This window comes from Paenibacillus sp. FSL L8-0435 (genome assembly GCF_037965655.1).
In the GTDB taxonomy this organism is placed as follows: Bacteria; Bacillota; Bacilli; order Paenibacillales; family Paenibacillaceae; genus Paenibacillus.
Map to the genome: position 1 here is coordinate 1384116 of NZ_CP150185.1, position 57671 is coordinate 1441786.

Below are 57671 nucleotides of genomic sequence, written 5' to 3' on the forward strand. Positions count from 1 at the left end.
CGCATGTTATTTGATAACAAAAAGCTGATTGACATGATCTGTGAGGCGTTGGACCGAACGTTGATCTATGGCGGAAAAAACTACATCTTCTACGATGATTTCGGCAAGCTTGTGCTTCGGGATGTGGAAGAGATGCCATACGGCTTTGTCATTGGGGATAACAGTCTACTCACGGATTACAGCTATACTAGGTCAATTGACGACCAGACATATAACAAGATCAAGCTGTACCGGGATAACAAGGATACGGGAAAAAGAGAAACGTTTGTTCATCAGGACTCAGGCAGCATCCGTCAATGGGGGCTGCTTTTTTTGTACCAAAAAGCGGATGATGGCCTGAACGAAGGTCAGATTGATGCCATGCTGAAGACCCTGATGACCCTACGTAATCGTGAGACGCAGACATTGAAGGTGGATGCGCTTGGTGATTTCAAGGTAAGGGCAGGTAGTTTTGTGAACATCCAGATCGATGAACTGAAGATTAATCAATATTTTCTGGTAGACGAATGTACGCATAAGGTACAGGGGGGCGTGCATACGATGTCACTGGATTTGAAGGTGGTGTAACGATAAATGATGCTGGACGTGATTAAAAAGGCGGCGGTGGCCGCTGTAGATGCCAAGTCTCCCGTTCAGGTAATGTACGGAAGCGTGACAAACACCCAGCCGCTGGAGATCACCGTTGAACAACGGCTGGCATTGGCTGAACCTTTTCTGGTACTGCCGGAATCCGTAGTGAACAAAGCTTGGACCGTGGGTGACCATGTCTTGTTGTTACGTGTTCAAGGTGGAGACAGCTTTGTCGTGCTGGATCGGCTGGTGAATCCATGATTCCACAGGGTGCGCAGATTAGCGCAGAAGATCAGGAAGAATCTGCTGTGCTTCCAAGTCTTACGTATGTATTTCAAGCTTCGGGACAACGAATTGGAAGGTTGCAATTGGATGGAAAAGATGCGGTAAAACAGGCGGTGTATAAAGTGTTGTCTACACGCCGCTACGAGCATCTAATTTATTCTTCGGATTACGGCATGGAATGGTCCTGGGAAGGAATGGCCGGGAGATCCATGGTTGAATCTGAACTGGAACGCTGGATTCGTGAAGCGTTGCTTCCGGATGATCGTATTTCGGATGTAACCGAGTTCGATTTTGTCCACGAGTCGGATGGAGTGCGGGTGTCTTTTACCGTGGAAACGGATTTTGGCAGCTCCAGGGAAGAGACGGAGGTGAACATGAATGTATGAAGAGCAGACGTTTGAAGTTATTTTAAACCGAATGCTGGATAGGGTACCAGATGGTGTGGATAAACGTGAAGGCAGCATTATCTATGATGCGCTTGCGCCAGCGGCTGTGGAAATGGCTCAGATGTATATCGAGTTGGATGTGAACGCCAATCTGAAGTTTGCAGATACAGCCTCTGGAGAGTACTTGGATCGCGCGGTGGCTTGGTCTGGCATTAGTCGGAAAACGGCCACGAAGGCACGTTGGGTTGGGAGTTTTTGGGATAACGAAGGTAAGCCTGTTGAAGTTCCTTTGGAAAGTCGTTTCTCCACGGGGGATCGGGTGTACGTTATTGTGGAGCGCATCGCGGCAGGACAATATGTGTTGGAGTGTGAAGTCGCGGGAGCGGAAGGTAATGAATATACGGGGGCACTGCTGCCCATCGATTATATTGCTGGCTTGACGACAGCTGAATTGACACGGTTGCTGGTTCCTGGCGAAGACGAGGAAACGGATCAGGCCTTATATGATCGCTATCAGGACAAAGTTTCCCGTCCGGTCACGAGTGCCAACAAATATCAGTATGAGCTATGGGCACGGGAAAACTCCGGGGTTGGCAAAGCAAAGGCTTTTCCACTGTGGAATGGTTCAGGTACAGTCAAAGTGGCATTGCTGAATAATGAAATGCAAACACCTGCTGATGCGGTCATTGAGGCGGTTCAGGAATATATCGATCCAACCCAGGATGGAATGGGCGAAGGTGCTGCTCCAATTGGACCCGTGGTCACAGTAGTGGGAGCGCAAGAGATACCTATTGATGTGGAGGTACAGGTCATGCTTGCTTCTGGTTCAACGTACGAGGGCGTGAAGACACTAATTGAAACGGGAGTTATGGCGTATCTGAAAGAACTGGCTTTTGCCGATCCGTTAGTTCGTTGGACACGTATTGCCAATGTCATTCTGGATATTCCACCCGTGATCGATTATAGCGATCTGCTGGTGAATGGTGGTATGTCTAATCTGGAGATCGCACCCGGCGAAGTAGCCGTTCTTGGGACGGTGAAGGTGACATGAGTAAAGCAGAGGTATTAATGACTCTTTTGCCCCCATTGTATGAAAATGTGCTTGAGATGCAGCTTCTCACGGAGACAGAAGGTGTAGAGCTGGACCAGCTTACGGTGAGTTTGGAAAGTGTGCTGGATCAATTCTACCCGGAGTCTGCGACCTGGGCATTGGAACGTTATGAGCGGGATTTGCAGATTCCGACGAATCAAGCCAAGCCGGATGATCAGCGGAGATCCGTAATCATTTCCAAAATGCGCGGAAGTGGTAAAGTTTCCGGTTCGATGCTGAAAAATGTGGCACAGGCGTATGAGAGTGGTGGGATCGAAGTTTCGGTTGATTCAGGCGAATATAGGATCATTATCCGTTTTACAGATACCTTGGGATTGCCACCCAATCTGGACGATCTGAAGGCAGCGATTGAGGATATCATACCGGCACATATGATCGTGGAGTACCGTCTGCGGTATTTGACGATTGCGGAAGTGGAAAGCATGACGCTGGCTGAGATCGAACAGACCCGTCAGGATGAATTTTTAGGAGGTGGAGCTTAAATGAATGGACCAAAAACACCGAATCTTGGGTTGAATAAAATTGACCGTTCCTCGCCATCGACGACCTATTTTGATCTGGATAAATATTTGGATCAGAACTGGGAGAAGGTTGATGAGGGTGTAGCGACTAAGCAAGATTTAGAGGAACTTCGTGAAGCGATAGAGGAGATAGATGTTCCTGATTCGTCTTTGACGCAGAAAGGGAAGGTTCAGTTGTCTAGTAAGACGGATGGCACGTCCGAGACGGTGGCGGCAACGGAGAAGGCGGTTAGGGATGCGAGGATTGCTACAAATTATGCAATTGATGTTCATGCCGACTCAATAGTTAATAGTTCGGAAACGCATGGCTTACGAATCAAAGCTGGAAAGATGGAATATTATAATGGAATCATATGGACTCCAGTGGCTGCAGGTCCAACGACATCTACTGAAAACTTGACATATTATGTTAATGCTAGTACAGGATATGATGGTAATACAGGCTTATCTCCTGCCCAGGCTTTCAAAACTATAGCTAAGGCTATTTCAATCCTACCTGAAGTTATAAACCACAGAGTTTATGTAAGAGTGAATAAAGGAAACTATCCGGAGCAGATTATAATATCTGGAAAGTCAGGTATAGGTAGAATTTATTTGAACGCTTCCAACGAAGTGACAATAGGCAGCTGCTATTTAAATAATTGCTCAGTCGAAGTCGAGATATACGGATTTGATGTAATCAACACTCGAGGCACTTCTTTTCAAATTGAACTATGTAAATATGTACGGTTGAGCAATTGTAAATTTGAACAGGCAACTAGTGATACTGGTATTGGTGTTTTCATACGCAGTGCTTCTAATGTAGCCCTTATTGAAAATAAAATTAGCAACAAATATTATGCGCTATATGTGGATTTAATTAGCCATGTGTATGCTGAGAAAAACACAGGTAGTAATAACTATCTAGCTTTGTATGTCGTTGGTGGATCCGTAGTATCAAAATCAGATTCACAGCTACAAGGTTCGGAACTTACTTTTGGTGGTGGGGTAATTCGATGAAGTTTTTAAGTAGTTCAATTTCAGTTTCAATATTGGTTTCGAATTGTGACAGAGAGGAAAAACATAATTATGTATTAGGAAGTAGAAACCTTTTTTAGGGATTATTTATAAGTTAATTTTTGTATTGTAAAGTTGATAGATTATATTATACTTAACTTTTATTTTGAACAGGGAAGTACTGTTTGGGTTGATTAATTGGAAACTTTGCTTGTTACGTTTGAGAGAAGAAGAATACTAAAGAAACTTAAAGATTAATTGAGGTGAAACCATGGAACGATGGGATACCCTATGGAAATGGGGAATTGCACTCATGAGCAGCTCGGTAACCTACTTCTTCGGAGGCTGGTCAGGCGTGCTCGGTGTATTACTCGTATTCGTCATCCTCGACTACCTAACTGGTATCGCGGCGGCGGGTATGAGTGGGAAATTAGAAAGTAACGTAGGCATGTTCGGCATCGCCCGAAAGGTATTTATATTTGCAATGGTATCGGTGGCTCATCTGGTGGACGGTGTTCTGGGAGACGGACATTTGTTCAGGGATGCGGTCGCCTTTTTTTATATCGCAAATGAGTTGTTGTCCATTATCGAAAACGGGGGCAAGTTGGGCGCACCTATTCCGCCGGTGATTCGGCAAGCCATTGAAGTGCTCAAGGGCAAAGGGGGAACCGGGGAACTCCCCGGTAACTTCTCCCCAAGTGCCAAAGATTCTTTTTCACAGGCTGATCCGGACGACATCGATTCACAGGCTGGAGATAGTAAGAAGTAATGCGACTATAGTAAGCCAGCACGTGAAACTACACATAACTCAACACATCAGGGACACGCACACAAGCAACCCCTGATCCAATCGCATTAACTATAGGAGCATTTTGCATCAATCCAGAGAGTGACATCCAATCAGCAATGTATAGATCAGAATGCTCTAATCTGTCTATACTTGTACCTGGGAACGCTTGAATCGAATGATGTAAAATGCTGATACAAACGGCAATTTGCCGCATAAAGGGTGTGAGAAACATGCAAACGAGAAGTTCGGGCAACACACAGGGCATTGACGTCTCTCGTTACCAGGGCAATATTGACTGGGCGAAGGTGAAGGCAAGTGGCATGACATTTGTATTCATCAAGGCGACTGAGGGACAGACGTATACCGATCCGAATTACCAGAAAAATGTAACCGGTGCACTGGCGGTGGGCATGCTTGTCGGAACGTACCATTTCTTCCGCGCGACATCTACCGATGGTGCCAAGGCCGAAGCGGCACATTATGCCAATACACTTAACAAAGTTGGAGGGGCCAAAGCTTTACAACTTCCACCCGTCATGGATTACGAGAACAACCCTGGCAACCTGAGCAAAGCGCAGATGAATACAGTTGCCAAAGCTTTTTTGACCGAATTACAACGTCTGACAGGTGTAAAACCGATCATATACACGGGCAATTCATTTGCCGGGAATTTTGACACATCACTCAGCTCATACGATCTGTGGATCGCGCGTTACAGCAACACTCGTGTACCGGACGACCAGCCGGCATGGAAGCGTTGGACGTTCTGGCAGTATACGGATTCAGGCAAGGTGAATGGAATTAGTGGCAACGTGGATATGAATGAATTCGAGGGAACAGCGGCACAGCTCAGAGCAAGATACGCAGCAGCCACTCCGAAACCACCGGAGCCATCCAATCCAACGAATCCAAGTCATCCGAATCCACCAACCGTACCACCGAAAGGGGGCGAACCGATGACAGCCGAAGAGAAAGCAGCGTTTGATGCGCTCAAATCGCAGGTCGACAAACTGCAGGCGCGTCAGCAAATGGAAGTTCCAGTATGGGCGAAAACAGCTGTGGATGCAGCACTGGCATATGACACCAAAAATCCATTGTTCAGCATCGATAATGGAGCGAGTTATGATTTTTACCGTTTTATTACCGTGATGCATCGCAGAGGTTTATTTAAAAAGTGAGCTGATTCTTAGCAAATTAAAATGTTGATTTTATCTGAATGTGGATTGAACGGAGAAGGGACACGAGACGCTTTTTGTCGAACTGTGTTCCTTTTTTGTGTTTTGTGTAAGTTATATTAACGCATATAATAAAGTTGAAGACTTATGTCTGTAAATCTCTTGTCTAATTGATTAATGTGATGTAAAGTAAGTTACACGAAATTGTTTTTCACCACAGTTTATTTACACAATCCTCCTCATCATGACAAAGCCATAACATATAAAGTTATTGTAATGTCTCCCTATTGTAAATCCAACATCTCAAGATGACTCGTTCATACATTTTACACATCCAATCTGCAAGAGAAAATCACTCTAATAAACAACTTACACAGCTAACAACCTAGCCTTTGTTGAGTTTCTTTCATCCGTATTGCAAACGAACGCTACCTAATCCGGTTTCCACACTCCATGCTCAAGACGACATGCTCAAGGAACAGACTTTATCATGTAGCCAGCAGCGTAGTATCCACATGCCCATCTGTATTTTCGATCTACCAACTTAAACTTGCTCTTACCAGTCCATACCCACTCGCTGTTGCTTATTGACCTTAGTTCAAATAAAACGCAACAATCCTATCAATTTCATAGATTCATCTCACAAGATACGTTGTTGAACCTTTTTCTTTTTCTATAAAAGTAATCAATCCATGTCCTCGCTCAATGTGCACGATCTGAAATTTACCTGTATTCCATACGTGTCCCATACTATTTTTACATTTCATATACATGCCGTACTTTTCTCAGAACTTTAATTCAGGTATCGCAGGCATCTAAAGCCTTTTATATGATACATAGCACCAAACCGATTGCCAACATTGGAGATCTTTCATGCCAGCATCACACACATTATGAGACAGGGAAGGGTGTTGTACGTATGCGAATGAGAAAAAAATGGATGTCCGGTGTTCTAACGATGGCCTTGAGTACCGTATTGGTGTTGTCCGGTTGTTCCAGTAACGAGAGTGGAGAGTCTACGCCTGCTCCGGCAGAAGGAAACGACCCTCCAACCGAAACGGTAGCCCAGGATACGATGATTATGGGGCGTGGTGGGGATTCCGTAGCACTCGACCCGGCGATTGTGACCGATGGGGAGTCGCTGAAGATTGGGCATCAGGTGTTTGATTCGTTGCTGGACTACAAGGAAGGCGGAACAGAGGTCATTCCTGGATTAGCAGAGAGCTGGGAGATTTCGGCGGATGGACTCAAGTATGTGTTTAAGCTGAAGTCCGGTGTGAAATTCCATGATGGAACTGACTTCAACGCAGAGGCTGTTGTGTTCAACTTCAACCGCTGGGGTGATCCGGCGAGTGAATATAAATTCGAGGGAGATTCCTTCGATTATTACGATTCCATGTTTGGTCCAGAGGACGGGCGTGTGATCAAGGAAGTGAAGGCGACGGACGAGACTACGGTGGAGTTCACATTGAACCAGCCACAAGCGCCTTTCCTGCAAAATATTGCGATGACGCCATTTGGCATTGCCAGCCCAACCGCGATTCAGGAGAAAAAAGAGAACTTTAAGAGCGAGCCTGTGGGCACCGGCCCATTTGTATTCAAAGAATGGAAGCGTAACGACTCCATCACCCTGGAGAAAAACGCGGATTACTGGAAAGAAGGACTGCCGAAGCTGAACAAAGTGATCGTGCGTTCCATTCCGGATAATACCGCTCGCTTCAATGCCCTGCAAAACGGTGAGATTGATGTTATGGAAGACCTGAACCCGGACGATCTGTCCATTCTTGAAGGCAACAGCGAGTTACAGAAGATCGAGCGTCCACCGTTCAACGTGGCGTATATCGGCTTTAACTTTAAGAAGAAACCATTTGATAATGTCAAAGTCAGACAAGCCCTCAATCATGCGGTGAACAAGCAGGCCCTTATTGATGCATTCTTTGCTGGACAAGCTGAGCCTGCCGTGAACCCGATGCCTCCAACGCTGTGGGGATACAACGATACCATTGAGGATTACCCATATGATTTGGAAAAAGCAAAAGCTCTACTCGCCGAAGCTGGCTTTCCTGACGGATTGCCTGATCCGGTAACCTTCTATGCGATGCCGGTATCCCGTCCGTATATGCCTGATGGCAAGAAGGTAGCGGAAGCGATCCAAGCTGATTTTGAGAAAATTGGTGTTACCACAAACATTGAATCCCCAGAATGGGCGACCTATCTGGATGATGCGAAAGCCGGGGAGAAAGACGATATCTACATGCTCGGCTGGACAGGTGATAACGGGGACCCGGATAACTTCCTGTACACGTTGCTCGACAAAGACGCCATTCCGGGCAACAACCGCAGCTTCTATGTTAACGAAGAGTTGCACGTACTACTGACGGATGCGCAGAAAGAAACAGATCAGGAGAAACGTGCGGAGCTTTACAAACAAGCGCAGGCAATTATCAAGGAAGACGCACCGTGGATTCCACTCGTGCACACCACGCCAATTCTGGCGGGTAAATCGAACCTGAAAGGTTTCGTACCATCTCCGCTGGGCAGTGAATCCTATGCCGGTGCTTATTTTGAGTAAGCTGTAAGCTGAACTTATCCATTTCAGATAACTGCGATCTGAAGATGGCACTGCAGTTCGGAGTGAGTACGTTTAATTCTTTCTTACAAAGCGCTGGTGAGACGCAATGCTTGGCAGAACCCACATCCGGACGTAACTATCCAAAGCATGCGTTTCTGCCGGCGCTTTTTATTTTGCACGATATGTCGAAGGCAGGTGAACAGGATTGAACAGCTATATTGTCAAACGTGTGCTTGTGTTGCTGCCCGTACTGCTGGGCATGACCCTGATTGTCTTTTCCATCATCCACGCCATTCCGGGTGACCCGGCCGAGACCATACTTGGGCAAAAGGCAACCGAACAATCCAAGCAGGCCCTTCGTGACCAGCTCGGTCTGGATAAACCCTGGTTCCAGCAATATTTCGCCTACTTGGGCGATTTGCTCAAAGGTGACCTGGGAACATCCATCCGCACCAAGGTGCCTATTGCCCAGGAAATTGTGCCTTATCTGACAGCAACCCTCGAATTAACGATGGCTAGTATGTTGTTTGCTGTCATTATTGGGGTGAATGCCGGGATTGTCAGTGCATGGAAGCACAACTCCTGGTTTGATTATTGCTGTATGGTCATTGCTTTGGTGGGTGTATCGATGCCTATCTTCTGGTTAGGTCTGATGGAACAATGGCTGTTTGCGAACAAGTTGCAGTGGTTGCCATCCATTGGACGCATGAATGCACGAGATCCGGTGGAAGCCATTACGGGCTTGTATGTGCTGGATACGATGATCGCTGGACAATGGAATCAGTTGTGGACCGTCACGAAACATTTGATTCTGCCAAGTGTTGCACTGGGAACGATTCCGATGGCTGTTATTGCCCGGATGACCCGTTCCAGTATGCTGGAAGTGATGAGTTCCGATTACATTCGTACAGCGAAGGCGAAGGGACTGGGGCCGTTTTTTGTTGTATATGGACATGCACTCAAAAATGCGTTCATTCCTGTGCTCACGGTTATCGGCATCCAGACCGGATCGCTGCTTGGGGGTGCGGTGTTGACCGAAACGATCTTTGCTTGGCCAGGCGTGGGACGTTATATATATGAAGCGATTAGTTCGCGGGACTATCCGGTGATCCAGAGTGGGATTCTGATCGTGGCGTTCTTTTTCGTGGTGATTAACCTGATTGTGGACCTGCTCTACGCCGTGTTTGATCCGCGGATCAGTTATAAATAGGGGATTTATCATTCATTCATATCCAAGAAAGGAGACGCCGCATGGCCAAATTATCAACCAATACCGGACCATCCATAGACGCTGCGTCGGCGAGCACATCCGGTCCATGGCGGGAAGCGTGGAGAACGTTTCGGAAAAATCGGCTTGCCCTTGCAGGTCTAATTATTATCGTGTTTTTTATCCTGTTGGCCTTCCTCGCGCCATATATCGCTCCTTACGATTATAAGGAACAGGTGCTGGTGGATCGGCTTCAGGCCCCTTCGGCAGAGCATTGGTTTGGTACCGATGATCTGGGGCGTGACGTGTTTTCCAGAGTGATGCATGGGGCGCGTATTTCATTATGGGTAGGCTTCTTCTCTGTTATTGGTTCCATTATCGCGGGCACGTTGCTTGGTTTAATTGCCGGATTTTATGGAAAATGGGCTGACATGCTTATCTCGCGTCTATTTGATATCTTGCTCGCCTTTCCCGGGATTTTGCTGGCCATCGCCATTGTGGCGATATTGGGCCCATCGTTGCAAAATGCATTGCTCGCCATCGCCATCGTGAACATCCCGACCTACGGAAGGTTGGTGCGTTCACGGGTACTCAGCTTGAGACAGGAGGAATTCATTACGTCGGCGCGGACACTTGGAGCGGGTAATGGGCGAATCTTGTTTCGCCACATCTTGCCCAATAGTCTTACTCCGCTGATCGTGCAAGGTACACTTGGAATTGGGACGGCGATCATCGAAGCTGCTGCGCTCGGATTTCTAGGCATGGGCGCACAACCACCCGATCCCGAATGGGGTAAAATGCTGTCGGACTCCCGTCAGTTTATACAAAAAGCACCGTGGACACTGATCTTCCCCGGCGTTTCCATTATGTTAACCGTTCTCGGCTTCAACCTCATGGGCGACGGTCTGCGCGACACCCTTGATCCGAAAATGGTGAAAAAGTAAAATTTTCTAATCCTAACCGTAGTATCTTTCCCTATGCCGGTTCGAACTTTGGTTCGAGGCGGCTTTTGTTTTACCCGCGGGATTACGTTAAAATGATTGGTGATGTGCAAAAGTTGAAGGGTTATTCGATCTTTTTGTTAAAATAGCCGCCTGCGTATTGACACCCAATTTTCCCATATGTTATATAAAAGGAAGGGTTTAGCACTCCAATCATTAGAGTGCTAACAGATGATGTTTTTACTGTACGCCTACATATGGAATGATTCTGTTTTTGAAAATAGAGATTGAACCTGAGTAGGACATGCGAAGCCAAGGAAGCAACAGACTTGAAGGAGCATTCCGCGTTTAAGAGATATCACTTCATTGATGTTCTCTATCCTAAAAATCAGTCGCTGATCAGATGCAAAAGTAGTGCAGGGGACGAAATCGATTTGGAGGAAGCAGAGCGTTCGCCTTTATCACCGGATTTCTCCCTTTTAAAAAGGGAATCAAAGAAATACGGGGATAACAGCGATCCGAAAAACGATTCGTAACCGGAACGGCTACATTGCAGAACGTCGTGCACTTATTTTTACAATGAGCCAGTTAGAAGTGAATCACAATATCTGTGGACTAGAGCGATCAAAGGTTTTTGAGTCTACTAATGGCCGCAGGATTACTCAGTAACTTTCTATTTTCAATCAAATCATTCGATATCCAATTTGAAAGGAGTCCAACCACTCATGGCTAAAAAAGAATTCCAGGCAGAATCCAAACGTTTGCTGGATATGATGATCAACTCCATTTACACCCAAAGAGAAATCTTTTTGAGAGAATTGATCTCCAACTCCAGTGACGCCATTGATAAAATTTATTACAGAGCACTTACCGACGATTCACTTGTTTTCAACAAAGAGGACTACTTCATCAAGCTCACGATTGACAAAGAAAACCGCACGCTCACACTGACGGATACCGGAATCGGGATGACGCAGGAAGAGCTGGAGAACAACCTGGGGGTTATCGCGAAGAGTGGTTCCCTGGCGTTTAAGAAGGAAAATGAAGCAAAAGACGGCCACAACATCATTGGACAATTCGGGGTAGGTTTCTACTCGGCATTTATGGTGGCGGACAAGCTGACCGTAACGAGTAAAACGCTGGGCAGCGACGAAGCTTGGAAATGGGAGTCCGAAGGCGCGGATGGTTACACAATCACACCAGCTGAGAAAGATTCCGTAGGTACGGAAATCGTCCTGACGATCAAAGAAAATACCGAAGAAGATTCGTATGACGAATTTTTGGATGAGTACCGCCTGAGATCCATCATCAAGAAATACTCCGACTTCATTCGCTACCCGATCAAGATGGATGTAACGGGTCAACGTCCGAAAGAGGGCACGGAGAACGAGTTCGAGGAATATCAAGAAGAACAAACCGTGAACAGCATGGTGCCGATCTGGCGTAAAAATAAAAGCGAACTGACCGAAGAAGACTACACGAACTTCTATATGGAAAAACGCTACGGTTTTGACAAACCGCTCAAACACCTGCATATCAGCGCAGATGGCGCAGTGGTATACAATGCAATCCTGTTTATCCCGGAGAACACGCCGTTTGACTACTACACCAAAGAGTATGAAAAAGGCCTTGAACTCTACTCCAACGGTGTATTGATCATGGATAAATGTGGGGATCTGTTGCCAGATTACTTTGGATTTGTTAAAGGTATGGTGGATTCGGAAGACCTGTCCCTGAACATTTCCCGTGAGATGTTGCAACATGACCGTCAGCTTAGCCTGATCGCGAAAAACATCAAGAACAAAATCAAGAGTCAACTGCAAAGCCTGCTGAAGGACGAGCGCGAGAACTACGAGAAGTTCTACCAAGCGTTTGGCCGTCAGTTGAAATATGGCGTATATAGCGACTATGGTGTGAACAAGGATACATTGCAGGATCTGCTGTTGTTCACGTCTTCCAAAGAGAGCAAACTCGTGAGCCTGGACGAATACGTCTCCAGAATGCCGGAAGATCAGAAGTACATCTACTATGCATCCGGTGAGTCCATTAGCCGTATTGAGAAGCTGCCACAGATCGAGGGTGTTCTTGAGAAAGGGTACGAAGTATTGTACTTTACCGATGACATCGACGAGTTTGCAATCAAGATGATCACGAACTACAAGGAGAAAGAATTCAAATCCATCTCCAGTGGTGACCTGGGTATCGAAGATAACGCGGACAAAGAAGAAACGGACGCTCAGGACAACGACAACAAAGAGTTGTTTGAAGCGATGCAAGCTCAATTGGCAGGTAAAGTCAAAGCCGTTAAAGCTTCCAAACGTCTCAGAAGCCACCCGGTATGTTTGTCCACCGAAGGTGAATTGACGATTGAAATGGAGAAAATCCTGAAAGCTATGCCAAACAGCGAAAATGTACAAGCCGACAAAGTGCTGGAAATCAACGTGAATCACGATGTCTTCAAATCGTTGAAAGACGCTTTCGCACAGGATCAGGAAAAGCTGAACCTCTATACCAGCCTGCTGTACCATCAGGCATTGTTAATCGAAGGATTGCCAATTCAAGATCCAGTAGAGTTCACCAACGATATCTGTAAGGTTATGGTGTAATACCGTTGCACCCACCATCTCCACCCCGACAGGGCGTTTCAGTCCTGTCGGTTTTTTTTGTTTTTACCAACAACGGGAGGGCGCGGGGGAGGCAGACTATCATTGAAGCAAATGATGATATTTTCTAAATTGAACTTGATTTTCACTCGATTTTTTAGCGAGTTGAATGATGAATACCATTATGTATTATAAGGACAGCAAAAGTAGTGAAGGGGACGGAATCGATTCTGAAGAAGCGAAGCGTTCGCCTTTGTCTCCGGGTTTTTCCCTTAGTAAAGGGAATTCAGAAAACCTGGAGACAACAGCGATCAGAAGAACGATCCGTAACCGAAACGGCTACCTTGTGTCACAGTGAGTACTTATGGTTGTTCTGCTATGGGAGCGAGCATATGTGAATAATGAGTTCAATTTTAATCATTATCATTTAGATGCACGGATGATAGTCTGGCAGGGTATAATAAGAGAAGATGACTGTTCATCACAAATTGATGTAAGAAGAGATGACAATCACAGACAGGTTTTACTTTTCGAAACCACAGATGTTGTGTATAATCACTCAAAATAGAGACAGTCGGCTAGGAGTGATCCCCATGCAATGGAACGATCTGAGAGAACATAGACAATATCCTGAATTAACCAAATTGGATGGATCTCGTGCAGCGTATGAACGGGACTATTCGAGACTTATTCATTCACCGACCTTCCGTCGGTTACAGGGCAAATCGCAGGTATTTGGCGCAGGAACGGGTGATTATTATCGTACTCGTTTGACCCATTCCCTGGAGGTGGCACAGATTGCCCGAGAAGCTGCCCGAAGCCTAATTCGCCGTTTTCCCGAGGTGGACTGGGACCGCGCGGACAACCCCGGTCTTATTATTGATTCAGAAGTGGTGGAGTGCGCTGCAATCGCACATGATTTTGGCCACCCGCCGTTTGGACATAAAGGTGAAGAAGTATTGGATGGCATTCTGGATGACCTCATCAACACCGAGGCTAAGAAAATCATGAAAAAAAGCCGCAGCGCCAAAGTTCCCAAGGTGGAGTCTGAAGTCCGTGCCGAGTTAAAACGGAAATACGAGCATTTTGAAGGCAATGCGCACAACTTCCGTCTCATTATGCACTTGGAGAAGCGTGAAGATATCGATGGACTGAACCTGTCTGATGCGGTATTACTAGGAATCAACAAGTATCCGTACCCTGGGACAGAGAGCAAAAAAGGCATGTATCATCATGAGTGGCAATATATTCGGGAGATCCGTGATCGCTGGAACGTGCCGGCAGGCAAGAAGACGCTGGAAGCACAGTTGATGGACCTTTGCGACGATATTGCGTACTCCTCGCATGACTTGGAGGATGGCATCAAAGCAGGCAAAATTGAAGTACATGAGCATTTCCTGCAAGATCCGCATGTGAATCGACTGATTGTGGATAAAATTACAACGCTGGAGGATCTGTTCTGGAACGGATGGACCCGAGAAGCGATTGGGCAAAAGGTAGAAGAGGTCCTCGCTTCGTTCCTGCGCATCTGGAATGAGAAGATGCCGTTCTGCGAGCATGATTACTCGCGTACCCGTCGTGAGGTGAAAGCCTACTGGGTGAGCTTTTTTGTAGGCAGCCTGGGCGTTATTGACGACGGCGACTGGAAGAAGGTAACTTTTGTCCGTGAAGGGGCTGAAGACCTTGATATGCTGCGTACGGTGAGTGTGCTCAAGAGTTTTGCCTGGGTGACCATGATTCGTGATCTACGTGTGCAGCGGCTACAGAAGCGCAGTGAGTGGATGATTAAGCGATTATGGGATGCATTCCTCGATCCGGAAACGTCCAAATCCATTATTCCATCCGACTGGCTGCAACGGTATGAGAAGGATCAAGCCAAAGCCCAGCCGATCTGGACTTGGGAACACATGGTGATCGATTATATCGCAGGTATGACGGATGCATTTGCCGAGAAAATATATAATGAACTCTACGGTCTGAAGGTGGGTTCGATCTACGATCTGGATTAAAATTAACCGATATAAAGGGAGATGAGACACGTGGCTAAGCGAATGAGTGAGACGTTCAGTCTGGGCGTACTTGACCTTGTTCCAAGGTTAAACGATGCCACAGCGGAACAGGCGCTTCAACAATCGGTGACACTTGCGCAACATGCCGAGGCTTGGGGATACGCCCGATACTGGACGTCAGAGCATCATGATATGGCTGAACTGGCATCGGCCTCTCCCGAAGTACTGTTATCGCACATCGGAGCAAGGACAACAACGATCCAACTTGGCTCTGGTGCGGTCTTGTTGCCACACTACAGCCCACTCAAGGTTGCGGAGTCGTTCCGCCTGCTGGCTGCGCTCTATCCGGGGCGCATCGAGCTTGGGCTCGGACGTGCTCCGGGCGGTGGACCTCATGCCACGATGGCACTTAGTGGCAATTACTTGCACCATGTATCCAAACTGCCTGAATCGCTCGCAGCACTCACAGAACTGCTCGAAGACCGCTACATGTACGAGGATCATCCCGTGACAGCTCGTCCGATTCCCGAGCTCCCGTTATCACTCTGGATGTTGGGAACTAACGTGAAGAGTGCAGAATTTGCGGCTCGGTTTGGCATGGGATATGTATTTGGTCAGTTCATGAGTGATGCCGATGGTACAGAGGCTGTAAGGCGATACCGAGAAGGATTTATTCCTAGTGCAACGATGAAGGAGCCTGAGGTTATGGTGGCAGTCAGCGTATTGTGTGCCGAGTCAGAGACGGATGCTTTGGGCTGGAGTCTTAACATGGCGGAGAGACGTAAGCTGGATGGAAAAGAACGTTCGACCGGGCCGAATTCAAGTGGTATCGTGGTCTCTAACACGAATGATGTAGCCGTTAGTGATCAAAATGAATCGGTACGGCACTATGCAGGTACACCTGAGCAGGTATGGGCGCGATTGCAACAGGTGAGTCGCAGGCTGGATACGGAGAGGTTGCTTCTGGTTACGGCGGGACCAGATTATGAGCGCAGGTTGGATTCATATCGATTGCTGGCTGAGCATAAGACAGCAATACTGAACTAGGCTGATCGCTTTATGAAGGTAGCCGTTGAAATCCGAACAAACCGAAGAGCTGCAGATCGGGACTTTACCGTATGCTGCAGCTCTTCAGTTTGGACTTTGTCAAGATTCAACAATCTCTTACAAAATCAAGCATCTTAATGACAAAATAATGTTATAATACTTTACGTCTATTTTCCTACCGATATAATATAGATAAGTTCTTTTGACAAGAGGTCAAATAGAAGGGGAAAACAATGACAAACGCACCTGTATTCGGGATGACCGAAGAGGTCAAGGGGGAAATCATATGTTCAGCAGATTCAAGATCAAGAGTATCGGTCTGCGTATCAGCATCGCGTTCTACTTGTTAATCCTCTGTTTAATTGTTTTGAGTGTCACGATTGTCACCCGGATGAATTCAATCGAAACCAATACCAATGAAATTACGAACAATTGGATGCCATCAATCCAGCAAATTAACCGGTTAAATTATACCACAGAGCATGTCCTGTCACTAAGTTATCGCCACTTTGACGCGGAAGAGACAGACAAGGCATTTTTGTCAGAAGAGCGTACCAAGTATATTCGTGAAACGACGCAGGCGATTAAAATCTATGATCAGCAGGAGAAGTCTGCGGATGAGCTCGAACATTGGACAGCGTTCAAGAACAAATGGGAAGCGTATCTCAAGATTAATACGCAAGCGATCAAGTTGAGTGATGAGGGGCAGACACAGCTGGCGAAGGAAGTAGCTGATAAAGGTGCTGATTCCTTTGACACCATGCAAGTCGACCTCGATTATCTCGTGGAATACAATCAGGAACAGTCCAATCTTGCGGCGGCCCAAACGATCAGATCGGTACAGGATGGTAGATTAATCATCATTATCGGTGTTCTTGTTATGATTGCCATTACAGCGATCAGCATTCCAATTATTCGTTCACAGGTCGTGAAACCACTGCTGCGTGTCATTAGTGCGGTGAAACTGATTGCAGAAGGCCAATTGAATGTTCAGGACATACATACCAAACATGAGGATGAAGTCGGTGTTCTGGCCAAAGCGGTGAATGACATGAAAGGTAACCTGACTTCCATGGTTCTGAGCGTCAGACGAATTGCCGAAGCTGTCAATCTGCAAAGTGGGGAACTGGCAATATCCTCAGAAGAGGTTAAGATAGGCAGTCGGCAAATTGCTGTGACCATGGAAGAGTCAGCCAAGGCCGCAGAGAGCCAGGCAGAGACAGCCGTGGAATCAGCCCGTACGGTTGAAGTGTTGAATGATCACATTCAGAATCATACGGAACAAGGCAGCCAGCTGCGCGTCATGTCGGATCTTGTACTGGAACAAGGTCTGAATGGTCGCAAGGCGATGGAACAGTCGGTGCAGCAGATGCAACAGATTTCCGGTTCAGTCTCGGCTTCCATGAACAAGATGGAACGGTTGAATCGTAAAAATGATGATATTTCCAAGCTGGTTCAGGTCATTCATGACATTGCACGCCAAACCAATCTGCTTGCATTGAATGCTTCCATTGAGGCAGCACGTGCGGGAGAGAGTGGACGCGGATTCGCCGTAGTGGCATCAGAAGTGAGGAAGTTATCTGAGGCTGTGCAGACTTCGGTTGAAGAGATCACGGCGATTACCGAGGATATTCAGCAGGAGTCACAAGGGGTGGTTGCGGAATTACGTACGAACGTTCAGGAGACCGAACTGGGTCAGGAACATGTGCTTACTTCAGGTCAACTCTTCCGTACAATTAATGAATCGGTGGAAGGCATGGTTGGTGTCATCGGCACGATGACAGATGGACTGGGAGGCATGCAGGAAGCAAGCGGACGAATGAATGATTTCAGTCAGCAGATTTCCGCTGTTTCGGAACAATCGGCAGCGAGTGTGGAAGAAGTTTCTGCATCGGCGGAAGAGCAAGTAAGTTCCATGGAAACGATTAGCGGCAACATTCAAAGTCTGAAAGAATTATCGGAAGATTTGCTTACATCCATTGAAAAATTAAAAATATAACCTTCTCCTTATAATAGAAGAAGCTGGAATCACGCAGGTGGCGATTAGTGAGAGTCTCAAAATAAAGTAAGGCGTTCCTCAACAATGGGAACACCTTATTTTTTTTCTTTCCAAAAAGATACGTGCAAGGAAATGGATAGTTGTCTAGGAGCCTAACATTGTATACAATGGCTACCTGAAGCAAACGTTTGAGTCGTATTTGATATGTCTTCAATGAGCTTACTATTTATATAGAAGAAACATGATTAATGAAGGAAGGAGAGGGGAATTTTGCCTGATGAAACACTTGGTATGTACGCCACTTCTGGGAAACACCTCTACACCTTTGCTTGCCACGAGAACGAGCAAGAACTATGCATGCTGGAGCTGAATACGCTGCTTGAACCGAGTTTGGAGATCCGTATGGATATGGGGTCATATGTGTGGTCTGAACGATGTACTCCACCTGGACGCAGTCCTTTTATCCATGGCAGACTGGACGTGATCGGCGAAGGGGGCAGCGTGACTGATCTGCTTCCTTTTGCCAGGGATATTCATCTGTTGCCAGAAGAGACATTTAAGGTGATTTGTTTGAAAGAAGGGGATCAAGCCCCTGATTATGCACAGTCTCGTCAACTGGAAAAAGAAGTTGGCATGTGCATTAAAGGCAAGGCACAGATGAAACAACCTAAGGTGACTTTCGGCCTAATCCGAACAGGAGAAAAATGGATCTTGGGCCAGTGGACAGAAGCGGATCGATCATGGCAGATTCATCGGCAGAAGCCGCAAAATTACTCAACTGGATTTGGCATCACGCTTGCGAGAGCGCTGGTTAATATTGCTGTTCCGAGAGTAGAAAATCATCGATTGCTTGATCCATGCTGTGGTATGGGAACGGTTGTGATTGAAGCTTTATCCATGGGAATTGACGCAAAAGGTAACGATCTCAATCCTCTGGCTGTCCGAGGTGCACGTATCAATCTGCCGCATTATGGATATGATTCGGATCGAATCACACTCGGGGATATGAATGAACTGCAAGATTTGTATGATGCAGCAATTCTGGACATGCCCTATAATCTCTGCTCTGTACTTCCGGATGCTGAGCAACGAGCCATGCTGGAGAGTTTGCGCAGATTGGCAAAACGGGCAGTGATTGTTTCCACAGAGTGGGTAGAAGAGCACTTGTTGGAAGTAGGATGGACTGTAAAAGAGTACCGAACAGTACATAAAGGCACGTTTGTACGTCATATTTGGCTGTGTATGTAAGCGTAAAAAAACAAAAAATCTACCTCTAGGGAAATTTCCAGAGGTAGATTTTTTTATTGCTTACATATCCATTGAACTAACAGTTTACACTAGAACGTAGAGGACAGAAATATTTCTTTAGTTCCATTGATATCGTTGATCTGATTTGCACAATATTGCATGGGAACGGGTGTTTGTGTTAATATTTATGACTATAATCCACAAGGTTCAACGGCAGAGTATCGCCAGCGACGTAAGCTTCCAGATTTTTGACGAAAATATCGACTGCTCGATTCGTGTATTGCTCTGTACTTCCTGCGATATGAGGCGTAATTAACACGTTATCCATGCCCCATAGCGGGTGGTCTGCAGGAAGAGGTTCTTCTTCGAACACGTCCAGTGCAGCGAAGGCAACTTGGCCGTTTTGGAGTGCATTCAGCAACGCTTCCGTTTTCACACTGGGGCCACGGCCCACATTAACGAAGCAGGCACCGGATCGGAACTGCTCAAATGCAGTTTGATCATATATATGTTTGGTTTCATCAGTTAGCGGTAAAATGTTAATTACATAATCGCCCTGGTTCAAGGCTTCATGTAAACCGGTCATGTCGTACATTTGGTCCACATTGGAGACATCCTTACCTGAGCGGCGAACTCCGATCGTGCGCATGCCGAGTGCTTTGAGAATACGGGCTGTTTCCGTACCGATCTCGCCTACACCAACGATGACCGCTGTTTTGCCATGCAGTTCTGGCAGTGGTTGGGCAGGAGCTTTCCATTCGGCCTGCTGTTGATGCAGCATAGCTTGTCTCAGCCAGCGACTGTGGGATAACATCATGCCCAGAATAATTTCGGTGATTGGAATCGCGTGAACTCCATTTGCACTGGTGACCTGAACGTTTTTTTGTTGCAAATCTGCGAAGGGGAGATTGTCCACACCAGCAGACCAGACCTGAACCCACTTCAACAGGCTGTCCTGTTTTAATGCATGTTCTGTGACGAGTGGGGACCAGCCGAGAATAATCTCAGCTTCTTTCAACTCAGCGGGGTCCAATTCCTTGGCTTTTCCGAATTTCAGGGTGTATCCCGGTGCAGCATTCTGAATGCGTTGTTGCTGTTCTTCGGATAGAGATGGAAAACATACAATTTTACCCATAATGTGTGGTCCTCCTGAGATAAATAGTTTGATGAGTTTGATAATTAAAGTGTATCAGATTTGATGTTGGATGTGCATTAAGGTGGGAAATGCAGGAATCTAGCCTTATTTGCAAATGGTTATATTTGTGTCAATCTATACTTACCCAACTTGAAACGATATGTATAGTTATGAAATAATAGAGCGAACTTTAGAGAGGTGTATGCAATGAATAACCAATCACATCAGGATCAATCATCCCGACGGGAAAGATTGTTTGTAGCAATTCGTCTTCCTGTTGCTGTTCAGCAGTCTCTTCAGATGGATGCGAGGCTTGTACAGAACAAGCTGGATTTTCGTAAATGGACAGATCATAGAGATTATCATATAACCTTGCAATTTCTGGGGGATACGTTAGTTAGTGACATCGGACACCTGCGAAAAGCATTGCGCTCAGCAACAAGCGGATTTCAGCCATTTGAACTTCAGCTTTCGAACTGGGGTACATTTGGACTTGAAGAAGCCCCTAAAGTACTTTGGAAAGGTGTTAGCGGAGAGATAGAGCACTTGTTTTCATTGCAAAAACAAATCGTGCAGGCGACTTCGCCCCTTGGGTATGAAGCTGAATTAAGACCGTATGCTCCCCATATTACCGTTGCCAGAAAATATCTGGGACAAGTTCCAGGTAATGAGAATAAAGGGGTATCTGGCGTGCTTCCGGAACATTCCACAGGTGCTAATTCATGGATGGTGGAGGACATTGTACTTTATGTGACAAGGCTGGGGCAATCGCCAATGTATGAGGTCGTGGATACGTTCACTTTTTCCTGATAATCATTTTTATGCCATAAAATCACATTGACATAACGTTTATCCCTATGTAATATTAGCCAACGTTATTCAAATTCTTTTTTTTGGGTTACTTAGTTAAGGGAATTGTTTCGACAGGAGGAATCTTCGAATGAACATTATAAGCAAAAATCGTTGGGTAGCACCGATGTTATCAGTGCTGCTTGTATGTATAGTGGGGGTAAATGTCGTTCAGGCGACGGGGAAGTGGAATGAAGCTAGTGATAGTAAACAGATGACCGAACTTGCGGCTTCTGTGCAAAATAACCAAACATCTACGCAAGAAGAGAGGCGCATGATGGAAGATGGGACAAGTCTGTCCTCTAATCTGTCTGCCCAAACCGTAGCGTGGACTGAATCTCTGCCAGCGAAGAACTGGCTTACGACTGCTCAGGAAGAGCAGGAACTGCAAGAAGCGAAGGCCAAGAACAAAGCTAGAGCGGTAGCTGCGGCCAAAGCCAAAAAAGAAGCTGCACTGAAATTGGCCAAAGTGAAACGTGCCAAAGAAGTTGCTGCTGTAACAACTCCCCCCCAAAAACTATACTTTACACGGACCAAACTTCTGAACCAGGAAGACTCGAAACTCGCAACCTGGTCATACAGTGTGTCCGATAAAGAACTGCATCTGCTGCAAAAAATCGTCATGGCAGAGGCAGAAGGTGAACCGTACGAAGGCAAAGTGGCAGTTGCCAATGTTGTCTTAAACCGGCTGCGGTCAGCCAATTTTCCCGATACCATTTACAAGGTCATCTATCAGAAATCCCAGTTTAGTCCTGTAGCGAACGGACGTATGAAACGTGTGGTTCCTAACGAGGACAGCATCAAAGCAGTGAATGCTGCGTTGAACGGGAAGAAGGAAGTCGCCGATGATACGTATTATTTCTTATCATTGACGCTTGCCGACGATCTGACAGTTGCCCGCTCGCAGAAAAAAGTAAAAACGATCGGTCATCATACTTTTTACAAGTAATCGACCCGTAAATTCTGCAAACAGGCAGGGTAGTTAACTGTGTGGGCATCACACGGCCCTTGAAAAAGCCTGAATCGTAGTTTTATTTCGTTATTTTAAAATATCGTTATACTCTAAATTACCCTTTTTTCTGCCAAATCATACGGTGGAATTAGTGAAAATAAAAGAAGGTTCCCTTCCAAAAATTCGGAAGGGAACCTTCTTTGTATATCTTGAGTAATTGTCTTGTGCCCTATAACACCTCGTGAGAGCTGTTCTATAGGCCCCTAGAGGCGTCAGAATGGTATTCTGGTACCTGACAAGGACGTGGCAGCAATTCCGGCTGTGAAGCGCTCCACGGAGGTTGTTGTGACTTCGGCTGTAGTCGGGAACAATAAGTTATGAACAGCTTGAGCACAGCACTTCGGATCATAGGCCGACTGATTACCTGAAATATGTGCTACGTTCAGCGGGCTTTCAGTTTGAGTAGATACCTGCTCAACTAGTTGTCTGAAACGATTGGTGATCACGTCGGCAGAATGAATGACCTGGCCGTATCCGGCTTGTACAAAGTATTCACAGTTCTCTTCCTCTTGACCTGCAATCGGAGGAATGAACAACATCGGTAGACCCTTGGCCAGTGCTTCGGTGCATGTCATGCCACCTGGCTTCGTAATCAGCACATCGGATACATCCATCAGTTTGCTTACTTCCCGTGTATATCCCAGAATACGAATATTCGGATGCTGGAAGCAAGGCATTTCCTTCATTTTTGCGATCATTTTTTCATTGCTTCCTAGACAAAAGACCAATTGAACACGATCTGCCCAGGACGTGAGAGCTTTCATATGGTCCTCATCAAACGAAAGTCCCCATCCACCACCCATAAGCAGCGCCGTAGGCATGTTCTGAAGCCCCATCTCTTCCCGTAGCTTCACCTTATCTCCTGCTTCCCAGAAGTCTGGATGCACAGGGATTCCCGTGATCTGAATATGGGAGGGATCGACGCCCCGAATCTCAAGCAATGCTTTGACCTGAGGGGTAGAGACCAGATATTTGTTCACTTCCGGATTAATCCATGTTCCGTGCACGTCATAATCCGTCACGACCGTATAGAGCGGGATATTCAGACCCTGGCGTTTGAGCCGGGAAATGACCGCATTCGGAAAAGGATGGGTACAGATGACCGCATCGGGTTTCAGTTGGGATACGACCTGTGCCGTCTGTGTATAGAAAATTCGGTGCAACGCCAGCTTGGTAAAACCATTTAATGATTTATTGTACTGTGTGCGGTACAACAGGCTGACCAGTTTGGGTTGAACCGATAGTGTCTTTCGATATGCAGAGAAAATTAGTGGAGCTACCGTTGGGTTCAAAAATTTGCCTAGTTCAATGACACGACTGTGAACATGTGGACTGACTTTTTTGATGCCATGTGCCAGCGCATGAGCGGCCTGAGTGTGACCGGTACCGAAACCTTCCGATAATAAGAGCACTCTTGGTTTTCGCATGAGTTCACCTTTATTCATAAGTTTTAATTCAAAATGAAGATATTCATTGTTTATTCTAGCTAGGGAATGCGTTATTACATGAATATACATTGAAGCGTAAAATCATGTTTCTTCTATGAATATTTACACCATATATCATACAATGAGACAACCTAAACTTCATTATATATACGTATTATCTGAGTCATCTTACACTATAGACGACGACAGAAGGAGTTTCCACTGCATTTAGGTTAAAAAATATTAACACAATTTTTAAAATGTTAGGGTTGCAATCTGTTTTCTAAGGTGGTATTGTATATTTTGACCGAATGACCGAATTGTATTTTTGGTCATTTATGTAGAGCGATTGAACAATGAATGTGTTTAAAAGGAGGGATATGATGGCTCCGATTGACAGGAGACAGCAGGTTATTCATGCAGCAGCCCAGTCGTTTGCCATGTTTGGATACAAAGCAACGACGATGGATCAGGTCGCCAAGATTGCGAACGTTGGCAAAGGAACAATCTATACGTTTTTCACCAATAAGGAACAATTGTTTGATCAGATCCTGGTAGAAGTGATTCAGGAAATGAAGAACATCGCGCATCGTGAAGTACATCAGGAAAGTGCATTTTTCGATAATCTGTTTCGGGTGCTGGATGCATTGTTAGAGTTTCGTCGTGATCACGACCTGCTCGTTAAGTTATCTCAGGAGCTGAAGGACTTTGGAACGCTGCAGGCCAAGGAAGGTTTAGACAAGGTGGAGAAGGTAATCTCCGACTTTCTGGCTAAGGAGCTTGAGAAAGCAAAAGACAATGGAGAGATTCGAGATTGTGATCCGCAAGTCGTCGCATTTATGATGATTCGCCTGTACATTGCACTCACCTCAGACTGGAGCAAACAACATCAACCGCTGAGCAAAGAGGAAATCAAGACTTACTTTCGCCTTTTCTTAATGGAAGGAATTGCTGCTATAACGTAATCCGAATTTATATCTACTATAATATATGGATTTTCACGCGTATCAAGCAGGGAGGCTTGTCGGAAGACAGGTTGTTTTTTTGTCCTAAAGTGACCGTTTGAGGAAAGTGGTCAGTTCGTGTTTCAGTATGTTTTCTGGAATGCCGCATTGTATTTCATTATGGTTATTCCTGCTCATGGAGCAGAGAGATTAAGGGGAGAAAATGACATGAAATCTTTATCCGTGTTTTTCAAGGATGTGGGATCGGCCGTGAGAAACCCGAAGGTGTTGATCCCTGTTATTGCAATTATGTTTATACCGATCCTGTATAGTGGCATCTATCTGGCGGCCTATTGGGACCCGTATGGTCATGTGGATGAGATGCCGGTTGCTGTTGTCAATCTGGACAAAGGCGCTGAGCTGGAGGGCAAATCCCTCCATGTGGGTAGTGATCTGGTGGATGAACTGAAGAAAAATGCCGATTTCAAATGGGACTTTGTCAGTGCGAGTCAAGCCAAAGAAGGCATGAGTAATGACAAATATTATATGCAAATTACGATTCCGGAGAACTTCTCATCCCAAGCAACAACATTGCTCGATGACAAGCCGGAGCCGGCTGATCTGATCTATGAACCGAATGGCAATTACAGCTTTGTCGGTGCGCAGATCGGTAAGACCGCTATTAAGGACCTGAAAGCAAAAGTTTCCGCCAAAGTAACGGAATCCTATGCAGAGACATTGCTCGACAAGTTCTCCGAAGTATCAGATGGCTTGGCTGAGGCAGGCGATGGGGCTGGTGAACTGAATACCGGCGCAGGCAAACTGGATGATGGTGCTGTTAAGCTCAAGGATAATCTGGCGAAGCTTGCATCAGGAACGCTTGAACTTCAGGAAGGACTTTCTCCATTAAGTGATGGTGTTAACGCGCTGCATACAGGGGCAACCAAACTTGAAAGTGGAACATCGAATCTTGTATCCGGTCTGCAACAGCTTCAGGCAGCTGCTTCTAGCCAGCTTCAGAGCGGAGCAGATCAGTTGAAGGATGGCAGCGCCAAGTTGGAAACCGGACTCCAGTCTTCACTGGATGGCACAAGCAAGTTGCAGGCTGGCCTGAAATCGTCAGAACAGGGCAGTGCGAAGCTGTCGGATGGTCTGCAAAGTGCCGTTCAGGGCAGCGGTACACTGGCAACAGGCCTGCAATCGGCTGTAGATGGCAGTTCCAAGGTTGCTGATGGTGCACAGGGTGTAGCCGCCGGATTGAAACAGCTTGCTGCATCAAACCCGGAACTGGCCGAAAATGCGGATGTACAGAAACTGCTTGCGGCAAGTGAAGCTGTTGCTGATGGCAGTGCGCAACTGCATGAGAGCGAGCAGAAGCTGGCGCAGGGTGCAGATCAGCTGCATCAGGGTAACCAGCAACTGGCTGCGGGTGCAGCCGAGCTTCATGGAGGTCAGGAGCAACTTCTGGCTGGTACGAACCAGTTAGTGGATGGTCAGCAACAATTGCTGGCTGGTGCCGGGCAGCTTAGTCAAGGAGGAGCACAGCTCTCCGATGGCCTGAAGCAGTTCAGCGGCAAGTTGGGTGATGCTGCAAGTGGCGGTACATTGCTTGCAGATGGTGCCAAGCAGCTGGGCTCAGGGACAACAGCTTTGCAAACGGGTGTAGGTAAACTAAGTGGTGGCGTTCATTCACTAACCGATGGTTCGAAGCAATTGGGTGATGGCGCGGGCAAACTGGCTGACGGTCTTACCGAGCTAAAAGATGGCTCAAGTGAACTGGCAACCAAGCTGAATGACGCCGCTCAGAAAACATCCGAAGTTAAGAAAACGGATGATGTAGTGAACATGTTCGCTGAACCGGTGAACTCCTCGGAGAACACAGCAGAGAACGTGAGCAATTATGGTACAGGATTGACACCGTTCTTCCTGTCGATCGGTCTGTTTGTGGGATCGTTGATTTCCACGATTGTATTGAAAATGCGGGAAACGTCCGTACCTGGTGCAACAGGCTGGAATCGTTTTGTCAGCCGGACACTGGTATTTGGGTCCGTGAGCATTTTCCAATCGGTTATCGTGGCAAGTTTCATGTTATATGGTCTTGGACTGGAGACACACAGCATAGGGCTGTTCTACCTGTTTACCATTATTACCGGGCTGACCTTCATGTTGATTGTTCAGGCACTTGTAACCTGGCTGGATCTGCCTGGACGTTATGTTGTCATTCTGCTTCTGGTCTTCCAGCTTGCGGCAAGTGCAGGAACCTTCCCGGTAGAACTGATTCCATCATGGCTTCAGGCATTTAGCCCTTGGTTGCCAATGACACACAGCATTATGGGCTTCAAAGCCGTGGTATCGAGTGGTAATCTGGATGTGATGTGGCATCAGGCAGGTATTCTTAGCATCTATGCAGGGGTATCCATTCTGCTGACGCTTGCTTACTTCCTCTGGAATGGCAGACGTCCGAAAAAAGAAGTCGAACAGGCTGATTCTGGTCAAGTTGTGACGGCATAAGTCGAACCTGATCTTCAGCAGGGACATATTTTTGAAAAAAACTTTATTTTCTTGTAGTGAAATTATGCAATATAGTAGTCAAATAGTGCAAATAGCCTGTAGCCCCAAAAAGGGGTTGCAGGCTATTTTGTATACAAATGCATAGAGAAGTAAAGTTTCGCTGGCTTAAGCAGTGAAAATTTGGTGGAATTATGGATAAACGTAGGCTGCACATGGAACGATTTTCTTCTGTCAGCAATTTAATTCAGTTGTACTCTGGCTTAAAAAGTGTATAATTATTCGAAAAAGAGATGAATTTAAACGTCACTACTGTAAAGCTGTACTGCAAAACATTTCTTATCAGAGGTATTAAAAAGTTTAAATTGCGCTGATGTTAGGTCGGTGTTAAAATAATAGAACTATATCAAAAAAACGTCGCTCCATTTCAGTAGCCGTGCCAGCGGCTGCGTGTTGATTTATACAGGCTGTTTGCCGGATCGTCCGGATCAGCTCATCTCATTACAATGGCTTCTGCCCAATAGCAGGCATTATTTTTGACAGTCTCATGCTGTCACCTCTTCTATCTAGCAGGCTCTATCGCAAGCGAAAGGCCAGCTCCTCCCGTTTCATTGTTGCCTGTTGCCTATGTTCTTGATCTTTCCGAAATACTTCATTATAGAAAGGTTGCGTTCCATGAGACACATCGGATTACCTCCAAAACAGGGTCTGTATGACCCGCAGTTCGAAAAAGACGCATGCGGAATGGGTTTTGTTGCCAACATCAAAGGAGTACCTTCACACGATATCGTTAGTCAGGCACTGACCATGCTCAGTAACATGGAGCACCGTGGAGGACAGGGAAGTGAGCCGAATTCCGGTGACGGAGCAGGTATCCTGATTCAGATTCCACATCGCTTTTTTGCGGAGGAAGCGAAACGCCTTGGTTTTGCATTGCCTGAACAGGGATTCTATGGCGTAGGTATGTTGTTCCTCTCCCAAGACCCTGCCATTCGCAGTGCGCATGAAGAGAGCCTTAAGAAGATTATTGAAGAAGAAGGTCAGACGTTCCTGGGTTTCCGGGATGTTCCTACTTTTGATGAAATGCTTGGCCGTTCTGCACTTGCAGCGAAACCTTATGTACGTCAGGTGTTCATTGGAAGATCCGCAGATGTGAAGGATGAGCTTGGATTCGAGCGTAAGCTGTATGTTATTCGCAGACGTGCTGAGCTGGCTATTCGTTATTCGGCAGATGAAGCAGAAGGTGGTTCGTTCTACCTTCCGAGCATGTCTTGTCGCAAAATTGTATATAAAGGCATGCTGACAACTGAACAAGTTGGCGGGTTCTATCTGGATCTGCAGGAAGAACTCGTGGAATCGGCCATTGGACTTGTGCATTCCCGTTTCAGTACAAACACCTTCCCAAGCTGGGAACGTGCCCACCCGTATCGCTTCATGATCCACAACGGTGAGATCAACACGATGCGTGGTAACGTGAACTGGATGCATGCTAGACAGTCCTTGTTTGAGAGCGAGTTGTTTGGTAACGACATCGCCAAAGTGAAACCAGTCATCAATCCGGACGGTTCGGATACAGCCATGTTTGATAACACACTGGAGTTCCTGTATCTGAGCGGCCGTTCTCTGCCACACGTGGCCATGATGATGGTTCCTGAACCTTGGAGCACGGATGAGGGAATGGACCCTGCCAAAAAGGCATTTTATGAGTATCACAGCACAATGATGGAGCCTTGGGATGGACCAGCAGCAATGGCCTTCACAGATGGTTTGCAAATCGGTGCAACACTCGACCGTAATGGATTACGTCCAGCTCGTTATTATGTAACCAAAGATGACCGTATTATCCTGTCCTCCGAAGTTGGGGTACTTGATATCGCGCCGGAAGAGATCCTGTACAAAGATCGTCTGCGTCCAGGTCGGATGTTGCTTGTGGATACACAAGAAGGCCGCATCATCGCGGATGAGGAAGTAAAAGCAATCATTGCAGCCGAGAATCCGTATCAGGATTGGCTTGACGAGCATTTGATGGATCTGAGCGAGTTGCCGGAAGCACCGGAACTTCCTGATCCAAAACATGATAACGTGACCCAGCTTCAGCTCGCTTATGGTTATACATTTGAAGAACTGCGTAAAATCCTGGAGCCCATGGCAACAACAGGTATGGAAGCTACGGGTTCGATGGGTTATGATGCACCGCTGGCTGTGCTGTCGGATCGTCCGCAGCGTCTGTACAACTACTTTAAACAGATGTTCGCCCAGGTAACCAACCCGCCAATCGATGCAATCCGTGAAGAGATTGTAACATCTACGGCAACAACGATTGGTCCTGAGCGCAATTTGCTGAACCCTGAACCGGAGAGTTGTCGCCAGATACGTCTGGATACACCGGTATTGTCCAATGAAGACTTTGCGAAGATTCGCCATGTGCGTCGCCCAGGGTTCCGCTCCATGACGATTCCAATCTTCTTCACCGCTGCGGAAGGAGCAGAAGGACTTCGCAAAGCGATGGATTTGCTCTTCGAAGCTGCAGACCGTGTCATCGACAAAGGTCATAACATTCTGATCCTGTCTGACCGCGGTGTGGACGCAGAGAATGCTGCCATTCCTGCATTGCTTGCTGTAGCAGGTCTGCATCACCATCTGATTCGCCAGGGAACCAGAACCAAAGTCAGCATTATGCTCGAATCGGCAGAACCGCGCGATATTCACCACTACGCGTTGCTGCTGGGTTATGGTGTAAGTGCGGTGAACCCTTATCTGGCCTTTGAAACGCTGGATGACATGATCCAGCAAGGGTTGCTGCGTGGCATCTCGCATGAGAAAGCAGTGAAAAACTACATTAAAGCAGCTACCAAAGGCGTTACTAAAGTGTTGTCCAAAATGGGAATTTCTACGATTCAATCGTATCGTGGAGCTCAAATCTTCGAAGCGGTAGGTCTGAAATCAGACTTCGTTGACCGTTACTTTACCTGGACACCTTCCCGTATCGGTGGAATTGGGTTGGAAGAAGTGGCAGCCGAAGCGTTGACACATCATAACCGTGCCTTTACGGAAAAAGACGGTAACGATAAAGTATTGGATTCCGGTGGGGATTATCAATGGCGTAACGACGGAGAAGAGCATCTGTTCAATCCGCAAACCATTCATACCCTGCAACATGCAGTACGCACTGGGGATTACAAGCTGTATAAAAAATATTCCAAACTTGTGCAAGGTGAGAATGATCAACTGTTGACCATTCGCTCCATGCTGAAACTGAAACCGGTGGGAGCTTCCATTCCACTCGAAGAAGTTGAATCCGTAGAAGACATCATGCGTCGTTTCAAAACAGGTGCAATGTCCTTTGGTTCGATCAGTAAAGAGGCGCATGAAGATCTTGCCATTGCTATGAACCGTGTTGGAGGTAAATCCAATACCGGTGAAGGTGGAGAAGATCCGGCTCGCTTCATTAAAGATAGCAACGGGGATTCCCGCCGCAGTGCGATTAAACAGGTAGCATCCGGACGTTTTGGTGTTACATCCAACTACTTGGTTAATGCCGACGAGATTCAGATTAAAATGGCTCAGGGAGCTAAACCAGGTGAAGGCGGACAGCTGCCAGGACGTAAAGTGTATCCTTGGGTTGCTGAAGTCCGTGGTTCAACACCGGGTGTAGGTCTGATCTCGCCACCACCGCATCACGATATCTACTCGATCGAAGATCTGGCAGAGTTGATCTATGACTTGAAAAATGCCAATCCGCGTGCTGAGATTAACGTGAAGCTGGTATCGGAAGTGGGCGTGGGTACCATCGCAGCTGGTGTAGCCAAAGGCCGTGCCGATATTATCCTTGTCAGCGGTTATGACGGTGGTACAGGTGCATCACCGCAAGGTTCGATTCGCCACGCAGGTATGCCTTGGGAACTAGGTCTTGCAGAGACACATCAAACGTTGATGCTGAACAATCTGCGTGACCGTGTTGTCCTTGAAACAGACGGCAAAATGCTTAACGGTCGTGACTTGGCGATTGCAGCCTTGCTTGGAGCAGAAGAGTATGGTTTCTCTACAGCACCGCTCGTTGCACTTGGCTGTATCATGATGCGTGTCTGTCAAATGGATACCTGCCCGGTTGGTGTAGCGACACAGAATCCGGAATTGCGTAAAAATTATATGGGTGATCCGGCTCATGTGGTTAACTTCATGCGATTTGTTGCTGAAGATGTGCGTGAGATCATGGCTGATCTTGGTTTCCGTACGATTCAGGAGATGGTCGGACGTACAGATTGCCTCGAAACGGTAGAAGCCGTAGATCACTGGAAGAAAAAAGGTGTGGATCTGTCTGTATTGCTGCACGTGCCTGAAATGCCGGAAGGCTCTGCGCGTTACCGCACACAGCATCAGAATCACCAATTGGAAGAAACGCTGGATATGCAACAATTGCTGCCACTGGCACAGTCTGCTATTGAATCCGGTCAACCGGTTGAAGCGGTGCTTCCAATTACAAACGTTAACCGTGCAGTAGGTACCATTTTGGGTAGTGAGATCACACGCAAATATGGACTCGCAGGATTGCCGGAAGATACGGTTAAATTCAAATTTGTCGGCTCTGCCGGACAAAGCTTTGGGGCCTTTGTACCTAAAGGTATGACCTTGACCGTTGAAGGGGATTCCAATGACTACGTTGGTAAAGGACTGTCCGGAGGTAAACTGATCGTGATGCCTTCCCCGAAAGCAACGTTTGAGGCGGAAGATAACATCATTATCGGTAACACGGCTCTCTACGGAGCAACAAGCGGTGAAGCGTACATCCGTGGTATTGCGGGTGAGCGATTTGCTGTACGTAACTCGGGCGCCAAAGTAGTCGTTGAAGGTGTAGGCGACCATGGTTGTGAGTATATGACAGGTGGACGTGTCGTTGTACTGGGCGATACAGGTCGTAACTTTGCAGCAGGGATGTCCGGAGGTATTGCCTATGTGTATGATCCGGAAGGTACATTCCTGAAACGTTGTAATCTGGAAATGGTTCTTTTGGAGCGTATCGAAGATGTGGCCGAAAGTGCAGATCTGCGAGGCATGATTCAACGTCATGTTGCCAATACAGGAAGTGCTGTCGGTCAGCGCGTTCTGGATAACTGGCAAGATGCGCTGAATCAGTTCGTTCGGGTTATTCCGAAGGACTTCAAGCGGATGACAGAACAGATCGAACGGATTCAGGCAACAGGTCTGACAGGAGAAGCGGCGCTGCTTGCAGCGTTTGAAGCGAATATGCGTGAACTTGCACGTGCTGGAGGTTAATAACTTCCATGTTCAAAGGTGGAAGTGCATGAACAGGTTGTATTAAGAATAATAGGAGCAATATGGTTGCCATTCCGGCACCATATTGCTCCTATTTTGCTTTCGACAAAATTAGAACCCCATCAAAAAACGTTATCGCCATGAGACGACAACATCGAGGAACATTCTCAAGTATAATAAGGCTAGTTTTGGAGGGCAGGGAAAGTATAAAGATAAGAGAGGTTAGCGGAATGAATATGAAGCATCCAAACAGGGACGATCGTAGGCCGACAGGTAAACAAGTCGAAGCAACCCAGATGGACATCATGAAGGTTTTACTGCAATGCGGAATCGACCCGGAGCGTTGGAACCATTTCGTATCCTCCGTCAACAACAAGCGTCCTTGACACAATAGACAAGCAGGGAATGGAAGGGAATTAAAACACAAAAAAAGCCCAGAAGCCAGAGAGGTTATCTCTCGGGAACTGGGTCCTCTTTCGGGTTTAGTCCATGCTGCGTTCCATTCGGACAAACGCAATAAAACGACGTGCCTCTTCTTCTGTTAAGGACTTCCCATCAATCATCAGATCGAAGCGTTCCAACACTTCCTTATCCGATAACTCCAAGGTATCAACGAATTCGCGTACGTCCTCATCCATCACGACATCGCTTTGCTTTGTACGTCCTATAAGATAATCAATAGACACCTCAAAGATGTCAGCAAGTCTCGTTAACACTTCGAAATCCGGTTTGCGACGGTTCTTCTCGTAGTGGGAGAGAGCAGCTCTGGTAATATGAATGGAGCTCGCAAGTTCTTCTTGAGTAAGTCCCCGCTGTTCCCGTAATTCAGCAATGCGATTTCCGTAGCTCATAAGCTATTTCCCCCTGAACGACATCAAATATATATTGAAACAATCCTGAGCCAAGTGTTTGATCAGGGCAGCTTTCCTGCAAAAGAGTAACTCCGCATGTGTTTCCTTTAACCCATTCCCATTTGTAAATAGGTCTGTCTAAGGACATCTCAAATTGTCGTAAATCAAAAGAACCATGTCCAAATACCGCTTGACATGATACGTATTGTATCGTAAATTGGACGTATGGAGTTACAAAATGTATCATTTGGAATATTTTAAGTATCTCCTTGTTGCCTGGACCATATACCTGTGAGAAGGAAGTGGAGGCAGTCCAGTTGGCTAATCCATTCTAAAGGAATGAAACCATGTATTCAATAATTCAGGAATGGGCTGATATGAAATTAAATGTCCATATGTACATTCAGGAGTTTCATGGGAAAATGGTAGACCGCAAAAGACGCCCTGTTCTGTTACTTGGAATGGACACTCAAGCAATCACCTTCCTGAGCGACCTGAACTTGCCGGTATCATCAGAAATGCTCATTGGTTTGGATGTTGAAGATCAACATGTATGTGTACGACTTCACGCAAGGTTGCAATGGAAACAGCCCTTCGGTGAGCTCACAATGTATCATTCGAACTTGCATATTCAGCACGAACAGAAACTATATATAACTGGACAGTTAAACACAATGCTTACTGAAGTTCAGTTTCCCGCGGTTTCCCGTTTTCAGTATGAAAAGGCAACAGAACAAAAGGCTCTGCAGGAACCCTATCATTACATTGATTTCACCATATAATTCCAAGTCGATTCTTAACATTTTCTGAACAAAACATGTACTTAACGCCATTTTACTATATTTCATAGCGTTATGCATTAGTTCTTTAACACCAAAAGCATTTGCGCAATGAATAAAGGGGCGAGGGGGCTCATACTATTTCAGGAAGTTTGGATATGGTTGAAATGCACTGCCACATATTATCTGGCCTAGATGATGGTCCTGTTCGAATGGAGCAGTCCATTGCAATGGCTGAGAAGGCGGCAGCCTCAGGAATTACCTCCATTATTGCTACTCCGCATCACCTGAACGGGCAATACAACAATGAACCGATGGTGGTCAATCAGGCCGTGAACCTGCTTCACGCAGAACTTCGCAATCGCAACATTCGCCTGGAGATCCGTCCCGGACAGGAGATCAGGGTGCATGACAACCTGATTGGAGACTTATATGCAGGAAAGTGCTGCACACTCGCCGGAAGTCGTTACATGTTGTTGGAACTTCCCTTTGGTCATATTCCCTCACAGTTCCCCAGGATACTGCATGAATTACGAATAGCGGGAATTACCCCTATTATTGCTCATCCGGAACGCAATCGTGTCATTTTGAAGAAGCCAAAGTTGTTGGCTGATTACTTGAGTCAAGGCGGACTATGTCAGCTCACAGCTCAATCTTTCACTGGGCTTTTCGGACGGAAAGTTCGGCAGTGGTGTTTTCATTTTTGCAAAGAAAACGGGTTTCATTTCATTTCATCAGATGCACATGATACGTGCACAAGGACATTTGCCATAAGTGAAGGAGAGCGGGTCATCGAGCGTCGATTTGGAGCTGAAGCCGTTAAGAGGCTGGCAGAGAATACGTCGCACATTCTATCGAATTCGTGTCTGGTTACAGAACGCTGGAAACCTCGCAAATGGCTACTGTCCATCTGGTAGTTACATAAGATAGATCACAACGTATAGGAGGAATGAAAGTGGAACTGAAAGGATATTTTCGACTCTTACAAAAGAAACTGTGGTTGATTGTTGCAATTGCTTTGATAGCCGGTGTGGGTGCAGGGGTCAAAAGCATTTTCTTCACCCAGCCCATCTATGAGGCAAGTTCCAAATTGATCGTGAACCAGACCTCTAACGTTCAAGGCCAAGCGATGATGGACTTCAGCATGATTCAAACCAATATCAAACTCATTAACTCTTACAGAGAAATTATTAAATCTTCCGCCATTATGGATAAAGTCGCTACCACGTATCCAGACCTGGGCTTAACCTCTGCTCAGCTCATGAATAGCACCTCCGTCTCTACAGCCAGCGAATCCCAAGTGATGAGCATAACTGTACAAGGGACTACCTACGAAAAAGCCGCAAAAACGGTCAATGCCATCTCCAACGTGTTCCAATCTCAAATCCCCCTGATCATGAAAATCGATAATGTGGCTATCCTCAGTGAAGCAAAAGTGGATAGTAACGCATCTCCAATCAATATGAAAACCACATTAAGCATCATTGTCAGTCTGTTCGCAGGTCTTGTGCTCGCGATTGCACTCGTATTCCTGCTGGATTATCTGGATGACACATTCAAATCCGAAACTGAACTTGAAAAAGAGCTGGGCCTGCCTGTGCTTACAGTGATATCCAAAATGAAAAAAGATGATCTGAAAAACACGAAAAATTACGTATCTCAACAGAAAGTGGGGGATGGCAAATATGTCGCGGCTAACCAATGAAAATAACAGTCTGGTGACCTATTTTAACTCCAAATCTCAAATCTCGGAGGGATACCGTAAATTACGGACGAACATCCAGTTCTCCTCAATCGACAGTCATATCAAAAAAATCATGGTGGCTTCCGCTGAATCCGGCGAAGGCAAGACCACAACCATTAGCAACCTGGCGGTAACCTATGCCCAGGAAGGCAAAAAAGTTCTGCTGATCGATGCGGATCTGCGTAATCCTTCCTTGCACCAGGTGTTTTCCGTACCGAATCATATCGGTCTTAGTAGTGTGCTGTCTAATCAGTACAGTGTGGAAGAAGTGCTTAGAGAGAGCTACATCGACAATCTCCAATTATTCACTTCTGGCCCAATTCCGCCGAACCCTTCCGAGATGATCGGTTCCAACCGGATGAAAAGGCTGATTGAGAAGTTAGAGGATCAATATGATGTCATCATGTTTGATACACCGCCGGTGCTCGCGGTAACGGATGCACTCATTGTGAGTTCGCTGTGTGATGGTGTGCTGCTGGTCGTGAACTCGGGCAAGGTCAAGAAGGAACTGGTGAAGAAGACCAAGGCTGCTCTGGAACATGTGAATGCACGGATCCTGGGCGCAATTCTGAACAATATCAAAAACGCTGCAGTACCGGTGGGCTACGGAGAGAAGTAAACCTTCCATCCAATGCTCCCAAGCAAACAGGTAATGTCTACTGCACCTTTATCACTGTAGGCACTCGGTCATGCTGTGGGTTCAATGAACCTTAGACGTTAATCGTCGAAGGTATGACGTGAGGACGGGTTAGATGCCCTGATTCAACTTTTATCAAACTAAAAAAAAAGAGGATAGGGTGGTATTTATGAAAAAAGTGAGAAAAGCAATCATTCCTGCAGCTGGACTAGGTACACGATTTTTGCCAGCCACAAAAGCGATGCCCAAAGAAATGCTCCCTATTGTGGACAAACCAACTATACAGTATATCGTTGAGGAAGCCATTGCCTCTGGAATCGAAGACATCATCATCGTAACCGGTAAAGGGAAGCGGGCAATTGAAGATCATTTCGACAACGCTTTTGAATTGGAACATAACTTGCTGGAAAAAGGGAAGCTGGGCCTGCTTGAAGAGGTTCGCAAATCCTCTAACGTGGATATCCACTACATAAGACAAAAAGAGGCCAAAGGACTTGGTCATGCTGTCTGGTGTGCACGTAACTTTATCGGTGACGAACCTTTTGCCGTGTTGCTCGGAGATGACATCGTCGTATCGGAAGTTCCATGCACCAAACAATTGATTGATCAATATGATCAGGTTCAACATTCCATTGTTGGCGTACAAACCGTACTTGCTGAACAAACAGACAGATACGGCATTGTAGACCCGCTTCAATCGGATGGCCGTTTGACAGAGGTTCTCAGGTTCGTAGAGAAACCTGCCCAAGGCACAGCGCCTTCCAACCTGGCGATTATGGGGAGATACGTACTGAGTCCAGAGATTTTCGAACATCTGGAGCAACAAGAGATTGGTCAAGGGGGAGAGATTCAATTAACAGATGCGATTCAGCGCTTAAATGAGACACAAGGAGTGTATGCTTACGATTTCGAGGGAGTACGTTATGACGTGGGCGAGAAACTGGGATTCATTTTGACAACCATCGACTTCGCTCTGCAAAAACAGGAACTTAGAATTCCAATGCTGCAAGCTCTGCAACAGATTCTGGAAAAAGAGTCGGTAGAACATGTAGCCGGGGGGGAGTTTGAATGAGTCCATCTCCCCAAACGAAGGAAGCGGAGATCGTTATGGACCCAAGTCTGGGGTACAATGCATCAACGATGTCAGGACAAAATGCGGATAAAGTGTATCTATTTATGAAAAGAATGCTCGATTTGCTGGGTTCTTTCATAGGTTTGATCATTTTGTGCCCCTTGTTTGCGGTCATCGGATTACTGATCAAAATCGAGGCCCCGCAGGGGTCTGTTTTTTTTCGTCAGGTACGGGTCGGACAGAATGGAAAAGAGTTCCACATGTACAAATTCAGGTCCATGGTTGCGAATGCAGAAGATCTGCTCGAACAGCTGATTGATCAGAATGAAGTGAACGGGAATATGTTCAAAATGAAAAATGATCCCCGCATTACCCGGATTGGCAAGTTCATTCGGAAAACCAGTCTGGATGAGTTGCCACAGTTGTGGAACGTGTTCAGAGGAGAGATGAGTCTCGTTGGACCCAGACCGGCTCTGCCCAGAGAAGTGAAGAACTACACTTCCTATGACAGACAACGTCTTCAGATGATTCCGGGATGTACGGGATTATGGCAAGTCAGCGGTCGAAATAGTGTTGGTTTTGAGGAAATGGTGGAGCTGGATCTGACGTATGCCCGTGAGCGCAGCATGATGGTGGATATCAAAATTATCTTCAGAACGTTCAAGGTGCTGGTAGGTTCGAAGGATGCGTTTTGAAACACGATTCTGGCTTTAAGGTGGCATAGCAGATATGCAAAAGACCGGTATACTTGCTGCATTAAATATGAAGTCGTTTAATATCATTCTTTTTTCGCTGGTAATTGTCTTCGCAGCAATCTATCTTCCACTAGTCTCGGTTGTTGCTCTTATAGCTGTGATTCTGCTGGGCGTTTATATTAAACAGCCCAGCTGGATTTTTATGATTCTCATCGTCAGTTTTTCATTGTCCATTGATAAAATATTTAGCATTCATCTGGCAGGACTGGATTCGCTGTCCTTCTACAAGCTGGCGATTCTAGGTTTTGTCGTCTCTCTTTTTTTACGCTTTGGTATTCGCAAAGATCTGATCTATCCTGCACTGGCGATTGGTTTTTTATTTGTGGAGAGTTATTTTCTATCGGATCTGCCAAGTAAAGTTAGTCCGCTCGATCCATTCAAGGCTTTTCTGGGAGTCATTGTTCCTTTTTTGTTGCTGATGCCCCACTTCTCAAGAGAGATCAGTCAACGAATTATACGTGTACTCGCATGGTTGCCGCTGTTCAGTCTTGCTGGTGGTTATATTCTGCAACTCGCCGGCATATTGTCCATTACTAACCTGGAGATGTCGGGAGTAACCCGGTTACAGGGTGCCAACATCGCCGCGCATCTGGCCATGTTGTGTTTTATCTCCATCTGCGTCTGTCTGATTCAGATCAAGCAAGGCCATCAGGTTGTTCTGTATTACATGCTTACCTTGACACATCTGGTCATTCTGGTCCAGACGGGAACAAGGGGGCCGCTTATTGCGCTTATTCCGATTATTCTGGTCTACCTTTTTGATCAACTGAAAGCCTTCATCAAAGGCAGAGTCAGCGCGATTATTCCTCTCATTCTGTTTGTTGTTGCAGTGGCCTATATGGTCATTGCGCAGTGGGACAATTATGAGATGAGGTCAGAGAGTAAAGGGTTGTCGGGAAGGGATGTAGCCTGGAATTATTTTATTGGCAAAGCAAATGAGTATCCGATATTTGGACGTGGGCTCGGCTCAACACTTGTAGCGAATGATGGAAGTATTTTTTCTGGATTCGTTGTTCCGCATAATGAATACATTCGTTTTTATTACGATGGCGGTTTAGTTGGAGCCATCCTGTTGTTTCTTTCGCTGCTGCTGGTGTTTCGGGCTGTGTACTTCCGATTGGGCGGCATGATCCGGTTGTATTTTGCCGGTATGATTATCGGTTTTCTGACCTATTCCTTTTTTGACAATACCCTGTCCACGGTTCATCTGATTGCTCCATTCTGTATCTTCCTGAACGCGTTATATGCTACGGGAAATGGAATTCATTCCAAGTCAGGGGCTAAAGCAGAAGTGGATATACAGATACAGCGAGCCAAGGACGTATCCTTTTCAAAGGAGATTAGAACATGAAGGTCTGTTTGATCAGTTCTACAGGCGGTCATTTTGATGAATTAACCAAAATTATTCCTGCGGTTGAAGAACATGATTATTTCCTGATTACCGAGAAAAATAAAAGCAGAAAAGTAGAATCGTCTCAGGGCAAAGTATACTTCTTAATGCAACAAGAGCGGAAGAATGCGATGTTCTTGCTAATCTTTGTGGCTAATATTATCAAGTCGTTCTTTCTATATCTGCGTGAGCGTCCAAAGGTGATCATTACAACAGGGGCAGGAGCTACCTATCCTTTTTGCCTCATCGGTAAAATCTTCGGTGCCAAGCTGATTTATATCGAAAGTTATGCCAAAATCTATTCCTCCAGCGCAACCGGGAGATTGATGTACAAAATCTCGGATGAGTTCTTCATCCAATGGGAAACGTTGCAGGATAGCTATCCCAATGCAAAATACAGGGGGGCTTTATTTTGATATTTGCTATCGTTGGAACCCAGCGTTTTCCCTTCAATCGGATGTTTGAGCTTATTGATGAGGCGATTGAGGCAGGAATTATTGAAGAAGAGGTTATTGCCCAATCCGGATATACCGAGGTTCAGCCCCGAAATTTCACTGTGATTCCTTTCCTTACCCAGGAAGAGATGAATGAATATGTGGAGCGCAGCAGATGCATTATTTCTCATGCGGGTGTGGGTTCCATCACAAATTGTCTTGAACGTGGCAAGCCGGTTATTGTCATTCCACGCCGGAAAGAATGGGGCGAGCATGTGGATGACCATCAGCTTGAAATCTCCAAGGTTTTTCAGGATAACGGCTATGTGGCCGTCGCGGAGAGTCAGGATGAATTGCAAAAACTGGTTCCGTGCATAGAGGAGCTGACGTTCCAGCCTTATGTGAGAAAACAGTCTGATCTGATCTCATCCATTAAAAATTACGTGAACAGTCTGTAAGAGGTATGAAGATTAACCATGAAAAAAAGGAGTCTATCATGAAACCAAAAGTATTGGTTGTTGGATCATCCTTGAAGGATATGGGTGGAATTGTGAGTGTCATCAAAAATATTGAGGATTCCTCCATCTCGGAAATGTATGCCATGCAGCGGGTCGAAACGTATATCACGGGCAGCGTGTTCTCACGGCTGCTTATTTTTATACGGGGATTCATTCAATTCTGGATGAAGCTGTATACGTTTAAGCCGGATATCGTGCATATTCATATGGCAAACAACGGGAGCTTTTATCGGAAGTCTCTATTTCTGCTAACCGCACGAAAGTTGTTTCGAAAGTCAGTCATTCTGCATATTCATGCGGCCAGCTTTGATGATTTCTACAACCAATTTGCTCTGCAGCGTAAGTATTGTCACTACATTCTGAATCAGGCAGATAAGTTGATTGTCTTGTCCCAGACGTGGAAAGAATACTTTGCTACGATTGTGCCGGAGACAGCGATTGAAGTTCTTTATAACGGGGTCTTTGTCAAAGAACCGTTTGTGAGAGAACAACAAACAGCCGTTAATGCTCTTTTCATGGGCAGACTCGGTGAGCGAAAAGGAGTCTACGATCTGCTACAGTCCATTCAGCAATTGAAGGCGCTGGGCGTTACAGCTACCTTTAATCTGGCAGGGGATGGCGAAGTCGAAGAAGTCAAAGCAATCGTGCAGCAGTATGGAATAGAGGATCGTGTCAATGTACTCGGCTGGATTAACGGAGAGCAAAAGGAAAAGCTGATGCGGGAAGCGGATCTACTGGTCCTGCCTTCTTATCATGAGGGATTACCTATGGCCATACTTGAAGCAATGAATTGTGGCTTGCCCATTATATCGACCACCGTCGGAGGCATCCCCGAAGTGATTACATCCGGTCATAATGGGCTGTTAATCGAGCCGGGAGATGTGCACGGGCTGATATCAGCGCTGGAATATCTCATCACGGATGAAGAGGTTAGAGCAAGAATGGGTTCACATAACAGAGAGATTATATCGGATAAATTCGATATGAATCTTCTCGTAGGCAGATTGTCAGGAATATATGATGCCCTTCAAGTGAAGGTATCCTAGTGAACAGGAAAAGGTGATGAAATGAACCCCTTGGTATCTTGCATCATTACGACCCATAACCGGGCCGAGTTATTGAAAAATGCGTTGAGAAGTGTACGAGAGCAAACACATCCGTATCTGGAGATTTTCATTGTGGATGATGGTTCAGAAGATCAGACGCCAGAGATCTGTCAGGCTTGGGCCCGGGAAGATTCACGGATTCGGTACATCCGGGTTCCATATCCCAAAGGAGCCAACCATGCACGGAATGTAGGGATATCTCAAGCCAATGGCAAATACATTGCCTTCCTGGATGATGATGATGAATGGATGCCTGACAAAATAAAAACCCAGGCGGAAGTGCTGGAACGAACCCAGGAATCATTCACCTTTTGCAGCAAGTATCTCGCATACACGAATGAGCAGCATCAGGTGGTCAAACGGAAATTGTCGGTGGAACCTCGCGATGTTATTCGGTATGAGGATCTGCTTACATTCAACTGGATTGGGGAAACGTCCAAAATCATGGTACTTACCTCATTGGCCCGTGAAGTTCGATTCGATGAAAATCTGACATCCGCTCAGGATTATGACTTTTATCTGCGCATATTGAAACGAGGCTACATCGCCGTGAATGTGAAAGAACCGCTGGTGGATATTAACATCCATAGTGGTCCGCGAATTTCAACCTCTACAACGGCCAAGTACAAGGGCCAACGCAAGATCATTTTGAAATACTACAATGACATGTCCAAGGAACAGAAGCGCCGTCAGTTACACCATTATCGAATGCTCGAATGGTCGAGAAATACACTTCGCAATAACGTTTATTTGAAAAAAGCACTGTCGCTGTACCCTTGGTGGAAAGACTGGGTGCTGCTCAAGCGTAATACCAAAATTATGATGCAAGGATTTCTAATGAGATTTCATGCAAGGCGCGCAGTTGGAACGTATACAGAGGAACCTGTGCGAATGAAACTAAAGTAAGAGGTGTCTGGATGGAAAATCCGACGGTGTATATGCTGCCCAAGATGATTGAGAACAATAAATTCAATGAGCTGTTATCCGATTCCATTGAGAACAAGGGATGGGAAGTGAAACAGTTTACCAAAAGAGATCTACTCAAACTGAAAAAAAATGATGTGCTGCATTTTCATTGGCCCAGCTTTTATTACAGAGGTTCATCCGTACTGACAACAGTGATCAAGTCCATTCTGTATGTATTGATGATTTGTTTTGCACGGTTGCGCGGGGCCAAATTGTTCTGGACAGTGCATAACATCTGGCCTCACAACAGCGGTAAGACACGGTTTGATTATTGGATGAGAAAAATACTGGTCCAAAATTGCTCCAAGCTGATTGTCATGGGTAAACCCTTGATCTCGGAGATCTGTTCGACGTTTGGGATTGATTCCAGCCGGATCGAGGTTATTCCGCATGGACATTACAAGGGAGTGTATCAGGGGAAAGGCGTGAATATCCGCTCCCGGTTTGGCATCCCGGAGGATAGTTATGTGTATGCTTTCTTCGGTCAGGTGTCGCCTTACAAAGGCGTGGATGATTTGCTGGAGGCATTCAAGGATCTGGATTCCGAACAAGCCCATCTGTTGATTGCCGGCAAAAAGGTAAAGGATTATGACCTTGGAGATGAATTTCTCAAGAGCGGACATATTCATACCCATTTTCATTTCATCGAAGATGATGAATATTCGGACTATTTTGATGCAGTCGATTCGATCATTCTTCCATACAAGCAAATTGCAACTTCAGGCAGTGCAATTCTGGCATTGACCTTCTGTAAACCGGTGGTGGCACCACGGATTGGCTTGTTGGAGGAATACCTGCCCGAAGATTGTGCGGTACTCTATGAACCTTCCGATCCGGATGGATTACTCAAGGCAATGAATATGATCCGGTTAAAACAATCGGAGTTTCAGGAAGGCAGTGGTTTTGTCAAAGCGTTGGAGCGGCTGGATTGGCCAGTGATTGCCCAAAGGACACTTACCCTGTACTCCAGTTAGTACAGATGAGAGAGTGGACCTAATTGAAAAATATGGGGATGAAATGATGAAGGTAACCGTCGCGATCTGTACGTATAACCGTGCACAGGATGCGGTAGAGGCTATACGAAGTGCGATACAACAGTATTACGCAAGCAGCGACTATGAGATCATACTTATTGATAACAATTCGAAAGACAACACACGGGAAATCGTGCTCCAAACCATCTTGCAGCATGAGAACCATTCAATCCGGTATGTGTTGGAAGAAAAGCAAGGCTTGTCTGTAGCCCGTAACCGGGCCATTCACGAGGCGCGCGGCGAGTATATCCTGTTCCTTGACGATGATGCTTTTGCTTGCAGGGATTGGATTCGCCAGATCGTTAGCGTCTTTGAAATGAATGAAAATATCGGTTGTGTCGGTGGCAAGATTGATCCGATCTGGGAAGTACCTGAGCCAATGTGGATTCCACCGGAGAACAGGTCGCTGTTCACCATTCTGGATTTTGCAGATGAAGTCACTGAGATGAAAAGTCCTTATATTCCATTTGGTGCCAATGTGGCCTTTCGTTTATCCGTCTTTGATCAACTGGCCCCCTTCCGTGAAGACCTTGGAAGAGTGGGCAACAATCTTCTCTCCAGTGAAGAGAGTGAGTTGATTGCAAGAATACGGACAAAGTTCAAGGTATATTACACGCCGTATGGCGCGGTACAACATAAAGTAGCCAAAGAGCGAACGACGAAGAACTGGTTTCTGCGCAGAATCTATTGGCAGGGTGTGAGTGATGCCATTCGGGATCAGGATCGTGGTGTTGTACGTACGGCCAAACATGGGATCAAGCTCGCACAGGGGATCACAACCTCACTGATCTACATTTATAATGCAGATCGGTTCACACGTCAGCTTGCCAAAGTATGTTACCGAAACGGCATGATTGTTGGGTCGCTTCGTCAAAACAGTAAGGGATGAGGATCGCTATGGCGCAAGTTGCACTTCGCAAAGTATTCAGAGGAAACGGCTTAATGAGTGCCATATTTCAGACAAGTGGGACCAATCTGCTGGTCATGACACTGACGATGCTGTCTTCCATTTTGACGTCACGCATGTTCGGTGTAGAGGGAAAGGGCGCATTCTCGGCCATCTTGTTCTGGCCGGCGCTACTAACCGGATTGGTCGGTTTCGGACTACCGACATCCATCATTTATAACATCAAACAGAGCGCAACCGAGAAGAGTGCGCAGTATGTTCGGTTAAGTTTTCTTTTTCAAGTTCCGGTGTGCATCATTATTGGTATTGTGGCCTGGTTTGGATTACCTTTCTGGCTCTCCAGCTTTCCGCCGGAGGTCGTGCAGATATCCAGATGGTATACGATTGCTACCGTTCCTGTACTTATTGTCATCAATCTCATATCAGCGCTCTCGCAGAGTCGGGAGAAATTCGCTGTATATAATGGTATCCGGTTAATGATCCCCCTGTTTAATGTAGGCGGGCTTTTTGTGTTATGGGGCCTGGGGATGCTGAGCATTCAGCTCGCGGCTGCGATCTATTTTGTAACCAGCTTCTCCGTGGTGGCGTGGGCTATCTATGCGAACCGTGATGAATTGAGACTGAGATGGTTCAAGGATCGGGTGGACCAGAGTTCGGCCAAGAAACTTTTTGGTTATGGCAGCAGGGTGTATGGTGTTGAATTACTAGGAACATTGTATACCCAGTTTGATAAAATCATTATTTTGGCTTTGCTCACCCCGCGTGATTTTGGACTGTATTCCGTCGTATTTGCGTTATCCCGAATCTACAATGCCGTTCAAACGGCGATCAGCAATGTTGTTTTCCCAAAAGTGACCGGATTACCCCAAGAGCAGATTATTCGAACGGTTGGCAGAGCCTTCCGCATCTCGCTCATGGTCATGATGATCATTGTAATACCCACCATGTTTGTGGGGAACTACCTGATGGGTCTTCTGTTTGGCTCCGAATTTTTGGAAGCGAGCGTTGCGTTTTATATTTTGGCTGTGGAATGCATCATTGGTGGTGGCTCCTGGATTCTAGCATCTGCATTTAATGCACTGGGTCGGCCAGGACTTGTGATGATCAGACAACTTATTGCACTCTCGGTGACGGTGGCTTTGTTCTTTGTATTCACTCCGCTGTGGGGGCTCAACGGAATTGCAATTGCCTTATTGATCGGGTCCATTGTACGAATGGTGGTTACTGTGGCTGCGATGAAGATTGTATTTAAGGTGAAGTTTGCCGCCATGTTCTATGACAAGGAAGATATACCGTTTCTCTATGAACGGTTAAACAAAAAAAGAAGAAGAGTCACCCAAGGAGGAGATGGAGATGCTGGGCACTAACAATATTCATCCAATGGAAGAGTTGAAGGGACATTTACGTCAGATTTTGAAGGTCATTCCACCGCGTACCGAAATCTATTATTTGGATTACCCGGTGCATAGCAATGGTGGCGACTTGTTGATTATGAAAGGTACTGAGGCTTTCTTCCGGGACAATGATATTCATGTACGTGCCAGATACAGCATTCTGGATTGCCCTTTGTCCCTCAAGGTACCGGAAGGTATCACGATTGTGTTGCACGGGGGAGGTAACTTTGGTGATCTGTACCCTGCCCATCAGAAATTGAGAGAGCGCATGATCGCCCAGCATCCGAATCACCGGATTGTCATTCTGCCACAGACGATGTTTTACAAGAGTGATATTGAATTGAAAAAGACAGCCCAAGTATTCAATCGTCATAAGGATGTGCACTTTTTTGTCCGGGATACCTTATCTTATGAGATAGCCAGTAAAGAATTTCAACAAACGAATGTGTACCTTTCTCCGGATATGGCGCATCAGTTGTGGCCTCTTAAGTCCAAGAGCAAGCCTACCGCAGAGATGTTGTATTTCTTCCGGAAAGACATTGAGAAAACTCAGAATCAGGTGCATTACGAATCCGTCAGTGGACCCAAGGCCACGTTTAAAGACTGGGAGACATTGTACAACCGGGTAGACCGGAAGATCATTCGCATGATTACGTCCCGGTTAAAGTCAGGGAAAGGCAGCTCTTTCGCCCGCTGGTTGTGGTACAAATACTCTGATCGGATGGTACATACGGCCATTAAGGAATTCAATCAATACCAGACCATTACGACATCCCGTCTGCATGGACATATTCTGGCCTGTCTCCTGGATCAACCGAACATCCTGCTGGATAATTCATACGGCAAGAACTCGAATTATTATGCAGCTTGGACCAAGAGTAATCCGGCAGGCAGACTGGAGTCCAATCAGACCAGCACATATAACAAGCCAACCGAGACTGGCAAGGGAGCAAGTACGGTTGTGCTGTCGGATGGTGCAGCCCTATGAGAAGTATTCTGTTATCTGGTGGTTCTGGCAAGCGTCTGTGGCCGTTATCCAACGATTCCAGATCCAAGCAATTTCTTAAAGTTCTTCATGGGCCAGAGGGAAGTCCGGAATCCATGGTACAGCGGGTATGGCGACAGCTGAATCATGCGGGACTTGCATCAGAAGCGCTGATCGCGACCAGTTTGCCACAGGTGGAGATTCTGACTTCTCAGCTGGGAGATGATGTGAGACTGGTTGTGGAGCCTGAGCGCAGAGATACGTTTCCTGCGATTGCACTCGCTGCCTCCTATCTGTATTCCGTAGAGAGTGTGAGTCTGAATGAGACGATTGCAGTGTTGCCTGTAGATCCCTTTGTTGAAAAAGAATTCTTCGAGGTGCTGGCAACCTTACCGGAGATGCTTGATAAGTCTGGTGCTGATCTGGCCTTGATGGGAGTTGTGCCGACGTACCCGTCAGAGAAGTACGGATACATCATTCCGCAATCCCTATCTTCCAGTGACAATAACAATGAATACGTGAATGTAGCGAAGTTCCAGGAGAAACCCTGCGAATCCGATGCGGTCCTCATGATTGAGCAGGCCGCATTATGGAATTGCGGGGTTTTTGCTTTTAAGCTGGGTTATTTGATTAATCTGCTCATTGAGATGGAACTGCCAATCCAGTATGACGAAATGCTGAAGCAATACGGAAGATTGAACAAGATCAGTTTTGATTACCAGGTTGTCGAGAAGGCAAATCAGATTATCGCTATTCCGTATAACGGCTTCTGGAAAGATCTAGGCACGTGGAACACACTCACGGAAGAGATGGGAAGCTCGGTTGTAGGAAAAGGGTGGATTACGGGAGATTCTTTGAATACCCACCTGGTCAATGAATTGAACATTCCGGTTGCCATATTGGGATTGTCGGATGTGGTGGTCGCCGTGAGTCCGGATGGCATTCTGGTCAGTGACAAAGAAGCCAGCCCACGGATCAAGGAAATCTTAAAGAACGAGGATCAACGCCCCATGTATGAGGAGCGCAGGTGGGGTTGCTACCGGGTTCTGGATTACACAAGAAACGAAGCTGGCGGTGAGGTTCTCACCAAACGAATCTGCATCAGTGCCGGGAAAAACCTGAGTTATCAATACCATTTGCTTCGCAATGAGGTATGGACGGTTGTATCGGGAACTGGGGAATTGATTCTGAATGGGCAGAGCCGAATGATCGGGCAAGGAGATACGGTGATCATTGACCGGAGTATGCTTCATTCCGTCAGAGCCGTTACGGAACTGGAGATCATTGAGGTACAGATCGGCAGTCAGCTGATTGAGGAAGATATCGTTAGAGTGTCTACCGAATGGCAGGACATTGTTCAGACATATGTGAAGCACGCGTAACCAACACATTAGAACATGGGGGAGATTATGGAATGAATATTACGGTGATTGGCACAGGGTATGTGGGTTTGGTATCAGGCGTATGTTTTTCGGAACTGGGAAATAACGTGATCTGTGTCGACAACAATGTGGAAAAAGTGAATATGTTAATGGACGGTCATGTTCCGATCTATGAACCGGGTCTGAAGGATATCATGAATGCCAATATGAAAGCAGGAAGGCTGTCCTTCACCACCAACATTCAGGATGCTATCAGTCGTTCGGATATTATTATCATCGCGGTGGGTACGCCATCCCTGCCTAATGGCGAAGCAAATCTGAGCTTTATTGAGCTTGTCGCGCGAGAAATAGGTTCTTATATGGATAATTATAAAATAATAATGACTAAAAGCACTGTTCCTGTCGGAACCAATGATCGTATTCAGGAATGGATCAGCAGTTTGACGAATCACCCATTCGACATGGCATCGGTACCGGAGTTCCTGCGAGAAGGTACCGCTGTCCAGGATACACTCTATCCTGACCGGATAGTCATTGGGACACATAGCGAACGGGCGGTTGCCACACTGAAAGAGCTGCATCAGCCATTAACCGATCAGATTATTGTTACAGATATTCGTTCGGCCGAAATGATTAAATATGCATCCAACGCTTTCCTGGCAACCAAGATCTCATTTATCAACGAAATCTCTAACATCTGTGAAAAAGTAGGAGCAGATGTCAGCCGTGTTGCCGAAGGCATGGGCTATGACAGACGAATCGGTGCCTCCTTTCTCAAGGCAGGCATTGGTTACGGAGGTTCCTGTTTCCCTAAGGATACACAGGCTCTGATTCAAATTGCAGGTAATGTGGATTATGACTTCAAACTGCTGAAGTCCGTGGTGGAAGTGAACAAAGATCAACGCTTCAACGTCATTCGTAAACTGGAAGACGCACTGGGCTCACTCGAAGGGAAGGAGATTGCCATCTGGGGGCTTGCTTTCAAACCGGATACCGATGACGTTCGGGATGCTCCGGCGATTGAGATCATTCAACGTTTGCTTGAGCAGGGAGCAGTGATTCGGGCATATGACCCCATCGCTACCGAGAACTTCCGCAAAGAGGTGGATTCCCCATCCATTACGTGGGAAGAGCGTGCCATGAAAGCGGCGGAAGGTGCTGATGCACTCTGTGTTCTGACGGAATGGAAAGAGTTCATGGAGGTTAATCTGACTGATTTGGCAGCGCATATGAACCAACCCATCCTGATTGATGGAAGAAACATCTACGGAGAAGATCAGATTAAAGATACGTCCTTTCAATACTACTCCGTTGGTCGTCCAGGTCTAACCAATATCGATGGTAGAAAAACGGCAGTCATCTAACGGAGGCCATAACATGAGACGCGGGATCAAAATAACATTAGGTGCCATTTCCCTTGTTGCAGTTGTTATGATTGGATATTCTGTGTACCTGTATTCGCATGTCAAATCAGCGGCGGATCAAATGTATGAACCCCGGGAACCCATCAAGCAGGTATCTATTGTCGACCAGCGCGGTGGGGGAGATTTCCCTGTGGACATGGAGAATGAAGAACCTTTTAATGCTTTGATCCTGGGTGTGGATGAACGTTCCAATGATCGGGGGCGCTCCGACACCATGATTGTATTAAGTGTTAATCCTGCGAAGCAATCCGCTCTTATGTTTAACATCCCCCGAGATACCAGAACAAATATTGTTGGACACGGCACGGAGGATAAGATCAACCATGCATACGCTTTTGGGGGCGTTAACATGTCTGTGCAAACGGTGGAACAATTGCTTGACGTTCCCATACATTACTACATGAAAGTGAATATGGAGGGCTTTGCACAAGTCATCGACATGGTGGGTGGAGTGAATGTGAATAACCCGTTTGCATTTGACTATGAGGGTTACCGGTTCGAGCAAGGGAAGATTCATCTGGATGGTGAAGCGGCTTTGGGATTTTCGCGGATGCGTTATGATGATCCGAAGGGGGATCTCGGACGGAATGACCGTCAGCGGGAGATCATCAAACAAGTGCTGAAGAATACGGTCCAGGTATCGAACGTGTTGCAACTGGAGACATTGCTGGACGAAGTCAGTGCTCACGTCAGAACCGACGTTACCTTTGATGAGATGAAGCAGATGTTCTCCAATTATCGTTCGGTACTGGATCATATTGAATCCGTTGAGATTAAAGGCACGGGCAAGAAAATAGACGGAGTGTACTACTATATCGTGGAACAGTCGGAACGAGACAGGATACATCAGATGATTGAAGAACATTCAAAATGATCGGATAGGGCGGTGAACCAGATGCGTATCTCCAGACTAATGAAATTGTCCCTGATTGTGCTACTCATGTATATGCTCATGATACCGGCAAGTACAAATTATGTTCAATCAGCTCAAAACTATCAGTGGAATAATATACCTATTGGTGGTGGGGGGTACGTTACGGGGGTGGTCATTCATCCGACTGAGCCTGATCTGGTTTACGCTCGAACTGATGTTGGAGGAGCTTACCGACTGGATGTAACTTCAGGAGATTGGATTCCACTACTGGATCATTTTGGAGATGAGGACAGTAATCTGTACGGCGTGGATGGAATTGCGCTGGATCAGCAAAATCCCAACGTTGTGTATATCGCTGCTGGGAAGTACGGGAACGTGGGGCCAAGTGATATTCTGAAATCCACAGACCGGGGAGAAACCTGGATTCGAACCGGACTTAATCTTCGGAATGAATCGAATGGAAATATCCATCGAGCCATGGGAGAGAGCATCGCGGTTAATCCCACGAACTCCAATTACCTGCACGTGGGTACACGATATGATGGATTGTATACTTCCAGTGATGGTGCATCCACGTGGAGCAAGGTATGGGATGTACCTAGCGGGCTGTCCGGTGAGGGGATTCGGAGTGTAGCATATGGATTGAATCCCGTGACGAAGCAAGGTCAAGTTGTGTATGCGGGGGTTCGCGGCATTGGTGTGTATAGCAAAGCACCAAGAAGCAATGGGCAGACCACCTGGCAACTTACCGGGAGAAGCCCCGAATATCCTGCACGTATGACTGTAGCGAAGAACGGAACGTTGTATGTGACCACGGATAATCAAGGCGTATACAAGTTCAATGGTGTGCAGTGGACGAATATAACACCCAGCTCTAGTTACTCATCTTATTATGGAATCACGATTGATCCGAATAATGATAATCACATCCTGGCAGCCGTTCGAACAGGCGGAGATAATCTTCCGCTGTATCGTTCCGTTAATGGCGGGCTGAGTTGGACAACAGTGAGCAAAACGTTGGTATCCAAACCGTCATGGTGGACACCCAACATGTTTTTCTCAGCAACATCCAGTATCAAATTTGATCCGCATAATCCGGGCACCGTATACGCTACAGACTGGTTTGGCGTGTACAAGACGGAAAATATCAATGGTACCAATGGATTGACTGGCAGTACAGCGAGTACTTGGGAAGCTATCACCGATGGACATGAAGAAGTCGTCGCACTCACGGCCTCCACACCACCTCAGGGTGTTTCATTCTTTAGTGGTTTAACGGATCAGGTCGGATTTAGACATGAAAATGTAACCGATGTTCCTATTAATAAAATCCCACTCTCAGGTATGCGAGAAATTGTGAGTATTGACTATCATGAGGCAAACCCGAATTACATGATATTTCTGGGAAGCAGTGACTGGTATGGTACCACCACACGCTTATTTGTCTCTTCCAATAACGGGGTTACCGTAACTCCAATGAATGTTCCGGCTGGCTCCAAGCTGGGGAGGGTCGCCTACTCGGCCATCAATCCGAATGTAATTGTTTATTACCCCCAGACCGGTAATCCGGTCAGAAGCACGAATCGTGGCGCAACATGGCAAAATATGAATGGTGCCCCATTTCAGGCCATCGGGGGGAATATGGTCTTTGCCTATAATCATCCACTGGCTGCGGATCGCATCAATGGATATAAATTTTATATGTATGCTGCCGGTTATCTGTATCGGTCTACGGATGCAGGAGCCAACTGGTCCAAGGCCAATGCGGTTCGCCTTCCTATTAATACGGATATCAATACAAGCTTCATTAAAGTCGAGGCTGCACCTGGCGTGGCGAATAATGTATGGGTGAGTCTGGGAACCGATGGATTATATGCATCAACGAACTCTGGAAATACCTTTTCCAAGATCCCGGGTGTGCAGAATTCCAAACTATTTGCCTTTGGAAAAGCGAAGCCGGGTAAATTAGTTCCAGCTGTCTATGTATATGGTACCGTAAATAACGTGAATGGATTCTTCCGTTCAGATGATATGGGGGCAACCTGGAACAATATAGGTCCTTTAGGTAATGGAATCGGGCTGGGCAATGAACCGCAAATTATGGTGGCAGACCGTCAAATCTATGGTCAGCTATATGTAGGTACAAATGGCAGAGGCATGTATGTTGGATCAATAGAATAACGAGAGAGATATGAAAGTGGTGAAGATCAAAATGATGGAGGAGGGCTCCGGGCGCACGAGACAAAAGCATGTACGAAGAACGTACGGATTTCTCATTGCTCTGCTGTTGATTGTGATCTGGATTCTGGTCATCTGGTCCATGTCCACGCAATCCTCTCAACAGCAAGACATTCAGCCTTGGCTTCATAAATGGTCCCAAAAATTGCACATCGGTTTTACACTTCCTGATGTGCAATTCACTTACGGGGAGTATGAGTATTCGCTGAAACAGAGGCCGTATGATTTTGCAGAGTTCATCTTTCGCAAGAGTGCGCATTTATTTGTATACGCTGTGCTCGCCGTGCTTGTCTATGGCGGGCTGCGGTACAGAAGAACATCCCTTGTAACCAGTATCGTTTCTGCTCTGGCTGTGGTGTTTGTTATAGCCTCCATTGATGAGTATATTCAACAGTTCAGCCCGGACAGGACAAGCTCGATACGTGATGTTGGAGTGGACTTGCTCGGCGGTTGCTGTGGGATTGCCATATATGCAGGGCTTCAGTCCATGATCCGAAGGATCAGAAAGGAGGGAAAGCGTACTTCCATTCACAGCGAGTGATTTCCCAGGAAATTAGATGTATCGTTCAACTTCTACTTGTCTGCCATCCATCATAAGTATGGAGTAGGACAAGGAGGACTGGACATGCTGCGAAGAAGGAACCGGAATGCTTTGCTCAAAAAGATCGGGTTCATCACGATCATTGTATTATTGCTGTGGTTGATTGCCAGAACCATTCCGTATTTGTTTCAGGCAGATACAACGGATGAAGCTGCTGCTGTTGCCGAAGAGTTCTACAAATATGAGCAGACGGGTGACTTCGGCAGTTCATGGGAACTTTTTCATCCCCTGATGAAAGAGCGGTTTCCCAAGAGTGCTTACGTACAGAACAGAGCACATATATTTATGCAGCACTTTGGCGTGGAAACGTTTGAGTTGGAGATGGAGAAGCCGGAGCGCGAGTTCGATGTAACCGTGATCGATGGCGTTAAGCCATTTTCTGAAGCCTACCGAATTCGGGTCACCCAGAAGTACTCAGGTACCTTTGGCCAATTCGATATTGTGCAGACCTGTTATCTGGTAGAGGATGGCGATGAGTGGACCTTACTCTGGTATTATCCAAATCAGAAAAATGAGGATACCTCGCAGGTCGACAATAGTGACTGATCAAGAAATAATATTAACCCATACATTGAACCGAATTGTATCATTTACCTAACATCTGGCTCCATAAATGCGAGACTTTTGTCGCATTTATGGAGCTTTTTTTGTATTTTGCTTGTTTTTATGGCTTTGAAGCCTTGACATTAGTCCCGGTGTCAAGTAAATTACGAGATAGATACAAAATGTATCAATTTTCAGCGTCTAACGACAAATAACAAGGACTTCTAAGCTCCTTGTGAGGGGAAGGAATATCATTGATCGAAACGGGCCGCTTTTACTGTGTCAGTTGTGGGATGATTGTGTCGGTCACTAGAAGCTCTGTCGAAATGAAGGAAGAGGGCAATGGAGGCAATCACGTATTTCGCACCGGATTCTACCGGAGTGAAATGCCGCTTGGATGCTGTGAAGCGTGTGTAGTTGAAGCGAAACGTCAGGGGAAATCCCAGTTTGCGGGACAATATACTAAAGATTATGATACACTATGTTCATATGAGAAACGGGCATGAATGATGTGCTCGTCCATGAAGGAGGGGATTGAATGCAGCAGGAGCCGGTCGTCCGGATTCAGGGCGTCAGCAAAATCATATCCTCCCGATCATTGGTCAGCGACCTGACTCTGGATATTTCTCCGGGGCAGGTTTTTGGTTTTTTAGGACCTAATGGCGCGGGGAAAACAACAACGATTCGGATGATGGTTGGACTGATGTCCATCAGTAAAGGTGACATTTTCATCTCGGGACACAGTGTGAAGAATGAATTTGAACAGGCGGTAGCCCAGGTAGGAGCTATTGTAGAAAATCCGGAAATGTACAAGTTTCTGACCGGGTACCAGAATCTCGTTCACTTTGCCCGCATGTCGCCGGGAGTTACGAAAGAACGTATTGCGGAAACGATTGAACGTGTGGGGCTTACCGCCCGTATTCACGATAAGGTCAAAACCTATTCACTGGGCATGCGCCAGCGTCTGGGGGTCGCGCAAGCGATATTACATAAACCGAAGCTGCTTGTACTGGATGAGCCGACCAATGGTTTGGACCCGCAGGGTATACGGGAACTGAGAGATTATTTGCGTCAGCTCACCCAAGAGGAAGGTATTACGGTCTTTGTATCCAGTCATTTATTGTCGGAGATGGAGCTGATGTGTGATACAGTGGCCATCATCCAGAACGGCAAGTTGATCGATGTAAGAAACCTTCGGGCTGAAGCCGGTTCGGATGCATTAATCGAAGTTGCTTTTGAGCTGAATGATGCTGACCGCGCTGCGGATCTGATTCAGGGTGCTATCGTGCAGGGCAATGTCCTGGTGATGCGGGTGTCTCGTGAGCAGATTCCGGATATCAATGCCAAGCTGGTTAGTGAAGGGTTTCAGGTATACGGTATTCGTAACGTGACTCACACCCTGGAAGAACAATTCTTGCAAGTCACTGGGGGTGGAGGAATTGGGTAGTTTCGGTAATCTGATATTGAATGAGAATATGAAAATTTTCCGTCGTCCCCGTACCTGGATCATGTTATCGATTCTGGCGCTGATCTCGCTATTAATGCCAGTGTTACTGCGAGAAGGCATGGGGTCCAATGAAGTTTTGTACTGGGAAGCGGCTGTAACGACCATCCAGATTACGTTTTTCCTGAACACGATCTTCTGTGTCGTGATTGCAGCGGAATCGGTTGCGGGCGAATTTACCTGGGGAACCATCAAGCTATTGCTGATCCGTCCATGGTCACGAAGCAAAGTTCTTGCTTCCAAATATCTGACCGTCGTTGGCTTCAGTATTGTCAGTACATTGCTGATCATCGCGATGGCCATGCTAACGTCTTATATCCTTTTCTCGCATGATGCTCCGGGAGGAAGCAGTAGTCCGGCTACGAATGCTCTGACGTTATGGGGATATTTGTACGTTGATCTGTTCATTACGCTTGCGATTGCTTTTATGGTGTCCTCCGTATTTCGTTCAGGTGCACTTGCGATTGGATTATCCCTGTTCATTATGTTCTCACAGAGTATCTTCTCGCTCATATTCAATCCGGTCCGTTATGAGTGGGCCAAGTATGTTCTATTCAACAACATGGATCTGAGCAAATACATGACCTCCGGGGCGGATTTTGCGCTAATGGGTGGCCCGAGTGCAGGAATGACACTAGGTTTCTCCATTGCAGTCCTGGCGGTGTATTACGTTATTTTCATGGTGATTTCCTGGGTTGTATTCAGCAAAAGAGATGTGGCAGGCTAACGCCTGCTTCTTTTTTTTGCTCCAATGTTTGTTTTGGAAAGAAAATAAGTGTATATTCAGCATCGCCTGTGGCATGACTGTCATTTAAGGGTACTTATAAATGACTAGATATACATATGAACGCTCCAGTCAATTTGGCAGAGCAGCGCATGGAGGGATCACGTTTCTTGATAAATAACAAGTTCTACCGCATATGCACAGCGATTATTCTGCTGCTGCTCATCGTGTATCTGGGGGAAAAAGTGAACTTTATTTTCAGCCCCTTGACCTCACTGATTCATATCATCATCATTCCGCTGCTGATTGCTGGTTTCTTCTATTATCTGCTGCGCCCCCTCGTCGATTATATGGAAAGGCATAAGATCAAACGTGCATTGTCAGTTCTGATTATTTATGTCGTAATTGCACTAATCCTTGCAGGTTTTAGTGTGCTTGTATGGCCTTCCCTGCGTGAACAATTGATGAATTTCGTGGAGAATGCTCCAGCGTTGGTTACTTCACTCAGCGATCAGTTGAATGCACTTGAAAAGAGCAATTTTGTGTCCAGATACCTGCCTGATGATTCCAATCTATTCTCACGATTATCCGATGTTCTGAGCCAAGGGATCACACAGGTAACCAATTATGTCTCAGGGTTATTCTCCGTGGTATCCAATCTGGTTATTATCCTGGCAACGTTTCCGATCATGTTGTATTACATGCTCAAGGAAGGCAGCAAGTTTGGAACGAATCTGACTTTATTGCTGCCAAGACATTATCGGAAGGATGGGGAAGAAACCGTCCATGAGATCGATGAAGCACTAAGCAACTATATTGTTGGCCGGGTTATTGTTAATGTAGCCCTGGGGATTTTGATGTACATCGGTTTTCTCATTTTAGGTTTGCCTTACGCATTGCTGCTGACGGTTGTATCCATTATTCTGAACTTCATCCCTTATGTGGGTGCTTTGCTGGCAGCTATTCCGGTTGTCATTGTTGCGTTTATCGAATCACCTTCGATGGCGATCTGGTCACTGGTCATCATTGTAATCGCACAGCAAATCCAGGATAACCTGATCTCACCTTACGTCTATGGCAAGCAGCTCGATATTCATCCACTGACTACCGTTATCCTTTTGCTCGTGGGTGCTGACCTGGGAAATATCTTGGGTATGATCATCGTAATTCCTCTATATATGATTCTGAAAATTATAGTTC

At 46.3% G+C, this 57671-nt stretch carries 52 protein-coding genes (2 of these 52 cut by a window edge); 49 read left to right on the forward strand and 3 right to left on the reverse strand.

The features are described from left to right. The 18 genes from NST33_RS06180 to NST33_RS06265 all read left to right on the forward strand — a co-directional run. Positions 1 to 567, forward strand: partial view of a hypothetical protein gene (locus NST33_RS06180; RefSeq protein ID WP_221819096.1) — the 3' portion only. It extends 444 nt beyond the left edge of the window; only the last 567 of its 1011 coding nucleotides appear in the window; its start codon lies off the left edge, out of view; the stop codon is at positions 565 to 567. 6 nt (positions 568 to 573) lie between these two features. After that, a complete protein-coding gene (locus NST33_RS06185) occupies positions 574 to 831 on the forward strand; it encodes a DUF2577 family protein (protein WP_175383663.1) in 258 nt (85 codons plus the stop codon). Then, complete coding sequence (locus NST33_RS06190; RefSeq protein ID WP_221819097.1) at positions 828 to 1241, forward strand: DUF2634 domain-containing protein; 414 nt, start codon at positions 828 to 830, stop codon at positions 1239 to 1241. The genes NST33_RS06185 and NST33_RS06190 overlap by 4 nt, the downstream gene beginning before the upstream one ends. Next, positions 1234 to 2292, forward strand: a complete 1059-nt coding sequence (locus NST33_RS06195) for a baseplate J/gp47 family protein (RefSeq protein ID WP_221819098.1) — start codon at positions 1234 to 1236, stop codon at positions 2290 to 2292. Before NST33_RS06190 ends, NST33_RS06195 begins: the two co-directional genes overlap by 8 nt. After that, complete coding sequence (locus NST33_RS06200) at positions 2289 to 2834, forward strand: putative phage tail protein (RefSeq protein WP_221819099.1); 546 nt, start codon at positions 2289 to 2291, stop codon at positions 2832 to 2834. Before NST33_RS06195 ends, NST33_RS06200 begins: the two co-directional genes overlap by 4 nt. Further along, positions 2835 to 3872, forward strand: a complete 1038-nt coding sequence (locus NST33_RS06205; RefSeq protein WP_221819100.1) for a phage tail protein — start codon at positions 2835 to 2837, stop codon at positions 3870 to 3872. Between the two features lie 268 nt (positions 3873 to 4140). Further along, positions 4141 to 4638, forward strand: coding sequence for a phage holin family protein (locus NST33_RS06210; protein WP_221819101.1), 498 nt, complete (start codon positions 4141 to 4143; stop codon positions 4636 to 4638). 251 nt (positions 4639 to 4889) lie between these two features. Beyond that, positions 4890 to 5837 (forward strand): glycoside hydrolase family 25 protein, encoded by a 948-nt coding sequence (locus NST33_RS06215; protein ID WP_221819102.1) that lies wholly within the window; start codon positions 4890 to 4892, stop codon positions 5835 to 5837. 922 nt (positions 5838 to 6759) lie between these two features. Next, positions 6760 to 8406, forward strand: a complete 1647-nt coding sequence (locus NST33_RS06220; protein ID WP_221819103.1) for an ABC transporter substrate-binding protein — start codon at positions 6760 to 6762, stop codon at positions 8404 to 8406. A gap of 205 nt (positions 8407 to 8611) precedes the next feature. Beyond that, positions 8612 to 9616 (forward strand): ABC transporter permease, encoded by a 1005-nt coding sequence (locus tag NST33_RS06225; protein WP_017690144.1) that lies wholly within the window; start codon positions 8612 to 8614, stop codon positions 9614 to 9616. 41 nt (positions 9617 to 9657) lie between these two features. Beyond that, positions 9658 to 10557 carry a nickel transporter permease gene (gene nikC / locus NST33_RS06230; protein WP_076209596.1) on the forward strand — a complete coding sequence of 300 codons (900 nt, stop codon included), beginning with the start codon at positions 9658 to 9660 and terminating at the stop codon, positions 10555 to 10557. Between the two features lie 326 nt (positions 10558 to 10883). Beyond that, on the forward strand, positions 10884 to 11090 hold the full coding sequence (locus tag NST33_RS06235) for a hypothetical protein (RefSeq protein ID WP_221819104.1): 207 nt from the start codon (positions 10884 to 10886) through the stop codon (positions 11088 to 11090). 189 nt (positions 11091 to 11279) lie between these two features. After that, positions 11280 to 13160: a molecular chaperone HtpG gene (gene htpG, locus NST33_RS06240; protein WP_221819105.1), complete on the forward strand. Its 1881-nt coding sequence runs from the start codon at positions 11280 to 11282 to the stop codon at positions 13158 to 13160. 166 nt (positions 13161 to 13326) lie between these two features. After that, positions 13327 to 13515 (forward strand): hypothetical protein, encoded by a 189-nt coding sequence (locus NST33_RS06245; protein ID WP_339307236.1) that lies wholly within the window; start codon positions 13327 to 13329, stop codon positions 13513 to 13515. Between the two features lie 235 nt (positions 13516 to 13750). Further along, the gene (gene dgt / locus NST33_RS06250; RefSeq protein ID WP_076209597.1) at positions 13751 to 15166 is read left to right on the forward strand and encodes a dGTP triphosphohydrolase; all 1416 of its coding nucleotides are present in this window, start codon (positions 13751 to 13753) and stop codon (positions 15164 to 15166) included. Between the two features lie 42 nt (positions 15167 to 15208). Continuing rightward, the gene (locus tag NST33_RS06255) at positions 15209 to 16213 is read left to right on the forward strand and encodes an MsnO8 family LLM class oxidoreductase (RefSeq protein WP_260632614.1); all 1005 of its coding nucleotides are present in this window, start codon (positions 15209 to 15211) and stop codon (positions 16211 to 16213) included. 286 nt (positions 16214 to 16499) lie between these two features. Then, the gene (locus NST33_RS06260) at positions 16500 to 18212 is read left to right on the forward strand and encodes a methyl-accepting chemotaxis protein (protein WP_221819107.1); all 1713 of its coding nucleotides are present in this window, start codon (positions 16500 to 16502) and stop codon (positions 18210 to 18212) included. 270 nt (positions 18213 to 18482) lie between these two features. Then, complete coding sequence (locus NST33_RS06265; RefSeq protein ID WP_260632579.1) at positions 18483 to 19460, forward strand: RsmD family RNA methyltransferase; 978 nt, start codon at positions 18483 to 18485, stop codon at positions 19458 to 19460. Between the two features lie 178 nt (positions 19461 to 19638). Here NST33_RS06265 and NST33_RS06270 read toward each other — a convergent pair whose 3' ends face one another. Continuing rightward, positions 19639 to 20595, reverse strand: a complete 957-nt coding sequence (locus tag NST33_RS06270; RefSeq protein ID WP_221819108.1) for a D-2-hydroxyacid dehydrogenase — start codon at positions 20593 to 20595, stop codon at positions 19639 to 19641. Positions 20596 to 20802: 207 nt separating this feature from the next. On the opposite strand from NST33_RS06270, the gene thpR reads away from it, so the two are divergent. Continuing rightward, entirely contained in the window at positions 20803 to 21405 is a 603-nt protein-coding gene (gene thpR, locus NST33_RS06275; protein ID WP_221819109.1) for an RNA 2',3'-cyclic phosphodiesterase, read from the forward strand. 130 nt (positions 21406 to 21535) lie between these two features. Next, positions 21536 to 22393 (forward strand): cell wall hydrolase, encoded by an 858-nt coding sequence (locus NST33_RS06280; protein WP_091033869.1) that lies wholly within the window; start codon positions 21536 to 21538, stop codon positions 22391 to 22393. Between the two features lie 275 nt (positions 22394 to 22668). Here NST33_RS06280 and NST33_RS06285 read toward each other — a convergent pair whose 3' ends face one another. Further along, complete coding sequence (locus NST33_RS06285) at positions 22669 to 23883, reverse strand: glycosyltransferase (RefSeq protein ID WP_221819331.1); 1215 nt, start codon at positions 23881 to 23883, stop codon at positions 22669 to 22671. A 383-nt stretch (positions 23884 to 24266) separates the two neighbouring features. Between NST33_RS06285 and NST33_RS06290 the strand changes: the two genes are divergently transcribed. From NST33_RS06290 to NST33_RS06305, 4 genes are all read left to right on the forward strand, one after another. Then, complete coding sequence (locus NST33_RS06290) at positions 24267 to 24848, forward strand: TetR/AcrR family transcriptional regulator (RefSeq protein ID WP_076209603.1); 582 nt, start codon at positions 24267 to 24269, stop codon at positions 24846 to 24848. Positions 24849 to 25055: 207 nt separating this feature from the next. Continuing rightward, a complete protein-coding gene (locus NST33_RS06295) occupies positions 25056 to 27338 on the forward strand; it encodes a YhgE/Pip domain-containing protein (protein ID WP_221819110.1) in 2283 nt (760 codons plus the stop codon). Positions 27339 to 28010: 672 nt separating this feature from the next. Continuing rightward, positions 28011 to 32609 carry a glutamate synthase large subunit gene (gene gltB, locus NST33_RS06300; protein WP_339182679.1) on the forward strand — a complete coding sequence of 1533 codons (4599 nt, stop codon included), beginning with the start codon at positions 28011 to 28013 and terminating at the stop codon, positions 32607 to 32609. 230 nt (positions 32610 to 32839) lie between these two features. Next, entirely contained in the window at positions 32840 to 32995 is a 156-nt protein-coding gene (locus tag NST33_RS06305) for a hypothetical protein (protein ID WP_017690128.1), read from the forward strand. Between the two features lie 96 nt (positions 32996 to 33091). On the opposite strand, the gene NST33_RS06310 is transcribed toward NST33_RS06305, so the two are convergent. Further along, positions 33092 to 33460: a helix-turn-helix transcriptional regulator gene (locus NST33_RS06310; RefSeq protein ID WP_017690127.1), complete on the reverse strand. Its 369-nt coding sequence runs from the start codon at positions 33458 to 33460 to the stop codon at positions 33092 to 33094. Between the two features lie 377 nt (positions 33461 to 33837). On the opposite strand from NST33_RS06310, the gene NST33_RS06315 reads away from it, so the two are divergent. The 25 genes from NST33_RS06315 to NST33_RS06435 form a co-directional block, all read left to right on the forward strand. Beyond that, a complete protein-coding gene (locus NST33_RS06315; protein ID WP_127551237.1) occupies positions 33838 to 34242 on the forward strand; it encodes a hypothetical protein in 405 nt (134 codons plus the stop codon). Between the two features lie 155 nt (positions 34243 to 34397). Next, entirely contained in the window at positions 34398 to 35156 is a 759-nt protein-coding gene (locus tag NST33_RS06320; protein WP_339307241.1) for a CpsB/CapC family capsule biosynthesis tyrosine phosphatase, read from the forward strand. Positions 35157 to 35194: 38 nt separating this feature from the next. Then, positions 35195 to 35944 carry a Wzz/FepE/Etk N-terminal domain-containing protein gene (locus tag NST33_RS06325; RefSeq protein WP_017690124.1) on the forward strand — a complete coding sequence of 250 codons (750 nt, stop codon included), beginning with the start codon at positions 35195 to 35197 and terminating at the stop codon, positions 35942 to 35944. After that, positions 35925 to 36602 (forward strand): CpsD/CapB family tyrosine-protein kinase, encoded by a 678-nt coding sequence (locus NST33_RS06330; protein WP_339307243.1) that lies wholly within the window; start codon positions 35925 to 35927, stop codon positions 36600 to 36602. Before NST33_RS06325 ends, NST33_RS06330 begins: the two co-directional genes overlap by 20 nt. A 187-nt stretch (positions 36603 to 36789) precedes the next feature. Beyond that, entirely contained in the window at positions 36790 to 37692 is a 903-nt protein-coding gene (galU, locus tag NST33_RS06335; protein ID WP_036611572.1) for a UTP--glucose-1-phosphate uridylyltransferase GalU, read from the forward strand. A 35-nt stretch (positions 37693 to 37727) separates the two neighbouring features. Further along, complete coding sequence (locus NST33_RS06340) at positions 37728 to 38387, forward strand: sugar transferase (RefSeq protein WP_047844154.1); 660 nt, start codon at positions 37728 to 37730, stop codon at positions 38385 to 38387. Between the two features lie 34 nt (positions 38388 to 38421). Next, positions 38422 to 39798: an O-antigen ligase family protein gene (locus NST33_RS06345; RefSeq protein ID WP_339307245.1), complete on the forward strand. Its 1377-nt coding sequence runs from the start codon at positions 38422 to 38424 to the stop codon at positions 39796 to 39798. Continuing rightward, positions 39795 to 40253, forward strand: coding sequence for a PssD/Cps14F family polysaccharide biosynthesis glycosyltransferase (pssD, locus tag NST33_RS06350; protein ID WP_036668906.1), 459 nt, complete (start codon positions 39795 to 39797; stop codon positions 40251 to 40253). The genes NST33_RS06345 and pssD overlap by 4 nt, the downstream gene beginning before the upstream one ends. Further along, positions 40250 to 40729 carry a PssE/Cps14G family polysaccharide biosynthesis glycosyltransferase gene (gene pssE / locus NST33_RS06355; protein ID WP_221819116.1) on the forward strand — a complete coding sequence of 160 codons (480 nt, stop codon included), beginning with the start codon at positions 40250 to 40252 and terminating at the stop codon, positions 40727 to 40729. The genes pssD and pssE overlap by 4 nt, the downstream gene beginning before the upstream one ends. Before the next feature lie 38 nt (positions 40730 to 40767). Beyond that, a complete protein-coding gene (locus NST33_RS06360; RefSeq protein ID WP_221819117.1) occupies positions 40768 to 41835 on the forward strand; it encodes a glycosyltransferase family 4 protein in 1068 nt (355 codons plus the stop codon). A gap of 21 nt (positions 41836 to 41856) precedes the next feature. Beyond that, a complete protein-coding gene (locus tag NST33_RS06365) occupies positions 41857 to 42801 on the forward strand; it encodes a glycosyltransferase family 2 protein (RefSeq protein WP_221819118.1) in 945 nt (314 codons plus the stop codon). Positions 42802 to 42812: 11 nt separating this feature from the next. After that, positions 42813 to 43835: a glycosyltransferase gene (locus NST33_RS06370; RefSeq protein WP_221819119.1), complete on the forward strand. Its 1023-nt coding sequence runs from the start codon at positions 42813 to 42815 to the stop codon at positions 43833 to 43835. Positions 43836 to 43848: 13 nt separating this feature from the next. Beyond that, positions 43849 to 44784, forward strand: a complete 936-nt coding sequence (locus tag NST33_RS06375) for a glycosyltransferase (protein ID WP_339307248.1) — start codon at positions 43849 to 43851, stop codon at positions 44782 to 44784. A gap of 8 nt (positions 44785 to 44792) precedes the next feature. Next, positions 44793 to 46169 carry an oligosaccharide flippase family protein gene (locus NST33_RS06380; RefSeq protein WP_221819120.1) on the forward strand — a complete coding sequence of 459 codons (1377 nt, stop codon included), beginning with the start codon at positions 44793 to 44795 and terminating at the stop codon, positions 46167 to 46169. Then, a complete protein-coding gene (locus NST33_RS06385) occupies positions 46156 to 47184 on the forward strand; it encodes a polysaccharide pyruvyl transferase family protein (RefSeq protein WP_036668919.1) in 1029 nt (342 codons plus the stop codon). Before NST33_RS06380 ends, NST33_RS06385 begins: the two co-directional genes overlap by 14 nt. After that, positions 47181 to 48563 (forward strand): sugar phosphate nucleotidyltransferase, encoded by a 1383-nt coding sequence (locus NST33_RS06390; RefSeq protein ID WP_221819121.1) that lies wholly within the window; start codon positions 47181 to 47183, stop codon positions 48561 to 48563. The genes NST33_RS06385 and NST33_RS06390 overlap by 4 nt, the downstream gene beginning before the upstream one ends. A 32-nt stretch (positions 48564 to 48595) precedes the next feature. Continuing rightward, on the forward strand, positions 48596 to 49927 hold the full coding sequence (locus tag NST33_RS06395; protein WP_047841972.1) for a UDP-glucose/GDP-mannose dehydrogenase family protein: 1332 nt from the start codon (positions 48596 to 48598) through the stop codon (positions 49925 to 49927). A gap of 13 nt (positions 49928 to 49940) precedes the next feature. Then, positions 49941 to 50861 carry an LCP family protein gene (locus tag NST33_RS06400; protein WP_221819122.1) on the forward strand — a complete coding sequence of 307 codons (921 nt, stop codon included), beginning with the start codon at positions 49941 to 49943 and terminating at the stop codon, positions 50859 to 50861. Positions 50862 to 50882: 21 nt separating this feature from the next. Further along, entirely contained in the window at positions 50883 to 53042 is a 2160-nt protein-coding gene (locus tag NST33_RS06405; protein WP_221819123.1) for a hypothetical protein, read from the forward strand. A 10-nt stretch (positions 53043 to 53052) separates the two neighbouring features. Further along, positions 53053 to 53640 (forward strand): VanZ family protein, encoded by a 588-nt coding sequence (locus NST33_RS06410; RefSeq protein WP_221819124.1) that lies wholly within the window; start codon positions 53053 to 53055, stop codon positions 53638 to 53640. A gap of 84 nt (positions 53641 to 53724) precedes the next feature. Next, the gene (locus NST33_RS06415; RefSeq protein ID WP_221819125.1) at positions 53725 to 54246 is read left to right on the forward strand and encodes a hypothetical protein; all 522 of its coding nucleotides are present in this window, start codon (positions 53725 to 53727) and stop codon (positions 54244 to 54246) included. Between the two features lie 251 nt (positions 54247 to 54497). Continuing rightward, a complete protein-coding gene (locus tag NST33_RS06420) occupies positions 54498 to 54749 on the forward strand; it encodes a hypothetical protein (RefSeq protein ID WP_143760279.1) in 252 nt (83 codons plus the stop codon). A gap of 32 nt (positions 54750 to 54781) precedes the next feature. Further along, the gene (locus NST33_RS06425) at positions 54782 to 55690 is read left to right on the forward strand and encodes an ABC transporter ATP-binding protein (protein ID WP_221819126.1); all 909 of its coding nucleotides are present in this window, start codon (positions 54782 to 54784) and stop codon (positions 55688 to 55690) included. Beyond that, positions 55683 to 56474 carry a DUF2705 family protein gene (locus tag NST33_RS06430; RefSeq protein ID WP_036668933.1) on the forward strand — a complete coding sequence of 264 codons (792 nt, stop codon included), beginning with the start codon at positions 55683 to 55685 and terminating at the stop codon, positions 56472 to 56474. The genes NST33_RS06425 and NST33_RS06430 overlap by 8 nt, the downstream gene beginning before the upstream one ends. Before the next feature lie 167 nt (positions 56475 to 56641). After that, positions 56642 to 57671, forward strand: the 5' portion of a protein-coding gene (locus NST33_RS06435; protein WP_260632581.1) for an AI-2E family transporter. The gene runs 44 nt beyond the window's last position; 1030 of the gene's 1074 nt are visible here — the first part of the coding sequence; it begins with the start codon at positions 56642 to 56644; the stop codon falls past the right edge of the window.

Coding starts and splice junctions, on each gene's coding strand:
- NST33_RS06185 (WP_175383663.1), top strand. CDS start 574: ATGATGCTGGACGTGATTAAAAAGGCGGCGGTGGCCGCTGTAGATGCC.
- NST33_RS06190 (WP_221819097.1), top strand. CDS start 828: ATGATTCCACAGGGTGCGCAGATTAGCGCAGAAGATCAGGAAGAATCT.
- NST33_RS06195 (WP_221819098.1), top strand. CDS start 1,234: ATGTATGAAGAGCAGACGTTTGAAGTTATTTTAAACCGAATGCTGGAT.
- NST33_RS06200 (WP_221819099.1), top strand. CDS start 2,289: ATGAGTAAAGCAGAGGTATTAATGACTCTTTTGCCCCCATTGTATGAA.
- NST33_RS06205 (WP_221819100.1), top strand. CDS start 2,835: ATGAATGGACCAAAAACACCGAATCTTGGGTTGAATAAAATTGACCGT.
- NST33_RS06210 (WP_221819101.1), top strand. CDS start 4,141: ATGGAACGATGGGATACCCTATGGAAATGGGGAATTGCACTCATGAGC.
- NST33_RS06215 (WP_221819102.1), top strand. CDS start 4,890: ATGCAAACGAGAAGTTCGGGCAACACACAGGGCATTGACGTCTCTCGT.
- NST33_RS06220 (WP_221819103.1), top strand. CDS start 6,760: ATGAGAAAAAAATGGATGTCCGGTGTTCTAACGATGGCCTTGAGTACC.
- nikC (WP_076209596.1), top strand. CDS start 9,658: ATGGCCAAATTATCAACCAATACCGGACCATCCATAGACGCTGCGTCG.
- htpG (WP_221819105.1), top strand. CDS start 11,280: ATGGCTAAAAAAGAATTCCAGGCAGAATCCAAACGTTTGCTGGATATG.
- NST33_RS06245 (WP_339307236.1), top strand. CDS start 13,327: ATGATGAATACCATTATGTATTATAAGGACAGCAAAAGTAGTGAAGGG.
- dgt (WP_076209597.1), top strand. CDS start 13,751: ATGCAATGGAACGATCTGAGAGAACATAGACAATATCCTGAATTAACC.
- NST33_RS06255 (WP_260632614.1), top strand. CDS start 15,209: ATGAGTGAGACGTTCAGTCTGGGCGTACTTGACCTTGTTCCAAGGTTA.
- NST33_RS06260 (WP_221819107.1), top strand. CDS start 16,500: ATGTTCAGCAGATTCAAGATCAAGAGTATCGGTCTGCGTATCAGCATC.
- NST33_RS06270 (WP_221819108.1), bottom strand. CDS start 20,595: ATGGGTAAAATTGTATGTTTTCCATCTCTATCCGAAGAACAGCAACAA.
- thpR (WP_221819109.1), top strand. CDS start 20,803: ATGAATAACCAATCACATCAGGATCAATCATCCCGACGGGAAAGATTG.
- NST33_RS06280 (WP_091033869.1), top strand. CDS start 21,536: ATGAACATTATAAGCAAAAATCGTTGGGTAGCACCGATGTTATCAGTG.
- NST33_RS06285 (WP_221819331.1), bottom strand. CDS start 23,883: ATGCGAAAACCAAGAGTGCTCTTATTATCGGAAGGTTTCGGTACCGGT.
- NST33_RS06290 (WP_076209603.1), top strand. CDS start 24,267: ATGGCTCCGATTGACAGGAGACAGCAGGTTATTCATGCAGCAGCCCAG.
- NST33_RS06295 (WP_221819110.1), top strand. CDS start 25,056: ATGAAATCTTTATCCGTGTTTTTCAAGGATGTGGGATCGGCCGTGAGA.
- gltB (WP_339182679.1), top strand. CDS start 28,011: ATGAGACACATCGGATTACCTCCAAAACAGGGTCTGTATGACCCGCAG.
- NST33_RS06305 (WP_017690128.1), top strand. CDS start 32,840: ATGAATATGAAGCATCCAAACAGGGACGATCGTAGGCCGACAGGTAAA.
- NST33_RS06310 (WP_017690127.1), bottom strand. CDS start 33,460: ATGAGCTACGGAAATCGCATTGCTGAATTACGGGAACAGCGGGGACTT.
- NST33_RS06315 (WP_127551237.1), top strand. CDS start 33,838: ATGAAATTAAATGTCCATATGTACATTCAGGAGTTTCATGGGAAAATG.
- NST33_RS06320 (WP_339307241.1), top strand. CDS start 34,398: ATGGTTGAAATGCACTGCCACATATTATCTGGCCTAGATGATGGTCCT.
- NST33_RS06330 (WP_339307243.1), top strand. CDS start 35,925: ATGTCGCGGCTAACCAATGAAAATAACAGTCTGGTGACCTATTTTAAC.
- galU (WP_036611572.1), top strand. CDS start 36,790: ATGAAAAAAGTGAGAAAAGCAATCATTCCTGCAGCTGGACTAGGTACA.
- NST33_RS06340 (WP_047844154.1), top strand. CDS start 37,728: ATGGACCCAAGTCTGGGGTACAATGCATCAACGATGTCAGGACAAAAT.
- NST33_RS06345 (WP_339307245.1), top strand. CDS start 38,422: ATGCAAAAGACCGGTATACTTGCTGCATTAAATATGAAGTCGTTTAAT.
- pssD (WP_036668906.1), top strand. CDS start 39,795: ATGAAGGTCTGTTTGATCAGTTCTACAGGCGGTCATTTTGATGAATTA.
- NST33_RS06360 (WP_221819117.1), top strand. CDS start 40,768: ATGAAACCAAAAGTATTGGTTGTTGGATCATCCTTGAAGGATATGGGT.
- NST33_RS06365 (WP_221819118.1), top strand. CDS start 41,857: ATGAACCCCTTGGTATCTTGCATCATTACGACCCATAACCGGGCCGAG.
- NST33_RS06370 (WP_221819119.1), top strand. CDS start 42,813: ATGGAAAATCCGACGGTGTATATGCTGCCCAAGATGATTGAGAACAAT.
- NST33_RS06380 (WP_221819120.1), top strand. CDS start 44,793: ATGGCGCAAGTTGCACTTCGCAAAGTATTCAGAGGAAACGGCTTAATG.
- NST33_RS06385 (WP_036668919.1), top strand. CDS start 46,156: ATGCTGGGCACTAACAATATTCATCCAATGGAAGAGTTGAAGGGACAT.
- NST33_RS06390 (WP_221819121.1), top strand. CDS start 47,181: ATGAGAAGTATTCTGTTATCTGGTGGTTCTGGCAAGCGTCTGTGGCCG.
- NST33_RS06395 (WP_047841972.1), top strand. CDS start 48,596: ATGAATATTACGGTGATTGGCACAGGGTATGTGGGTTTGGTATCAGGC.
- NST33_RS06400 (WP_221819122.1), top strand. CDS start 49,941: ATGAGACGCGGGATCAAAATAACATTAGGTGCCATTTCCCTTGTTGCA.
- NST33_RS06405 (WP_221819123.1), top strand. CDS start 50,883: ATGCGTATCTCCAGACTAATGAAATTGTCCCTGATTGTGCTACTCATG.
- NST33_RS06410 (WP_221819124.1), top strand. CDS start 53,053: ATGAAAGTGGTGAAGATCAAAATGATGGAGGAGGGCTCCGGGCGCACG.
- NST33_RS06415 (WP_221819125.1), top strand. CDS start 53,725: ATGCTGCGAAGAAGGAACCGGAATGCTTTGCTCAAAAAGATCGGGTTC.
- NST33_RS06425 (WP_221819126.1), top strand. CDS start 54,782: ATGCAGCAGGAGCCGGTCGTCCGGATTCAGGGCGTCAGCAAAATCATA.